53 protein-coding genes, 2 tRNA genes and 1 riboswitch (2 of these 56 only partly in view) are annotated in these 54,231 nt (G+C 67.5%); of the genes, 16 read left to right on the forward strand and 39 right to left on the reverse strand.

The features are described from left to right. From DESTE_RS07690 to DESTE_RS07725, 8 genes are all read left to right on the forward strand, one after another. Positions 1-36 carry the final stretch of a tetratricopeptide repeat protein gene (locus tag DESTE_RS07690; protein WP_035066590.1) on the forward strand. 1,329 nt of this gene lie to the left of the window's left edge, so the window shows 36 of its 1,365 coding nt (coding positions 1,330-1,365); the start codon falls outside the window, past its left edge; it ends in the stop codon at positions 34-36. Positions 37-189: 153 nt separating this feature from the next. After that, positions 190-1,362, forward strand: a complete 1,173-nt coding sequence (locus DESTE_RS07695; protein WP_035066592.1) for a homocysteine biosynthesis protein — start codon at positions 190-192, stop codon at positions 1,360-1,362. 164 nt (positions 1,363-1,526) lie between these two features. Further along, positions 1,527-2,336, forward strand: a complete 810-nt coding sequence (gene larE / locus DESTE_RS07700; RefSeq protein WP_051384370.1) for an ATP-dependent sacrificial sulfur transferase LarE — start codon at positions 1,527-1,529, stop codon at positions 2,334-2,336. A gap of 586 nt (positions 2,337-2,922) precedes the next feature. Continuing rightward, positions 2,923-3,321: an FmdB family zinc ribbon protein gene (locus DESTE_RS07705; RefSeq protein ID WP_035066594.1), complete on the forward strand. Its 399-nt coding sequence runs from the start codon at positions 2,923-2,925 to the stop codon at positions 3,319-3,321. Positions 3,322-3,581: 260 nt separating this feature from the next. Next, entirely contained in the window at positions 3,582-4,880 is a 1,299-nt protein-coding gene (gene purB / locus DESTE_RS07710) for an adenylosuccinate lyase (protein ID WP_035066596.1), read from the forward strand. A gap of 178 nt (positions 4,881-5,058) precedes the next feature. Continuing rightward, entirely contained in the window at positions 5,059-5,619 is a 561-nt protein-coding gene (gene pyrE / locus DESTE_RS07715) for an orotate phosphoribosyltransferase (RefSeq protein ID WP_035066598.1), read from the forward strand. Between the two features lie 222 nt (positions 5,620-5,841). Next, on the forward strand, positions 5,842-7,140 hold the full coding sequence (locus DESTE_RS07720; RefSeq protein WP_035066600.1) for a L,D-transpeptidase family protein: 1,299 nt from the start codon (positions 5,842-5,844) through the stop codon (positions 7,138-7,140). Continuing rightward, complete coding sequence (locus DESTE_RS07725; RefSeq protein ID WP_035066602.1) at positions 7,137-7,991, forward strand: hypothetical protein; 855 nt, start codon at positions 7,137-7,139, stop codon at positions 7,989-7,991. The genes DESTE_RS07720 and DESTE_RS07725 overlap by 4 nt, the downstream gene beginning before the upstream one ends. A 363-nt stretch (positions 7,992-8,354) precedes the next feature. Here the strand turns inward: DESTE_RS07725 and DESTE_RS07730 are convergent, their stop codons facing one another. Continuing rightward, entirely contained in the window at positions 8,355-8,696 is a 342-nt protein-coding gene (locus DESTE_RS07730; protein ID WP_035066606.1) for a hypothetical protein, read from the reverse strand. A 142-nt stretch (positions 8,697-8,838) separates the two neighbouring features. Further along, positions 8,839-10,953, reverse strand: a complete 2,115-nt coding sequence (locus DESTE_RS07735; protein WP_035066608.1) for a ribonucleoside triphosphate reductase — start codon at positions 10,951-10,953, stop codon at positions 8,839-8,841. Positions 10,954-11,122: 169 nt separating this feature from the next. Then, a riboswitch (cobalamin riboswitch) is annotated at positions 11,123-11,345 on the reverse strand. A gap of 355 nt (positions 11,346-11,700) precedes the next feature. On the opposite strand from DESTE_RS07735, the gene DESTE_RS07740 reads away from it, so the two are divergent. From DESTE_RS07740 to DESTE_RS07750, 3 genes are all read left to right on the forward strand, one after another. Further along, on the forward strand, positions 11,701-12,528 hold the full coding sequence (locus tag DESTE_RS07740) for a flagellin (RefSeq protein WP_035066611.1): 828 nt from the start codon (positions 11,701-11,703) through the stop codon (positions 12,526-12,528). 436 nt (positions 12,529-12,964) lie between these two features. Continuing rightward, entirely contained in the window at positions 12,965-13,414 is a 450-nt protein-coding gene (locus tag DESTE_RS07745; protein ID WP_035066614.1) for a hypothetical protein, read from the forward strand. A 421-nt stretch (positions 13,415-13,835) separates the two neighbouring features. Beyond that, complete coding sequence (locus DESTE_RS07750) at positions 13,836-14,195, forward strand: DMT family protein (protein WP_035066616.1); 360 nt, start codon at positions 13,836-13,838, stop codon at positions 14,193-14,195. Here DESTE_RS07750 and DESTE_RS07755 read toward each other — a convergent pair. The 7 genes from DESTE_RS07755 to DESTE_RS07785 form a co-directional block, all read right to left on the reverse strand. Then, on the reverse strand, positions 14,182-16,518 hold the full coding sequence (locus DESTE_RS07755) for a GGDEF domain-containing protein (protein ID WP_245590774.1): 2,337 nt from the start codon (positions 16,516-16,518) through the stop codon (positions 14,182-14,184). The genes DESTE_RS07750 and DESTE_RS07755 overlap by 14 nt on opposite strands. A 344-nt stretch (positions 16,519-16,862) precedes the next feature. Continuing rightward, positions 16,863-18,080, reverse strand: a complete 1,218-nt coding sequence (locus tag DESTE_RS07760; protein WP_051384371.1) for an ABC transporter substrate-binding protein — start codon at positions 18,078-18,080, stop codon at positions 16,863-16,865. A gap of 102 nt (positions 18,081-18,182) precedes the next feature. Next, a complete protein-coding gene (locus DESTE_RS07765; RefSeq protein WP_035066618.1) occupies positions 18,183-18,947 on the reverse strand; it encodes a GntR family transcriptional regulator in 765 nt (254 codons plus the stop codon). Next, a complete protein-coding gene (locus DESTE_RS07770; protein ID WP_035066621.1) occupies positions 18,947-19,789 on the reverse strand; it encodes an ABC transporter ATP-binding protein in 843 nt (280 codons plus the stop codon). Before DESTE_RS07770 ends, DESTE_RS07765 begins: the two co-directional genes overlap by 1 nt. Then, positions 19,782-20,561 (reverse strand): ABC transporter ATP-binding protein, encoded by a 780-nt coding sequence (locus DESTE_RS07775; protein ID WP_035066623.1) that lies wholly within the window; start codon positions 20,559-20,561, stop codon positions 19,782-19,784. The genes DESTE_RS07770 and DESTE_RS07775 overlap by 8 nt, the downstream gene beginning before the upstream one ends. Then, complete coding sequence (locus DESTE_RS07780) at positions 20,558-21,625, reverse strand: branched-chain amino acid ABC transporter permease (protein ID WP_051384372.1); 1,068 nt, start codon at positions 21,623-21,625, stop codon at positions 20,558-20,560. Before DESTE_RS07780 ends, DESTE_RS07775 begins: the two co-directional genes overlap by 4 nt. Beyond that, positions 21,622-22,509: a branched-chain amino acid ABC transporter permease gene (locus DESTE_RS07785; protein WP_035066625.1), complete on the reverse strand. Its 888-nt coding sequence runs from the start codon at positions 22,507-22,509 to the stop codon at positions 21,622-21,624. Before DESTE_RS07785 ends, DESTE_RS07780 begins: the two co-directional genes overlap by 4 nt. 273 nt (positions 22,510-22,782) lie before the next feature. Here DESTE_RS07785 and DESTE_RS07790 point away from each other — a divergent pair, with 273 nt between their 5' ends. Continuing rightward, the gene (locus tag DESTE_RS07790; protein WP_245590775.1) at positions 22,783-25,014 is read left to right on the forward strand and encodes a molybdopterin-containing oxidoreductase family protein; all 2,232 of its coding nucleotides are present in this window, start codon (positions 22,783-22,785) and stop codon (positions 25,012-25,014) included. 122 nt (positions 25,015-25,136) lie between these two features. Further along, positions 25,137-26,846, forward strand: a complete 1,710-nt coding sequence (locus DESTE_RS07795; RefSeq protein ID WP_035066631.1) for a glutamine--tRNA ligase/YqeY domain fusion protein — start codon at positions 25,137-25,139, stop codon at positions 26,844-26,846. A 139-nt stretch (positions 26,847-26,985) separates the two neighbouring features. On the opposite strand, the gene rsgA is transcribed toward DESTE_RS07795, so the two are convergent. Both rsgA and DESTE_RS07805 read right to left on the reverse strand, forming a co-directional pair. Beyond that, a complete protein-coding gene (rsgA, locus tag DESTE_RS07800; RefSeq protein ID WP_035066633.1) occupies positions 26,986-28,065 on the reverse strand; it encodes a ribosome small subunit-dependent GTPase A in 1,080 nt (359 codons plus the stop codon). A gap of 87 nt (positions 28,066-28,152) precedes the next feature. Further along, positions 28,153-28,674, reverse strand: a complete 522-nt coding sequence (locus tag DESTE_RS07805) for a GNAT family N-acetyltransferase (RefSeq protein ID WP_035066635.1) — start codon at positions 28,672-28,674, stop codon at positions 28,153-28,155. A 639-nt stretch (positions 28,675-29,313) separates the two neighbouring features. On the opposite strand from DESTE_RS07805, the gene DESTE_RS07810 reads away from it, so the two are divergent. Both DESTE_RS07810 and DESTE_RS07815 read left to right on the forward strand, forming a co-directional pair. Beyond that, positions 29,314-29,388, forward strand: a tRNA-Gln gene (locus tag DESTE_RS07810). A gap of 6 nt (positions 29,389-29,394) precedes the next feature. Beyond that, positions 29,395-29,471 (forward strand) — tRNA-Glu (locus tag DESTE_RS07815). A gap of 205 nt (positions 29,472-29,676) precedes the next feature. On the opposite strand, the gene DESTE_RS17175 is transcribed toward DESTE_RS07815, so the two are convergent. The 28 genes from DESTE_RS17175 to DESTE_RS18210 all read right to left on the reverse strand — a co-directional run bounded on the left by DESTE_RS17175 (position 29,677) and on the right by DESTE_RS18210 (position 53,907). Continuing rightward, positions 29,677-30,279 carry a hypothetical protein gene (locus tag DESTE_RS17175; protein WP_051384373.1) on the reverse strand — a complete coding sequence of 201 codons (603 nt, stop codon included), beginning with the start codon at positions 30,277-30,279 and terminating at the stop codon, positions 29,677-29,679. A gap of 13 nt (positions 30,280-30,292) precedes the next feature. Next, positions 30,293-31,351, reverse strand: coding sequence for a hypothetical protein (locus DESTE_RS07825; RefSeq protein WP_035066637.1), 1,059 nt, complete (start codon positions 31,349-31,351; stop codon positions 30,293-30,295). 8 nt (positions 31,352-31,359) lie between these two features. Next, a complete protein-coding gene (locus DESTE_RS07830; protein ID WP_035066639.1) occupies positions 31,360-31,674 on the reverse strand; it encodes a hypothetical protein in 315 nt (104 codons plus the stop codon). A 13-nt stretch (positions 31,675-31,687) separates the two neighbouring features. Continuing rightward, the gene (locus DESTE_RS07835; protein WP_035066641.1) at positions 31,688-33,280 is read right to left on the reverse strand and encodes a phage tail protein; all 1,593 of its coding nucleotides are present in this window, start codon (positions 33,278-33,280) and stop codon (positions 31,688-31,690) included. After that, positions 33,277-36,609 carry a hypothetical protein gene (locus tag DESTE_RS07840; protein ID WP_156925291.1) on the reverse strand — a complete coding sequence of 1,111 codons (3,333 nt, stop codon included), beginning with the start codon at positions 36,607-36,609 and terminating at the stop codon, positions 33,277-33,279. The genes DESTE_RS07835 and DESTE_RS07840 overlap by 4 nt, the downstream gene beginning before the upstream one ends. Before the next feature lie 80 nt (positions 36,610-36,689). Then, positions 36,690-38,513, reverse strand: a complete 1,824-nt coding sequence (locus DESTE_RS07845) for a hypothetical protein (RefSeq protein ID WP_035066646.1) — start codon at positions 38,511-38,513, stop codon at positions 36,690-36,692. A 13-nt stretch (positions 38,514-38,526) separates the two neighbouring features. Then, on the reverse strand, positions 38,527-40,554 hold the full coding sequence (locus DESTE_RS07850; protein WP_035066648.1) for a hypothetical protein: 2,028 nt from the start codon (positions 40,552-40,554) through the stop codon (positions 38,527-38,529). A gap of 8 nt (positions 40,555-40,562) precedes the next feature. Continuing rightward, entirely contained in the window at positions 40,563-41,189 is a 627-nt protein-coding gene (locus DESTE_RS07855) for a hypothetical protein (protein WP_035066650.1), read from the reverse strand. Next, positions 41,186-41,701 carry a GNAT family N-acetyltransferase gene (locus DESTE_RS07860; RefSeq protein ID WP_035066652.1) on the reverse strand — a complete coding sequence of 172 codons (516 nt, stop codon included), beginning with the start codon at positions 41,699-41,701 and terminating at the stop codon, positions 41,186-41,188. The genes DESTE_RS07855 and DESTE_RS07860 overlap by 4 nt, the downstream gene beginning before the upstream one ends. Beyond that, on the reverse strand, positions 41,694-43,418 hold the full coding sequence (locus tag DESTE_RS07865; RefSeq protein WP_035066654.1) for a phage tail protein: 1,725 nt from the start codon (positions 43,416-43,418) through the stop codon (positions 41,694-41,696). Before DESTE_RS07865 ends, DESTE_RS07860 begins: the two co-directional genes overlap by 8 nt. A 14-nt stretch (positions 43,419-43,432) precedes the next feature. Next, positions 43,433-43,990 (reverse strand): phage connector family protein, encoded by a 558-nt coding sequence (locus DESTE_RS07870; RefSeq protein WP_035066656.1) that lies wholly within the window; start codon positions 43,988-43,990, stop codon positions 43,433-43,435. Positions 43,991-44,081: 91 nt separating this feature from the next. Next, positions 44,082-44,333 (reverse strand): hypothetical protein, encoded by a 252-nt coding sequence (locus DESTE_RS07875; RefSeq protein ID WP_035066658.1) that lies wholly within the window; start codon positions 44,331-44,333, stop codon positions 44,082-44,084. Between the two features lie 8 nt (positions 44,334-44,341). Next, a complete protein-coding gene (locus DESTE_RS07880) occupies positions 44,342-45,166 on the reverse strand; it encodes a phage capsid protein (RefSeq protein ID WP_035066662.1) in 825 nt (274 codons plus the stop codon). 54 nt (positions 45,167-45,220) lie between these two features. Next, positions 45,221-46,090, reverse strand: a complete 870-nt coding sequence (locus DESTE_RS07885) for a hypothetical protein (RefSeq protein WP_156925292.1) — start codon at positions 46,088-46,090, stop codon at positions 45,221-45,223. Then, complete coding sequence (locus DESTE_RS07890; protein WP_035066667.1) at positions 46,083-46,328, reverse strand: Bbp19 family protein; 246 nt, start codon at positions 46,326-46,328, stop codon at positions 46,083-46,085. Before DESTE_RS07890 ends, DESTE_RS07885 begins: the two co-directional genes overlap by 8 nt. Then, complete coding sequence (locus tag DESTE_RS07895) at positions 46,328-47,926, reverse strand: portal protein (protein ID WP_051384374.1); 1,599 nt, start codon at positions 47,924-47,926, stop codon at positions 46,328-46,330. The genes DESTE_RS07890 and DESTE_RS07895 overlap by 1 nt, the downstream gene beginning before the upstream one ends. Before the next feature lie 3 nt (positions 47,927-47,929). Next, on the reverse strand, positions 47,930-48,157 hold the full coding sequence (locus DESTE_RS07900; RefSeq protein WP_035066670.1) for a hypothetical protein: 228 nt from the start codon (positions 48,155-48,157) through the stop codon (positions 47,930-47,932). A 24-nt stretch (positions 48,158-48,181) separates the two neighbouring features. Continuing rightward, entirely contained in the window at positions 48,182-49,501 is a 1,320-nt protein-coding gene (locus DESTE_RS07905) for a terminase large subunit domain-containing protein (RefSeq protein WP_156925293.1), read from the reverse strand. 22 nt (positions 49,502-49,523) lie between these two features. Continuing rightward, positions 49,524-50,123 carry a hypothetical protein gene (locus DESTE_RS07910; protein WP_051384375.1) on the reverse strand — a complete coding sequence of 200 codons (600 nt, stop codon included), beginning with the start codon at positions 50,121-50,123 and terminating at the stop codon, positions 49,524-49,526. 4 nt (positions 50,124-50,127) lie between these two features. Continuing rightward, on the reverse strand, positions 50,128-50,370 hold the full coding sequence (locus DESTE_RS07915; protein ID WP_035066676.1) for a hypothetical protein: 243 nt from the start codon (positions 50,368-50,370) through the stop codon (positions 50,128-50,130). An 11-nt stretch (positions 50,371-50,381) separates the two neighbouring features. Next, positions 50,382-50,855, reverse strand: coding sequence for a hypothetical protein (locus DESTE_RS07920; protein ID WP_035066679.1), 474 nt, complete (start codon positions 50,853-50,855; stop codon positions 50,382-50,384). Further along, entirely contained in the window at positions 50,852-51,076 is a 225-nt protein-coding gene (locus tag DESTE_RS07925; RefSeq protein WP_245590776.1) for a hypothetical protein, read from the reverse strand. The genes DESTE_RS07920 and DESTE_RS07925 overlap by 4 nt, the downstream gene beginning before the upstream one ends. A gap of 25 nt (positions 51,077-51,101) precedes the next feature. Further along, entirely contained in the window at positions 51,102-51,503 is a 402-nt protein-coding gene (locus tag DESTE_RS18370; RefSeq protein WP_035066684.1) for a hypothetical protein, read from the reverse strand. Beyond that, complete coding sequence (locus DESTE_RS07935; RefSeq protein ID WP_035066687.1) at positions 51,503-51,886, reverse strand: hypothetical protein; 384 nt, start codon at positions 51,884-51,886, stop codon at positions 51,503-51,505. The genes DESTE_RS18370 and DESTE_RS07935 overlap by 1 nt, the downstream gene beginning before the upstream one ends. Then, the gene (locus DESTE_RS07940; RefSeq protein ID WP_051384376.1) at positions 51,886-52,497 is read right to left on the reverse strand and encodes a glycosyl hydrolase 108 family protein; all 612 of its coding nucleotides are present in this window, start codon (positions 52,495-52,497) and stop codon (positions 51,886-51,888) included. Before DESTE_RS07940 ends, DESTE_RS07935 begins: the two co-directional genes overlap by 1 nt. Before the next feature lie 127 nt (positions 52,498-52,624). Further along, complete coding sequence (locus tag DESTE_RS07945) at positions 52,625-53,038, reverse strand: hypothetical protein (RefSeq protein ID WP_051384377.1); 414 nt, start codon at positions 53,036-53,038, stop codon at positions 52,625-52,627. Further along, positions 53,038-53,370 (reverse strand): hypothetical protein, encoded by a 333-nt coding sequence (locus DESTE_RS07950; RefSeq protein ID WP_035066689.1) that lies wholly within the window; start codon positions 53,368-53,370, stop codon positions 53,038-53,040. The genes DESTE_RS07945 and DESTE_RS07950 overlap by 1 nt, the downstream gene beginning before the upstream one ends. Next, a complete protein-coding gene (locus tag DESTE_RS18210; RefSeq protein ID WP_198015341.1) occupies positions 53,371-53,907 on the reverse strand; it encodes a regulatory protein GemA in 537 nt (178 codons plus the stop codon). A gap of 100 nt (positions 53,908-54,007) precedes the next feature. Here DESTE_RS18210 and DESTE_RS18215 point away from each other — a divergent pair, with 100 nt between their 5' ends. After that, positions 54,008-54,231, forward strand: the 5' portion of a protein-coding gene (locus tag DESTE_RS18215) for a hypothetical protein (protein ID WP_035066694.1). Its footprint extends 88 nt past the window's final position; only the first 224 of its 312 coding nucleotides appear in the window; its start codon is at positions 54,008-54,010; its stop codon lies off the right edge, out of view.

The following is a 54,231-nucleotide window of genomic DNA, read 5'->3' on the forward strand; positions in this document are numbered from 1 at the left end:
CGGCAGGCCCTGGAACGATTGGGGTCGTCATCCTGAAGAATTTCCGCTCTATCCGCCGATGGATCCAGCGTTTTTCGGGGGGCCTGCAAAGGTCCCCCTTTTTGCGGGTTGCAATCCGGACTGTTTTTCCATATGCTGATATCCTGATGTAATGAAACGGCGCTCGCGCCACCAACGGAGGATAGCAAGATGGCGAGTTTCAAGGTGAACAAGACGATCGCGGAAATCAACGAACGCATTCGCCAGGGCAAGGCCGTGGTGCTGAATGCCGAGGAGATGACCGAGGCCGTCCGTCGAATGGGCAAGGAAAAGGCCGCCCGCGAAATCGACGTTGTCACCACCGGGACCTTCTCGCCCATGTGCTCCTCCGGCCTGCTCTTCAACATCGGCCAGCAGGATCCGCCCACCCTCAAGACCTCCAGGGTCTGGATGAACGACGTGCCCGCCTACGCGGGGCTTGCCGCCGTGGATTCCTACCTGGGCGCCACCGAACCCACCGAGGACGACCCCCTGAACAAGGTCTACCCCGGTCGGTTCAAGTACGGCGGCGGGCATGTCATCGAAGACCTGGTGCGCGGCAAGTCCGTGCATCTGCGGGCAGAGGCCTACGGCACCGACTGTTACCCGCGCAAGTCGCTGGACAAGAAGATCACCCTGTCCGAGCTGCCCTACGCGCACCTGCTGAACCCGCGCAACTGCTACCAGAACTACAACGCGGCCGTGAACCTGACGAGCCGCATCATCTACACGTACATGGGCCCGCTGAAGCCCAACCTGCGCAACGTCAACTTCGCCACGGCGGGCCGCATCTCGCCGCTGTTCAACGACCCGCTGTTCCGCACCATCGGCCTTGGCACCCGGATATTCCTGGGCGGCGGCAAGGGGTACGTCATCGGGGCGGGCACCCAGCACGTGGCCGCGCCCAAGCGCACCGAACGCGGGCTGCCGCTCTCTCCGGCAGGCACCCTGATGCTGAAGGGCGATCTGAAGGGCATGAACCCGCGCTACCTGCGCGGCCTGTCCTTCCTGGGCTACGGCTGCTCGCTGGCGGTGGGCGTGGGCATTCCCATTCCCGTCCTGAACGAGGAAATCGCCTGGTTCACCGGCGTGGACGACAGCGACATCCAGATGCCGGTCAAGGATTACGGGCACGACTACCCCAACTGCCTGCCGCGGGTCATCCAGCACGTGACCTACGAAGACTTGAAGAGCGGCGAGGTGGAAATCATGGGCAAGAAGGTGGAAACCGTGCCCATGACCAGCTACCCGCTGTCGCTGGAAGTGGCCAACACGCTGAAGTCGTGGATCGAAAAGGGCGAATTCCTGCTCAGCGAGCCGGTGGAACTGCTTCCCTCGGCGTAGGGATTCCCTCCAGCCACGAACATGCACTGAACGACCCGCCGGGCGCGCAGACAACGCGCACCCGGCGGGTTTCGTCTTTCGGCCTGGCAAGGGCTTGCCGCGGGGCGTGGAAGCACTACCTTTTGCCTTGCCCAAGCCATCCTATCCGCCCCCAGGCACACACCATGAGCACCACCAACACGCCCCCCAACGCCCTGCCCCCTGCCCTGCGGGACCTGCTGGCCACCATGCCGGAACTGGCGGTGGCCCTGTCCGGCGGGCTGGACAGCCGCTTCCTGACCCACGCCGCCCTGCTGGCAGGCTGCCGCGTCACCGCCCTGCACATCACCGGCCCGCACATGCCCCCCCGCGAAACGGCAGAAGCACGCCGCTGGGCCACCGCGCGCGGGGCAACCTTCGTCACCGTGCCGCTGAATCCCCTGTCCATCCCGGCCATCGCGGCGGGCGACCGCGAACGCTGCTACCACTGCAAGCACGCCGCCTTCACCACGCTGCTCGCCGCGGCAGCCCCCCTGCCCCTGTGCGACGGCACCAACGCCGACGACCTGACCGCCCACCGCCCCGGCCTGCGCGCCCTGCGCGAACTGTCCATCCGCTCGCCGCTGGCCGAGGCGGGCCTTGCCAAGGCAGACATCCGCGAATTGGCCGCGCGCACCGGCATGGACAGGCCGGACCAGGCGGCCCGCCCCTGCCTGCTGACCCGGCTGGCATACGGCATGCGACCCGACGCAGACACCCTGGCCCGCCTTGCCGCCGCCGAAGGCGAACTGGAAGACCTTGGCCTGTGGGACTTCCGCCTGCGGCTGGCGCCGGACGGGCCGCCCCGCCTGCAAATCGGGCCCGGGCACGCGGCGGCGGAACATGCGGCGGGGCTCCCCGCGCGCGATGTCCTGCTCCGGCTACTGGCCCGGCACGGCTTCGACGATGCCACCGTCGACGCGGACGGACCGGTAAGCGGCTATTTCGACCGCTGACCCCGGTCAATGCCTCCACCTTGCCTGTCACGCAGCACTGGACAAAACCCGTGGTTCGCGATAGGTGGTCCCTCTTATCTCACGCGATTTCACGGAGGAGTCCCCCATGGCCCACAAGAAGATCGAACGCAAGAAAGAACTGGACCGTCGCCGTCAGCGCCGCGAAAAGCGCCTGAAGCAGCGCGTGCGCGAAGCGAAGGCCGCCGCCAAGTCCTAAGGCATCCAGGTTTTTCGTTCCGCCGCAAGAACGCCCCGCGCTTCGCGCAACGTGCCCCCGGTGGCACGTCGCCCGAGGCGCGTGTGCTTCCTGCGGGGCGGTTCGCCCCACACGCCTGCACCCTTGCGCCGCACTGCATGCGGCATGCATCGGGGGCACGGGGCAGTTCATGCACCACACGGAACATATACCTCGCCATGCATGCAGCACCCCGGCAGCGGGCATGGCGGTGACCACGCCCCGTCTGTCGCACGGCGCCACACCGTCGTGCATGCCGTTTGTGCTCCAACGCATGGCCTTCCCGTTTGACAACGCGTGCGACGCTGTTTAGGCTCGTGCATCACGCGTAGGTTCTGCAAGGAGGGTAGCATGCCCATCTACGAATATCGTTGCAGCGACTGCGAGCAGATCTTCGAGGAATGGCTGAAGACCTTCGACGAAGCCCCCCGCTCCTGTCCGGTGTGCGGTGGCCACGCCGACCGCATCGTGTCCAACACCAGCTTCGTGCTCAAGGGCGGCGGCTGGTACGTCACCGACTACGGCAACCGCTCGTCCACCGATTCGCATGCGGGCGCCGGGGCTGAAGCTTCCGGCAACGGCGACGCCGGGTCCAACGACCCGGGTGGCTCCAACGGTTCCAGCAGCTCCGCTGATTCCGGAACTGTCACCGCGTCGTCCGGCACCGCCACTTCGGGCGCAAGCCCGGCCAAGTGTGCCTCGGCCGCCCCGTCGGGCGGCTGCGCCGCCGCGTCGGCCACAGGCTCGTAGCATACAGGGGCAGTCCGCAAGGCTGCCCCTTTTCACGATTGGTCCAGTCCGCAAGGCTGCCCCTTTCGCGACCAGTCCCGACGCCGCGCCGGTTCCGCGCATGGCCGCGCGCATTACGGTGCGCCTCGCTCCGCGCCGTACCGGCCAGAAAACCCGGGCGTACAGGCCCGACAATTCCGGCATACAGGCCCCGCCGGTCAGCCACGCCGCCCTGGCGGCCCATGCAACCGCACCCGTACTGCACCAGCAAGGAAGCCACGATGATCGACCGTTATTCCCGCCCCGAGATGGCCCGCATCTGGACCCTCGAAAACCGCTTCCGCGCCTGGCTCGACGTTGAACTGGCCGTGTGCGAGGCCTGGCACCGCCTGGGCGTCATCGGCGCGGAGGACATGCGCGCCATCCGCGAAAAGGCCGACTTCGACGTGGACCGCATCCTGGAAATCGAACAGGAAACCCGGCACGACGTCATCGCCTTTCTCACCGCAGTGGAAGAAAAGGTGGGCCCCTCGGCCCGGTTCATCCACCTGGGCTGCACCTCGTCGGACATCGTGGACACGGCCAACGGCCTGCTGCTGGCCCAGGCTGGCGAACTGATCCTGAAGGGCTTCGAACGGCTGCTGGGAGCCCTGGAAACCCTGGCCTTCGCCAACAAGGGTCGCCTGTGCATGGGACGCACCCACGGCATCCACGCGGAACCCACCAGCTTCGGGCTGAAGATGGCGGGCTTCCACGCCGAATTCCAGCGCCACGTGGCCCGCTTCCGCGACGGGCTTGAAAGCGTGCGCGTGGGCAAGATTTCCGGCGCCGTGGGCACCTACGCCATGCTCGACCCCCGCGTGGAGGCCATCGCCTGCGAAATCCTGAAGCTGAATGTGGACCCCATCTCCACCCAGGTCATCCAGCGCGACCGGCACGCCCATTTCTTCACCTCGCTGGCGCTGGCCGCGGGCGGCGTGGAACGGCTGTGCGTGGAACTGCGCCACCTGCAGCGCACCGAGGTGCTGGAGGCCGAGGAAGGCTTCGCCAAGGGGCAGAAGGGTTCGTCGGCCATGCCGCACAAGAAGAACCCCATCTCGGCGGAAAACATGACCGGCCTGTCGCGCCTGATCCGCAGCAACTCGCTGGCCGCCATGGAAAACATGGCCCTGTGGCACGAGCGCGACATCAGCCATTCCTCGGTGGAACGGGTGATCATGCCCGACTCCACCATTCTCATGGACTACGTGCTGCACCGCCTGTCGGGTCTGTTGTCCAACCTGCGGGTTATCCCCGAAAACATGGACCGCAACCTGGCCGGTTCGTACGGACTGTACTACTCGCAGCGCGTACTGCTGGCCCTGGTGGAATCGGGCATGGGCCGTCAGGACGCCTACGTGATGGTGCAGCGGTGCGCCATGCAGAGCTGGGAAACCAGAAAGCCCTTCCCGGACATGGTGCGGGCCGACGCAGACATCTCCGCGCGCCTTGCCCCCTCCGTCCTTGATGAACTGTTTGATCCCGGCTACTATCTGCGCCACGAAAACATGATCTTCCAGCGGGTGTTTGGCCGCAGCTGAGACATACCGGGCGTCCCCGGACGCTCACCGGACGCTCACCGGACGTGCCCCCCGGTCCCCCTGACGCAACAGGCATGCCGGGCGGCCCATCCGCCCGGTGCGCGGACGCACGGCGCACCGGATAACGCAATGGGCACCGGACCACGAAACCGCGACACCCGCCATCGCAAGGATACCCATGAACGACCTTCGCACCCGTCTGGCCCGCCTGCTTGTGGAAAAATCATACCGCGAGGGTGATTTCACCCTTACTTCGGGCCGGAAGAGCGACTACTACTTCGACTGCAAGCAGACAGCCCTGAACGCCGAAGGTTCGTGGCTCATCGGTTCGCTGTTCAACGAACTGCTGCGCGACGTGCCGGTGGTGGGCGTGGGCGGCATGACCCTGGGCGCCGACCCGCTGATTTCCGCCACCACGGTCATCTCGCACGAGCGGGGCCGCCCCCTGGCGGGCTTCATCGTGCGCAAGCAGCCCAAGGGACACGGCACCGACCAGTACGTGGAAGGCCTTGCCAATTTTGCCCCCGGAGATCCGGTTGCCATGCTGGAAGACGTTGTCACCACTGGCGGTTCCCTGTTAAAGGCTTGCGAACGGGTAGAGGCCGCCGGCCTGCGCATCGTGGCGGTATGCACCGTACTGGACCGCGAGGAAGGCGGCAGGCAGGCCATCAAGGATGCCGGGTACGACCTGATTTCGATCTTTACCCGCAAGGAACTGGTGGACGCCGCGCGTTCCTAGGCGGTTCCCCGGCCCTGGCAATCCGGCCAGTCCGCTCAATCCGGCTAGTCCGCGCAACGGGACCAATCCGGTACGAGCCAGCTGTACCGGCTGCCGCGGCACAAGGCCCAGGCGGCCAGCCCCCACCGGCGCATGCCGGTCACATGATGGGGAACAGGCTCCATATCCGCAGTTTCGGCGGATCACCGTATCCCTGCGGGGGTACACAGCCCGCGCACCGAGATGCATCGAAGCACCACCCGCGCCCTTCACCGCCTGCTGCCTGCCGCTGCCCTGCTGCTTTCCCTTTTCTGTCCCCTTTCCGCCGCCGCCGACGGATGGCATGTGCGCATCCCGGACGACGCGGGCACGCCCCGCCGCCTGGTGGCCGTGGACAAGGAAGACCAGAAGCTGCACATCTACGAACGCCACAGCCCGCTCAAGCTGGCCGCCAGTTATGTCTGCACCACCGGGCAGGCCACGGGCGACAAGCAGACCGCGGGCGACCTGAAGACCCCAGAGGGCATCTACTTCGTGGTGGGCAAGCTGTCCGCCGGGCTGGACATGGAAATGTACGGCGGCATCGCCTACACCCTGAACTACCCCAACCCCGTGGACAAGCTGCGCCGCAAGACCGGTTCCGGCATCTGGATCCACAGCAAGGGGCACGACATCGTCCCGCGCGAGACCAAGGGCTGCATAGCCCTGAACCGGGCCGACATCGACAAGGCGGGCAAGCTGTTCGTGCCCGGCACTCCCGTGGCCGTGGCCGGCGACGTGGGCACCGATGCGTCCCCCCCCAAGGAAGACAAGGCCACCGCGCGCAAGCTGGAAGACAAGGTCAAGGGCTGGGCAAAGGCGTGGGGCTCCCGCTCGCCCGCCATGTTCGACTATTACGATGCCGATGCCTACACCGCCGCGCAGGACGAATCGTTTGCCGCGTTCCGCAACCAGAAGGAGCGCCTGTTCAAGCAACTGGCGTGGATACAGACTTCCATCTCCGACGTGCAGGTGATGCAGGGCCCCGGCTACTGGGTGACCTGGTTCAACCAGTACTACCGCGCCCCCAACATGACCACCGAGGGCATCCGCCGCCTGTACTGGCAGTCCGACAAGAAGGGTGAATACCGCATCGTGGGCATGGAATGGGTGCCCGCCGACGTGGGCATGGAAGCCAACTACCTCGAAACGGTATCGCCCCAGGTTACCGCCTTTGTCGAAAAATGGCGCAAGGCATGGGAACGCGGCGACGTGAAGAACTACATCGCCTGCTACGCGGGTGACGCCGAACAGGCCCCGCGCAAGGGCGCCGCGTCCATCCGCCAGCAGAAGCAGGAACTGTGGCGCAAGGCCAAGCCCGCCAAGGTCCAGTTGAAGGGCCTGCGCATAGAGGCCGTGGCTGGAGGCGTACGCGCCGACATGACCCAGGACTACCGTGACGCCACCGGCTATTCCGACCGGGGCGTGAAGACCCTGCTGCTGCGCCAGGTCGGACAGGGCTGGGAAATCGTCAAGGAAGAGTGGAGCCCCGCCGCCCGATGATGACCGACGATAAATACAGCCTGCTGCTCATGCGCGACGACTGCCGCGTGCGTCGCCTGCGCGTGAGCCCCCTGGCCCTGCGGCTGCTCACCATTTCGCTGGTGCTGCTGCCGCTGCTGGCCTCTTTCGGGGTGTGGGCCGGTTTCTCGTTCTGGCAGGCCAACCGGGCGCTGGTGAACCAGAACCAGTCCCTGGACCGCGAGTTGAAGGAAGCGCGGGTGGAACTGGAGCGGCTTTCCAATCTGGAATCGCTGCTGCGCAACAGCGACCCCGAGGAACTGCGCGCCCTGCTGGGCAGCGCGGCCCTGGCCTCGCCCCCGGCCCCGGCTCCCGCAAGCCCGTCTGACGCCAACGGGGCGGGCGACGGAGTGGTGGCGGGGACTGGCCAGACCGCCAGTCAGCCTTCCGCCGAAGCCACGGATGCCAACGGAACCGACGCGCGCGTGCCCGACGCGGCCAGCCAGGCCGTGGCCGCCGCCGTGGCCGACTCCCCCGGCGAGGCGCGCGAGGCCCTGAGCACCGGCGAGGCCCGCGTGGACAACGTGACCGTGCGCCATGGCTCGGGCAAGCGACTGCGCATCAGCTTCGACCTGATCAACCCCGACCCCAAGAAGCAACTGACCGGGCAGGCGGTACTGTCCGTGCAGACCACTGACGGACGCATCCTGCCCCTGAAGGTAGACCCGGACACCATCCGTTTCCAGATATCCCGCTTCAAGAAGATGGTGACGTCCGCGCCGCTGCCCGAAGGCGTGGCCCCCGCCGATGTACAGACCCTGGTGGTGGAACTGGAAGCCGAAAGCCGGATCATCTACCGCGAGCAGTTCCCCGTGCCCGCACCGGAGAAGTAGGCCGCAGCCCCAGTGCTTTGCGCCGTGTGCCCGGTACGGACGCGTCAGCCGCAGCCACCTCCCTTTCCGCGCACCTCCGTTCCTGTGGGCCGCCCCGTTGGCGGCCATTCACATTTTCGGGCAGCCTGCGCCGCCTGCTCCCCTGCCAGCCACGCATCTTCCGTTGCATCTCCGCCGCGTCTTCCGCGGTCTTCCGTACCCACTGCCCCATTCATGACCGTATGCTCACCGCGCGCAACGTTGCAGCGCGTTGAAGCCACGCGCTCTGCCTCACCCCGCGCCGGACGCAAAACCGCCCGACATGCGTGAGGCATGCCGGGCGGTCAGTTCTTCATTCCATGCGCCCATGATGGTCCGTGCGGATCATTCCCGCAGGGGGGCATCCCCGCCGTCCGGTCCCACAAGGGGCTGCCGGGCGTCCGGCTCTGCGTCGCGGTCGCGGGTTCCCGGTCCGGCATGCCCGTTGCCGTTGCGCCCCTCGGCGGGACGCACCGTGTCCAGCACCTCGCGCACCGTATCCAGGGCCTGGCCGCGCTCCTGCGCCAGGCGTTGCCACTTCTTCTTTTCCTTCTTCAGCGCGTCCACGGTCTGCAACAGGTCGCGCACGGTGTGCGCCGGATAGCCCGGCGTGGCGTGCGCGCCCCGACGCAGTTCCTCGTCGTTGCGCTGGCGGATGGCTTCAAGCTGGGTGGCGTTCAGGATCACGGGGTCAGGGGTGGAACCGTGGGCGGTTCCGGGTTCGGGTCAGGACATGGTCGGACATAGTTGTCCATGACTGTACATGACTGGTCATGTTGCCGCGCGGCTCCATACTAAGGGAACACCGCGCGGCGCCGGTCATTTCATGCTAGTCGGCTACGGCAGGCTCCGGCAGCTTCGTATCCACTTCGGTCGCGGGCGCGCCGCAATCGCAGAACGAGCCCATGCCGTATTCCACGCGTTCCTTGTATTCCTGCTGCTTGCCGAGGTTCCAGCGGCTGACCGGGCGGTAGTAGCCCACCACACGGGTGTACACTTCCGCCTCTTCGCCGCATTCGGGGCAGTTCATGTGCTCGCCGCGCAGGTAGCCGTGGGTCTGGCACACCGAGAAGGTGGGGGTGACCGAGATGTACGGGATGCGCGTCTTCTGCATGGCCTTCAGCAGGTAGTTCTTCACCGAGGCCTCGTCGGGCGCTGCCTCGCCGAGGAAGGAGTGGAACACCGTGCCGCCGTTGTACAGGGTCTGCAACTCGTTCTGGTGCTCCAGCGCGGCGAACACGTCTTCGGTGAAGCCCACGGGCAGCAGGGTGGAGTTGGTGTAGTACGGCGTCTCGCCGCCGGAGGTCGCAATGTCTTCGTACAGGGCGCGGTCGATGCGCGCAAGGCGGTAGCAGGTGCCTTCGCCGGGCGTGGCTTCAAGGTTGTACATGTGCCCGGTTTCTTCCTGGAAACGCACGGTCAGTTCGCGCAGGTGGTGCAGCACGCGCTTCATCAGGCGCAGCCCGGCCTCGGTCTCGATGCCCTTGCCCAGAAGGTTCAGGCAGGCCTCGTGCCCGCCGATGAGCCCGATGGTGGAGAAGTGGCCCGCGTAGCCATTCTTGAGGTAGCGGCGCGAGAACGGGAACATGCCCGCGTCCAGCATCTGGGTGCACAGCTTGCGCTTGTATTCCAGGGCGTCGCGGGCCATTTCCGCGTACTCGGTGATCATGTCCAGGAAGTCTTCCTCGCCCTGGGCCAGGTACGCGAACTTGGGCAGGTTCAGGGTGACCACGCCGATGGAACCGGTCAGGTCGCCCGAGCCGAACAGGCCGCCGGTGCGCTTGCGGATTTCGCGCAGGTCCATCTGCAGGCGGCAGCACATGGAGCGCACGTCCTCGGGGTTGAGGTCCGAGTTGATGAAATTCTGGAAATAGGGCGCGCCGTACTTGGCCGTCATGCGCAGCAGCATCTTGCCGGTGTCGGTGTCCCACGGAAAGTCGGGGGTGACGTTGTAGGTGGGGATGGGGAAGGAGAAGATGCGCCCGTCGGCGTCGCCTTCCAGCATCACCTCTATGAACGCCCGGTTGAACATGTCCATCTCTGCGGCATAGTCGCCGTAGGTGGAATCCTGGAACTCACCGCCGATGATCACCGGCTCATTGGCGATGTGCCTGGGCGGGGCCATGTCCAGGGTAAAGTTGGTGAACGGGCTCTGCCCGCCCCAGCGCGAGGTGGTGTTCAGGTTGTACACCAGCTTCTGCACGCCCTGCTTGACCTCGTCGTAGGTCAGCTTGTCGTGGCGGATGAACGGGGCAAGGTAGGTATCGATGTTGTTGAACGCCTGCGCGCCCGCCCATTCGTTTTGCAGCGTGCCGAGAAAGTTGACGATCTGCCCGCAGGCCGCGTCGAAGTGACGCGCCGGGGACGCGCAGCAGCGGCCCTTCAGGTTGAAGCCTTCCAGCAACAGGTCGCGCAGGCTCCAACCCGCGCAGTACCCGGCCAGGCCAAAGGACAGGTCGTGGATGTGGAAATAGCCGTGGGTGTGGGCCAGGCGGATTTCCTCGGGGTACTTTTCCAGCACGTAGCGTGCCTGAACCGAACCCGCCATGTGCAGGATGAGCCCCTGGAACGAATGCCCCATGTTGGAGTTTTCGTTGACGCGCCAGTCGGACCGGTCGAGGTAGCTTTCAATCATCCGGGCCACGTCAAGGTAGGCCTCGTTCTGGCTGCGCATTTCGCGGCGCTTTTCGCGGTAGATGATGTACCGCTCGGCCACGGCGTACAGGCGGGCTTCCATCAGCACGCGCTGCACAAGGTCCTGCACCTGCTCCTGCTCGGGCATGTCCACGCCGTCGAGCTTGGCTTCCACCCGCTGCGCCAGACGTTTGCCCAGCAGGGGATCCTTGATGCCGCTGGCCTTCAGGGCCTTGTTGATGGCGTGTCCCACCCGGTCCACGGACCAGGTTTCCACGCGGCCGTCGCGCTTGCGAATATGTTGGGGCATGGGCAATGGCTCCCGGACGGCGGGCCGACGGAATTCCGCGCGCCAAAGGCGCACGGCGGCGGGCCGCCCGTGGTAGGGCGCGTCGCGGGGATACGTCGGTAACGTCCCCCGGCGCGCGGCGTGTTCCGTGAATCTTCTTGAGTCCGTTGCGGGCATCCGCGTGCCCGTGGCGGCAAGAAGCGCTCCGGCCAGGTCTTCTGGCTTTCCCCCGTCCGACCCGCCTTCCCGGCGCGGGCGGAACCCGGCGCCAGTGGCGCTGCGGCGGCGGGATGAAGGGGAGGCTTCATGCCCGGGCCGGGGCGGACGTTGCGCGCCATGCGCGCGGGGATCACAGCGGCGGGACCGCTCCGGTGTCGCACCGGATTCCCTTTGCCGGAGATCCTAGGAAATCTTCGTGGCTGTTTTTCGTGGGGGCGGCGTGGCCGTGCGGCACACGTCGCCAATGCCCCAGCATGTAGCAAAACGGGGGGGCGGGTTCAACAGTCAAACTCGCTGCCAGGCCCCCCGAATGGCACAGCCGCAGCCCGCAGGCCTTGCCGCCCTAGGCGGAAAAAAAGCGGCCAGCCTGACCAGCCGCCCTGCCCGACCCCACCCCACCTGGCCTGTCCCTGGCCTGTCCCTGGCCTGCCTGTCGAAAAGTGCGCCCGCGCACGAAACGGTGACCAGTGCAAGATTCACCCTAAAGCCTGCCCAAAACCCGCCGATAAGCGACATGAGGCGTAGTGCATCGCGCGCCGGGGAGCGGTCGTGGCCGACAAGTCGCTGAACACCATGCTGGTGGAATATTCGCTGCAACTCATGCAGCAGGGCATGCTGACCAATTCGCTGTTCATGGGCGGGTCCGTCGGCAAGTCGCTGCGCGACATGCTGCTGACCGAAAGCCAGACCCGCAAGGTCACGGACCCCACCGCCGCCGCGCTCAGCGGACGCCTGCGGGCCGACGCAGGCATGCTGCGCCAGGCGTCCAGCAACGTGTCCGAGGCCAAATCCATCATGGACCTGGCCAACACGGGCGTGACCACGCTGAATGCCGCCCTTACCCGCATGAAGGAACTGGCCACCGGCGTTTCCAACGGCACCATGACCTACGCATCGGTGCAGGCAGAGTACAATTCGCTGGCCTCGCAGATCACCCAGACCGTGGCCTCCACCTCGTACAACGGCATCGCCCTGCTGGACGGTTCGGCCTGGAGCAGCGACGACCGGGTCACCGTGTCCGGCGGTTCCGGCGCCATCGAAATCCAGTCCGGCACCGGCAGCTTCAACCTGGCCCTGACCGACCTGTCCTCCTACAAGAACGCCTTCACCAGCACCCAGATCGACACCGTGGGCAAGGCCACCACCATGGTCACCACCCTGAGCGGGTACATCACCACCCTGAGCACCATATCGTCCAATTATGCGGGGCGTTCCACGCTGCTGGACAGCCAGGCGTCATCGCTGGCCTCGCAGGCGGACATCATGGACACCGCCGCCGCCACGCGTGCCAAATCCAACGAAAGCCGTTCGCTGGAAGAACTGGTGCTGGACCTGCTGCTGCGCGAAACCGGGACCATCACCGACGAAGAGGCCTGAGGGCGATCCGCCGCCCCGCCCGCCACGCCATCCGGCCTCCGTACGGACAATACGCGGCCGTACGGCTCCACGGTGCGTTCTTCCTCACAACCGCCTCTTCTTCGCGGAGGCAGCACTCACCCCGGAAACACGGCCCGTTCGGCGCCGCCCCTGCCGTGCGCGCCACCCATCGCAAACTTCCTTGATATTCCAGACAACTCCGCCGTTGTCCGTTGCTGCCCCGCTACGGGATGTTACGAAATGTAACTTGTGGCCCGCCAGCGTTGACTTCGTGCGGGTTCGGCGCGATATGCGCCTCGACGTGCCGGTGTGCCCGGCACGTGCGTACCCGTTGTTCCTTCCGGACACTGCCGCAAGCACGCGGGAACGCCAGTTCACAGACTCCGGCCCCCGCACCCGCGGAGCCAACCCTCGGTTTTCATGAAGGAGAACCGCCATGTTGCAAAAAACGACCTCCCTGTTCGCCTCGCTTGTGCTTGCCGCCGCCGTTGCCCTGCCCGCTCTGTCCGCTCTGCCCGCTCTGGCAGACGACGCCGCGCCCGCCGATGGCCGCCCCGACCTGCGCAAGGAGCGCAGGGACGACCGGCAGGACCATAGGCAGGACCACCGCCAGGACGGTATGGAACGCAGGGATGACCGGCGCGAAGAGAACATGAAGCACCGCGATGACCGCCGCGAAGAGCGCATGGAACGCAAGGATGAACGGCGTGAAGAGCGTATGGAACATCGCGGCGACCGTCGTGAACGTCACGATCAGAACATGGAACGCCGCGAGGGCCGCAAGGATGATCGTCGCGACCATCGTGAAGACCGGCGCGACCAGCACGGGGACCGCAAGGACGACCGCAACAACGACCGTCCCGTACCGCCCGCTCCCGCCCAATAGCATCCGGACGCGCCGCCCGCCCGTACGCGGCGGCGCATGTTGACGACGGACAGGGGCCGTCGACCTTCACCGGTCGGCGGCCCCGCATCGTTGCAGACGCCTGCGGCGGGTTCTCCGCCGTCGTCAGGCTCGGCCAGAAGGTTGTCGACATGTGGTTGCCGCCCAGCCTCCGTTCCTTGCATTCCTGGCCCGGCCCCACCACCTCCACGACTTGCCTGCCGCCGCGCACCGTGCGAAAAGGCGGCGGACCAACGAGGCGCAACGCGTCGCATGTCCCCGTCACGCCCCGTCGCGCCCATTGCCCCCATTGCCCTCAATCCGCCCCCAGTCCGTCCCCGTCCGTACCGTCTGGACCGTCCGGACCGCCACCGTCCGTCATGGCCTGCCGCATCCCGCCGCACACTCCAAACCGGAGCCCCCCATGCCCGTCCCCTTTGCCCTGCCCGTGCCGGTGGTCACCGTCGGCCTGCTGCTGCTTTCCAACGTGTTCATGACCTTCGCCTGGTACGGCCACCTGAAGTTCAAGGCCAGCCCGCTCATGGTGGTCATTCTGGTGAGCTGGGGCATCGCCTTCTTCGAATACTGTCTTCAGGTGCCCGCCAACCGCGCAGGGTACGGCCATTTCAACGCGGCAGAGCTGAAGACCATCCAGGAGATCGTTTCGCTCTCCGTGTTTCTGGTCTTCTCGGTGCTCTATCTGGGAGAGCCGCTGAAGTGGAACTATCTCGTGGGATTCGGGCTGATCGTGGTGGCCACGTTCTTCATCTTCAAGGAATGGTGAGCAGGGTATCGGCGTCGTCGCCCGTGCCGCTGGCGCCCGACAATTCACCGGGCAGGTCGCCCGACGGCCTGCTGGCCTGCTCCACCCGGTTGCGGCCACCCGCCTTGGCCCGGTAGAGCGCCCTGTCCGCCTCGCGCAGCAGGGTATCGGCCCCGTCGCACGGAGGGCTTGCGGACACGCCCAGGCTCAGGGTGACGGAGATCGGCCCGGCGGCGGTCAGCAACGGTGCGGCCTGCACGCCCGCCCGCAGCCGTTCCGCCACGGCCATGGCTTCTTCCGGTGCGGTGTCAGGCAGCAGCACGGCGAATTCCTCGCCGCCGATACGCCCCACGGTATCCACGTCGCGCACCTCTGCCCGGCAGATGGTGGCCAGCGAACGAAGCACCTCGTCACCCACCGCATGGCCCCAGGTGTCGTTGACCCGCTTGAACCGGTCCACGTCGATGGAAATCAGGGCCAGGGGCGTGCCGTAACGACGGTGGCGCTGCACCTCGTGCTCCAGCGCCTCCATGAAACGCCTGCGATTGGCCAGCCCGGTCAGCCCGTCCGTGGTGGCCAGCTGGCGCAGCCGTTCCTGCGCCTCGCGATGCTCGGTGGTGTCGGTGATGATGCCGCAATAGACGATGCCCGATTCCTCCGGCAGTTCCGCCAAGCCGGACTGCCCGGCATGCACGGGCCTGGCCTCGCCCCGCCACCAGCGCACCTCGCCGCCGGGCAGCACCAGCCGCCCTTCGAACGTCCAGTCCCCGCGCCGCTCCACGGCATCGCGCAGCGAAAGTTCCCACACCGTGCGGTCCGCCGGGTACACCGGCAAGGCCCGCCAGTCCTGCAACAACCGTTCGGGGGGCACACCCAGTATCTCGTGGCTGCGCGGGCTGACGTAGGTGAACTGCCGGTCACCCGGCACCTCGCGCCATTGCAGCACCACCCCCGGCACCGTGGCCGCCATGGCCCGCAGGCGCGCCTCGCTGGTGCGCAACTCTTCCACCATGCGCCGCAGCGCCGTGATGTCACGCCCCACGCCGTAGATCAGCCCCTGTTCCGGCACGAAGGCGGAATTCCAGGATATCCAGCGCCACGAGCCGTCACGGCACAGGTAGCGATTCTCCACGTTGGTGATCACGCCGCGCTCGCGCAAGATGTCCAGCCCCTGCATGGTGTCGTACCGGTCGTCGGGGTGCACCAGCGCCACCCAGGGGCGGTCCAGCAACTCTTCCCTGGACCAGCCCAGCACCTCCTGCCAGGCGGGGTTCAGTTCGCGAAAGTAGCCATCCATGCCGCCCACGCACATCAGGTCCGGCGACAGGTTGAACAGCCGCCGCCGGTCTTCTTCCGCGCGCCGCCGGACGGACACGTCGCGCACGATGCCCGCCACCCGCAGGGGCAGGCCGTCGCCGCCGCGTTCCACCACCCGGCCGGTTTCCTGAATCCAGCGCCACGCGCCGTCCGCACCCTGCACGCGGTATTCCGACTCGTAACGCGGCGTGAACCCGGAAAGATTCCGTCGCCGCGCCCGTTCCAGCCCCGGCAGATCGTCCGGATGCACCAGGTTGCGCCACGATTCCATCATGGGCGCGCACCCCACCCGGCCAAGCCCCAGGACCTCGCCCCAGCGGGCATCGCAGCCCACCTCGTCGGTGGGCGCGTGCCAGCTGAAGCTGCCGATGCCCGCGCCGTCCATGACCATTTCCAGATGCTGCTCGCTGCGGCGCAGGGCTTCCTCGGCACGGACCCGGTCGGTGATGTCGTGGATGATGGTGTACAGCAGGGTGCGTTCGAACAGGCGCACCGGCACGGCATGCACTTCTACGTCGCGCACCTCGCCCGAGGCCAGGCGGTGGCGCGAAGTGAAGCGCGACAGCCGCCCCTCGCGCAGGTCGGCCAGCCGCAGCGCCTGCTCTTCCGGTTCCAGGGTGCCGATGGCGTTGACGGACATGCCGCACAGCGCCCCATCCGGATAGCCGTAAAAGACGGAGGCCGCCGGGTTGCCTTCGATGATGCAGCCCGTTACCGCGTCCACCAGCAGCATCACCGCCGAATGGTACCGGAACAACTGCTCGTACAGCGAGACGCCAAAGGCCAGTGACGCCGGAGGGTCGCAGGCTTGCCCGCCCGACGGGTTCGGCCCGCCGGGCTCACCCCCGGACAGGCCAGATGATGCCGCGAAAAAGGGGACAGCCGAAGATTCGGGGGATACGGAAGATGCGGAGGGCGCTGGGGAAGCGGGAGAAGCCGCGGAATTGAAAACCTTGTGCGCACCGGAAGCATCGGGCGCATCGGGCGCATCGGGCTGGCCGACCGAAGAGGCATGGCGGCCACGCAAGGGCTTTCGCCCCCCTTCGCTCCGATCCGTCCCGGCATCCGCCGTCGCCGACGTTCCAGGGGCCTGTCGCCTGTTGCCGCGCACCATGTACCGCCCTCCCTCTGGTCTGGCATTCTATGCCCATTCCGGAGAATATGCGCAAACCCGTTAGAATGGCGGCAGCCGGGCCCTGGCTCCGGCAACGGTCCGGCATGCACCCGCCATCCGTCCGACAACGGGGCGATTTTCCGGAGTCCCGCAGGCTGGCTGGCCGCACGGGATACCAGATAAAAAACGCGCGGGAAGGGTTTGCCCTCCCGCGCGCCGTGGTGTCGCATGACGGTGCATGCCGCCGGGCGGCTGCCCTATTCGACCATCACGAACTTGCCACCCTTCACCTGCAACATGACCATGGAATCCTCGCCCAGGCCGTTGTGGTCCTGCGGGCCAAGGGTGAACACGCCGCTTACCCCCACCAGGCCCTTGGTGGCTTCCAGCGCGTCACGCACCTTCGCAGGTTCTGTACCCACCTTGCGCATGGCCTCCACCAGCAGCAACAGGGCGTCCCATGCATAGCCGGAGTGGGTGTTGATGGGGTACTGCGCGTCGTACTTGTACTCGTCGCGGTACAGGCGCACGAACTCGGCGATGACCTTCTTCTGCGGGTCGCTGTCGGGCAGGGCTTCCCAGGTCATCAGCTTGGTGGCGGGCATCAGGTCGCCCTCGGACGCTTCGCCCGCCAGCTTGATGTAGGCCGGGTCGGGCAGGCCGTGGCACTGCAGCAGGGGCATGGTCAGGCCAAGGGCATGGTGGTTCTTGGACACCAGCGCCCCGGCGGGTCCGATGGTCCAGCAGATCACCGCCTGCGGGCCCTTGCCCGCCAGCGCGGTAAGCTGGGTCTTCATGTCCACGTCGGTGGGCTTGAACTGCTCGGTGCCCACGATCTCGATGCCGTATTCCGGGGCCAGCGAGCGCAGCCAGCGCTCGCCGTCCTGCCCGAAGTTGTCGCCCGAAAGCAGCAGGGCCACCTTGGTCAGGTCATGCTTCTTCAGGTAGCCCAGCACCTTGCGCACAGCCGTGGATGACCGCTGGGGCGACTTGAAGACGTGGCGGGCAGTGCCGAAGTCCATGTTGCCCAGCTTGCCTTCCATGATCACCGGGTCGCCGCCCACGGTCATCACCGTGGGAATGCCCGCGGACTCTATCTGGCGCTTCACGGCCATGCCCTCGTCGGTGCGGGTGGGACCGATGACGGCAACCACCTTTTCCTCGCTGACGAAACGCTTGAAGGTCAGCACCGCCTTGGTGGGGTCACCCTCCGTGTCGCCCAATACCAGTTCGATGGGGCGGCCATTGATGCCGCCTTCCTTGTTCACCTTGTCCACGAACATCTGGGCCACCAGCTTGGTGGGAGTGCCCACGGGCGCGGTGGGGCCGGACAGGGCGAAGAACGCGCCGATCTTCACCGGGTCGGCAGCCTGCGCGGTGGTGGCGGGCAGGCCCGCGCCCAGCAGCAACGCCGGAACTGCCAGTGCGGCCACGCCCAATCGGCATGCCGCGCGTACCAGGGATGCGAAGTCCATGCGAATCTCCTCTCCCACACGGCGCAGGGGGCGGCGCATGGGGCGTGGTTGCGCGCCGTGCCGGTGCCGCAGCCACCGCGGCGCCGGGCTGGCGCGAAAAGTTCATGACCGTTTCGATGCGGCCTTGCCGGACGGACGCCGCGCGGGCGCGTTGCCCGGAGTGGCATCCGCCGCACCATCGGGCCTGCCGTCTTTTACGCCATCCGGCCCACCATCTGGCTGGCGCAGGGTGTCCAGCACCGCCTCGCCCCCGTGCAGCACATGGGCGCGCATGGCCTCTGCGGCAGCATCGGCATCGCCCGCCACCACGGCGGCCACGATGCGGGCGTGGTCGTGGTCCGACCATTCCCCGGCCTCTCGCAGGGGCACCAGCGCCCGGATGATGCGCTCCACCACCCCTTCGATCTCGTCCAGCAGGCGGGCCAGCAGCAGGGAACCGCCCGCCGCCCGCAGCAGCAGGTGGAATGCGGTATTCAATTCGGCCAGCCGGGCCACGTCGCCCGTGGCCGCCGCCTGGCGAAAGGCCGCCAGGTTGGCGCGCAGGGCCTCCATCTGGTCCGGAGTGGCGCGGCGCGCGGCCAGCGCGGCCACGCGGGATTCCAGCAGGGCGCGCACCTGCACCGCCTCTTCCACCTCTTCGGCATCGAAGGGGCGCAACACGTAGCCACCGGCGGAACGCTTCTGCAACAGGCCCTCCTGCTCCAGCCGGTGCAGGGCCTCGCGCAGGGGGGTGCGACTGATGCCCAGTTCCGCCGCCAGGCGGTCCTCCACCAGCCGCTGGCCGGGCTCCAGCTCGCCGTCGATGATCATGCGCTTGAGCATGCGCGTCACTTCCTGCCCCAGCGACTGCTTGACCAGTCTCGCCATCAGTTGCCCTCCTGCGTGGCGCTGCCGCGCCGTGGGTCGTCCCGCATGCCGTCCTGCATGTCTTTTGCCACCCCGGGTGCCGTCCCGGACGTTGCCCCGGCCTCGCCCCCGTCGTCTCCATTGACGGGTCCAAGGAACGCCTCGCGCAGCAACTCGTCGGAAAGTATGTCGGCGGAAATGCCGGAAAACCGGATCTGCCCGCTGGTGATGATGTACCCCCGGTTGCAGATGGCCAGCGCGCCCAGCGCGTTCTGTTCCACCAGCAGCACCGAGCAGCCCATGGAGGGAAGGTCGCGCACCACCCGGAAGATGGCCGCCGTCACCTTGGGCGCAAGGCCCAGGCTGGGTTCGTCCAGCAACAACAGGCGGGGGCGGGCCATCAGGGCGCGGCCCATGGCCAGCATTTGCTGTTCGCCGCCGGAAAGGTTGCCCGCCGGTTGGCCGATGCGTTCGCCCAGCACCGGAAACAGGTCCAGCATGCGGGCAAGGTCGTCGGCCACGGCGGCGCGTTCTGCGCGGCCCCCCTTCTTCAGGCGCAGGTACGCGCCCATCTCCAGATTCTCGCGCACCGAAAGCTGGGCGAACACCCGCCGCCCTTCGGGCACCTGCACCACCCCTGCGGCCACGATGCCCGCCGGACGCGACGGCAGCGGCGCGTCGTCCAGCAGGATGGACCCGGACGCCGGGCGCGCAAGGCCGCTGATGAGCGACAGCAGCGTGGTCTTGCCCGCGCCGTTCATGCCCAGCAGGCACACTGCCTCGCCCGCGCCCACCGCAAGGGACACGTCGAACAGCACCTTCGCGCCGCCGTAGGAAAAGGACACGTCGCGCAGCTCAAGCATGCAGGCCGAACTCCTCGCCCCCGCCAAGGTAGGCGTTGACCACTTCGGGGTTGCGTTTCACCTCGCCGGGGGCGCCCTCGGCGATCTTGGCGCCGGAGCACAGCACCACCACGGCGTCGCTCACGCGCATGACCAGCGACATGTCGTGCTCGATGAGCAGCACGGCCACCCCGCGTTCACGCAGGGCCAGAATCAGCCCGCCCATCTCGTGGGTTTCCGCCGGGTTCAGCCCCGCCACCGGCTCGTCCAGCAGGATCATGCGCGGGTTGCCCACCAGGGCGCGGGCCAGCACCAGACGCTTCTGGTCGCCGTAGGGCAAAAGCCCGGCGGCCTCGTCGGCCCTGCCGGACAGCCCGGTGAAATCCAGTGCCTGCATGGCCGCGTCGCGCATGGCCCGTTCGGTGCGGCGCACGCCGGGCAGGCGCAGCATGCTGGAAAGCATGCCGGTACGCACGTGGCCGTGCAGCCCCACCATGACGTTTTCCAGCAGGCTCATGGAACCGAACACCCGCAGGTGCTGGAAGGTGCGGGCAAGGCCCAGGCCCGGCAGGCGGTGGGCCGCCATGCCGGTGATGTCCCGCCCGTCAAGGGTCACGTTGCCGGAGTCGGGCCGCACCATGCCGGTAACGCAGTTGACCAGGGTGGTCTTGCCCGCGCCGTTGGGACCGATGAGCGCGGTGATGGCCCCGGCCTGCGCCGTGAAGCTGGCCGCGTCCAGCGCGCGGATACCGCCGAAGGCCACGGAAAGGTCGCGTACCGCGAGCAGGGTCATGGCCGGGCCTCCCCGCTTCCGCCGACACCGGGCGGCGTGCCGTTCCTCCTGCCCTTCTGCAACACATCGCGCAGCCAGGGCGACACCCCGCGCGGCATGAAGATGAGCATGAACAGCAGGATCGCGCCAAAGATCAGGTCGTGGTGTTCCTCGAACACGCCCAGCATCTGAGGCAGCACGGTCAGCAGCAGCGCACCCGCCAGCCCGCCCCACAGCGAACCCATGCCGCCGATGAGGCACATGGTCACGAACTCCACAGACTTGAAGATGTCGAAGGTCTTGGGCGCCACGATGCCCAGATAATGCGCATGCAGCGACCCGGCCAGCGAGGCGAACACCGCGGACAGCACGAACACCTGCACCTTGTAGCTGGCCGTGGGCACGCCGCAGGCTTCCGCCCCCGGCTCGGAGTCGTGGATGGCCCGCAGGGCGCGGCCCACAGGCGAATGCACAAGGTTGCGCGCGGGGATGAGCAGCAGCAGCGCCACGCCCCAGGCCAGCCAGTAGAACGAACGGTCGGTGTCGAACGAAAGGCCCGCCACGGCCAGCGGCGGCACGCCCACGAAGCCGCTGGAACCCCCGGTGACGTCGCTCCACTGCACCAGAATCACGTCCACGATGAGGTTGAAGCCCAGCGTGGCCATGACCAGATAGTTGCCCTTCAGCCGCAGCGTGGGCACCCCAACCACGGCGGCGGCCATGGCCACCCCGCAGGCGGAAACGCCCATGGCCAGCCACGGGCCCACCCCGTAGGTAGAGGAAAGAATGGCGCTGCCGTAGGCCCCCATGCCGAAGAACGCGGCGTGGCCGTAGCTGATCTGCCCGGCGTAGCCCATCAGCAGGTTCAGCCCGGTAACCACGATAAGGTTCACCGCCACCACGTTGAGCACGGTGAACTGATAGCCGGAACGCAGGGCCAGCGGCAGCAGGGCCACGGCCACGGCAAGGGCCAGCCAGCCCCGCATGAAACGGCGGGCGGGCGCGGTGAACAGCGGATGGCGGCCCGTCACGGGTGCGGACCCCGAAGAAGGGACGGAAGAGGGAGCGGAGACGGGAGCGGTCATGCGCGCCTCCCGGTGGCGCCGAACAGCCCCTGAGGCCGCACGAACAATACGAGGATGAGCAGGCCGAACACCAGCACGTCGCGGTAGGCGCTGGTCACGTAGCCCGCGCCGTAGCTTTCGAACAGGCCCAGCAACACCCCGCCCGCCACGGCCCCGGCAAAGCTGCCGTAGCCGCCGAGCACCGCGGCGGCAAAGCCCTTCAGCCCCAGCATCAGGCCGATGTCGTACGAAAGGGACGTGATGGGCGTGATGAGCATGCCCCCAAGCGCCCCCAGTGCCCCGGCAAAGGCGAAGGACAGCGTGGTCAGCCGTTCCACCTCAACCCCCATCAGCCGTGCGGTGCGCGGGTCTGCCGCGGCGGCGCGCATGGCCTTGCCGGTCACCGTGGCGCGAAAGAACCAGGCCAGCGCCGCGATGCCGCACAGGGTCATGCCCATCACCCACAGGTTCTGCGGGGTCAGCACCGCGCCCAGCAGGCGAAAGGGCACCTCGGGCGACAGGGGCGGCAGGGCCAGCGGCAGCTTGCCCCAGCCCTGCTTCATCAGGCCGCGCATCAGCGTGGAGGCGGCCATGGTGATGAAGATCAGGATGATCATCTGCCGGCTGCGGGCCGGGCGCAGGCACACCCGCTCCACCAGCCCGCCCGCCACGGCCACGAGCAGGATGGTGGCGGGAAAGGCCGCGAAGATGGGCAACCCCTGGCTGACCAGCAGGCTATACAGGACCAGCCCGCCAAGGCTCAGAAAGTCGCCCTGGGTAAAGTTGACGATGCCCGTGGCATTGAAGATGAGGCTGTAGCCCAGCGCCAGCAGCGCGTAGACCGACCCGGTGGTCAGCCCGCTGAGGGTGTACTGTGCAAGGGCGTTGATGGCGTCTGGCGGCATGAAGGTGTGGTCCGGTTGGGGGGGGGCGGCGTGGGCCGAAGCGAAAAGCGCCGCGCACACGGGCGCGGCAGCCGTTGCATACCGTATACAAAGTACGAAGATGGGTCAATCCTGCGCTTCCCGCGCGCACATTGACATGCCGTTCCAATACGGAGACACAGAAAGCAGCATTCCGCCCGCATACGGCGTGCCCGATGCTGGCACTGCGGCCTTCCCGCCACGTCAGCGCAGGCACCGTCGTTCCCAAAGGTTCCAACCGCCAGGGAGCCGCCCATGTCTCCAGCCAGACATTCCCCCCGCTTGTCCCCCGGACAGTCACCCGGATCATCCCCAGATTCGTCCACGGCGCCCCGCACTCCTTCCCGCCCCACACTCCGCCTTGCCCCGCGCGTGGTGCGCACCTCGTGCCGCGGGTGCCACGGCGTCTGCCAGGTGCTGGTGCATCTGGATGATGCGGGCAATCCGGTGCGCGTCACCGGCGATCCGGACAGCCCCACCAGCCGGGGCTACATCTGCCCCAAGGGCGCGGCGGGGCCGCAGTTCATCACCCACCCCGACCGGGTGCGCCGCCCCCTGCTGCGCACCGGGCCACGCGGGGCAGACCAGTGGAAGGAGATAAGCTGGGAGGCGGCGCTTACCCTCATGGCCTCCACCTTCGACCGGGTACGGCGCGAATCCGGGCCGGAATACATCGCGCTGTGCCAGGGCACGGGCCGCCCGTACACCGAATTCACCGGGCGGTTCGTCCATGCGCTGGGGTCGCCCAACTTCGTCTCGCCGGGGCACAACTGCTTTTTGCCGCGCGTGATCGCCTCGTCCATCACCATGGGCTGGATGCCCGTGGCCGACGTGTACGGCCACGGCGGGACCATGCCGCGCTGCATGCTGGTGTTCGGGGCCAACGCCATGGAAACCGGGGCCGCCGACGGCATGTGCGGGGCCATGATGCGCCGTGCCCTGCGCGGGGCGGAACAGGTCATCGTGGCCGACCCGCGCCGCACCTCCACAGCGCGCGCGGCCACCCGCCATCTGCAACTGCGCCCCGGCACGGAATGCGCGCTGGTGCTGGCCCTGCTGCACGTGATCATCGGCGAGGGGCTGCACGATGCGGACTTCGTGGCGCGCCACTGTACCGGCTTTGCCGAACTGGGCGAGCACGTACGCGCCTTTTCGCCGGAGTGGGCCGCACCTATCACCCGCGTGCCCGCGCAGGACATCATCACCGCCGCCCGTGCGCTGGCCACCGTAAAGCCCGCCAGCCTGCTGTGGGGCAACGGCATCGACACCAGCGTCAACGCCTTCCAGACCGGGCGCGCCCTGCTGCTGCTCATGGCCGTTACCGGCAACCTCGACGTGCCGGGCGGCATGGTGCACTGGGTGCCCCCACCGGACATCCGCTGCAAGTCGCCGCTGGAGAACAAGAAGGTGCTGGGCATGCACCTGCTGTCGCCGGAGCAGAAGGCCCGCATGATCGGCGCGGGGCGCTTTCCCTTCTGCCCCGGCTGCCACCAGCCCACGTTCTGGGACGCCTGCGTCAGCGGCGAACCGTACCGCCCCCGCACAGTGTGGCTGGTGGGCACCAACCCCATGCTTACCGCCACAAGGGGCGACGTGGTGGAGGCCGCCCTGCGCGACCACGTGGAGTTCAGCGTGGTCTCCGACTTCTTCATGACGCCCACGGCCCAACTGGCCGACCTGGTGCTGCCCGCCGCCCACTGGCTGGAACAGGACGACGTGGTCTATTTCCACAAGTTGTGGTGCGTGATGCCCCGGCGCAGGCTGGCCCATGGCCCGCATTCCGGCGAGGCCCGCGACGACCGTGCCGTGATGCTGGACCTGGCCCACCGCCTGGGCCTGGACGAGGCCTTTCCCTGGCCAGACTGGAACGCCTACCTGAACTGGCTGCTGGAACCTTCCGGCATGGATTTTCGCGCCTTTGCGGAAAAGGGGCTGGTGCTCGGCCCCATGCGCTATCGCAAGCACGAGACGGACGGCTTTCCCACGCCCAGCGGCAAGGTGGAACTGGTCAGCTCCGTCATGGCCGGTGCAGGCCGCCCGCCCCTGCCCGTGTACGTGGAGCCGCCCCTGTCGCCGGTTTCCGCGCCGGACGTGGCCGCCGCATACCCGTTCATCCTCATGTCCGGCTGCAAGGTGCTGCCCTTCTTTCATTCCGAAGGACGGCAAATCGAAACCTTGCGCCGTCTGCGCCCGGAACCCCGCGTGGCCGTGCACCCTGATGCACTGGCCCGCCTCGGCCTTGCCGACGGCGACGCGGTGCGGGTGGTCTCCCCCTACGGGCAGGCCCGCTTTGTTGCCTCCGCCGACGACGGCCTGCCGCCCGACGTGGTGCAGGCCGACCACGGCTGGTGGTTTCCCGAACGGCCCGGACCAGACCACGGCTGGCGCGAAAGCTGCGCCAACCTGCTGTACGGGCACGACCACTTCGACCCGGACAGCGGCGCGGAACCGCTGAAGTGCGGGCTTTGCCGCATCGAACCCGCGTAGCCCCCCGGATTCGCCCGAATTGACCGGGCACACCACTTCCCGTATCCTGCCGCATCTTTCTTTGCGTCCCGGACGGACCGCCTGAACGGCCGCCGGAAAACCCCCAGCAGGAACGCACGATCATGAGCGATCACAACGCCAGCGAGCCCGACCGCAAGGCCGAGCCGGGTCTCGATTTCATCCGCGCGCTGATTACGGCGGACAACGCCAATGGCCGCTTCGACAGCCGGGTGCACACCCGCTTTCCCCCGGAACCCAACGGCTACCTGCACATCGGGCACGCCAAGTCCATCTGCCTCAACTTCGGGGTGGCGCGGGAATTCGGCGGCAAGTGCAACCTGCGCTTCGACGACACCAACCCGCTGAAGGAAAGCCAGGAATACGTGGATTCCATCCGCGAGGACGTGAAGTGGCTTGGCGGCGACTGGGAAGACCGCGAGTTCTACGCCTCCAACTATTTCGAGCAGCTCTACCAGTACGCGGAACAGCTGATCCTTGCGGGCAAGGCCTACGTTGACAGCCTGTCTGCGGACGAAATTCGCGAACATCGCGGCACGCTTACCGCCCCCGGCAAGGAAAGCCCCTACCGCAACCGCAGCGTGGAGGAAAACCTGGACCTGTTCCGGCGCATGCGCGCGGGCGAGTTCAAGGACGGCGAACACGTGCTGCGCGCCAGGATCGACATGGCCTCTCCCAACGTGGTCATGCGCGACCCCACGCTGTACCGCATCCGCCATGCCCATCACCACCGCACCGGCGATACGTGGTGCATCTACCCGATGTACGACTACACGCACTGCATCTCGGATTCCATCGAGGGCATCACCCATTCCGTCTGCACGCTGGAGTTCGTGAACAACCGCGAACTGTACGACTGGACGCTGGATACCCTAGGCATCTACCACCCGCAGCAGCTGGAATTTGCCCGGCTGAACCTGACCTACACCGTGCTGTCCAAGCGCAAGCTGATCCAGCTTGTGGAAGGCGGCTACGTGAACGGCTGGGACGACCCGCGCATGCCCACCATCAGCGGGCTGCGCCGCCGGGGCGTAACGCCGGAAGCATTGCAGGACTTCTGCGCGCGCATCGGCGTGGCCAAGGCCGATTCGGTGGTGGATTTCTCGTTGCTGGAATTCTGCATGCGCGAACACCTGAACGCCGTGGCCCCGCGCGTGATGGGCGTGCTGGACCCCATCAAGGTCGTCATCGAGAACTACCCCGACGACCAGGTGGAAACCTTCGACATGCCCTACCACCCGGAAGACACGTCGCACGGGTCGCGCACGGTGCCCTTCTCGAAGGTGCTGTACATCGAGCGCGACGACTTCCGCGAAGACCCGCCCAAGAAGTACCACCGCCTGGCCCCCGGCGCGGAGGTGCGGCTGCGCTACGCCTACTACATCACCTGCCGCGAGGTGGTGAAGGACGCGGACGGCAACATCACGGAACTGCGCTGCACCTACGACCCGGCCACCAAGGGCGGCTGGTCGCAGGACGGGCGCAAGGTGAAGGGCACCATCCACTGGGTGTCTGCCGCGCATGCCCTGCACGCGGAAGTGCGCCTGTACGAGCACCTGTTCAGCGTGGAAAACCCCAACGCGGCGGAAGACGGCAAGACCTTCGTGGACTACCTGAACCCTGATTCGTTGAAGACCGTCACCGCCATGCTGGAACCGGCCCTGGCCGACGTGGCCCCCGGCACCCGCGTGCAGTTCGAGCGCATCGGCTACTTCTGCGCCGACAAGGACGGCACCCCCGGCAAGCCGGTGTTCAACCGCACCGTGGGCCTGCGCGACAGCTGGGCCAAGATCGAGAAGAAGGAAGGCGCGTAAACAGCGCCGACTGAAGACAGAAGAATGCACGACACCCCGGCGGGATAGCTCCCGCCGGGGTGTTTCTGCTTTGGGGCGAACGAGGCTACCTGCCTGCTCTACTCATCAATAGAAAGAGAGAGACAGAAGCAGGAACGCCTCAGTATCCCATGTGTTTCTTGACCGACTTCACCATCTTGCCGAAAGCCTTGTCCTTTCTGCGCCGGTCGAGCTGCGATAGTTCGCTGAACTCGGCTTCTTTGCGCAGCTTCAGGTAGTTGCGGTAATGCGTGGCGGACAGTTCGCCACGGTCCACGGCGGCCCGCACGGCGCAGCCCGCCTCGCGTTCGTGGCGACAGTCGGCATAGCGGCATGCGCCCGCCAGCAGGGCGATGTCCGCAAAGCCTGCGTCCACGCCGTCCGCTGCGGCCACGGTGCCCACCTCGCGCATGCCCGGCGTGTCCACTACCAGCGATCCGCCGTCCAGCATGGTGAGCTGGCGACGAGTGGTGGTGTGGGTGCCTTCGCCGGTGGCGCTCACAGCACGCGTGGCATGTGCATGCCCGTCCCCTGTCCGCGCCCCGGCCTGCCCGCTTGTCAGCTGGTTGAGCAGGGTCGTCTTGCCCACGCCCGACGAACCGAGCAGGCAATAGGTCCTGCCCGGTACAAGCGCCTGGCGCAGCACATCCAGACCGGCCCCGGTCACGCTGCTGAGTGCGATCACCCGCGCAGGCGTGACGGCGGCCACCACAGCCAGCAGGTTCGCGAGGTCGTCCGGCGTGACGAGGTCCGTCTTGGTCAGCACCACCACGGGTTCCACGCCTCCGTCCTCCAGCATGACCAGATAGCGTTCCAGCCTGCCGGGGTTGAAGTCGTAGTGACACGACTGCACGATGAACGCCGTGTCGATGTTCGCCGCAATCATCTGCACACCGCAGCCATCGCCCGCCGCCTTGCGCCGCAGCACGGTCCGGCGCGGGAACACCCGGTGGATGATGGCCGCCGTTCCGTCGCTGTGCCACTGCGCCGTCACCCAGTCCCCCACGCACGGCAGGTCGGCGGGATTGTCCGTGTGGTAGGCAAGCCTGCCCGCCAGTTCCGCCGGAACCTCGCCTCCTTCGCCCCGTATGCGGTACGCCCCCCGGTCCACTGCGCAAACCCGGGCAACGCCGCAACCTTCCATAACCATTTCCGCCGCGTGCGCGGCAAACCACGGGTCGAAACCCCATGATTGCAACATGATGGTATACCTCGTGCCATATCTCATGCCATATCTCATGAAGGACCGGGCATCTGCCTCGGCCCCTGCGGATTGTCATTGTTGGCGCTAGGCCTGTTCCGCGAAGGCTGCGTGGACGATGATGTCGCCCTGCGGCAATCGGTCGCTGAATCTCACGGCCAGCACATACTGGTCGGGCACGCCGGGATAGTGCAGACCCGCCACGCAGGCGAAGCCGAGGCGGGTGTAGTAGCCGGGGTCGCCCACCAGCACCACGCCCAGCGCACCGATGTCGCGCATGCGCCGTAGCGCCTCGCGGATCAGGGCGGAGCCGATGCCCCGGCCCTGCATGGACGGCAGCACGCCCACCGGGCCCAGCAAGTACCAACCAGCGCGGTCCTTTCCCACCACGGCGGGCGAAAGGGCCACGTGGCCCACGAGTTCGCCGTCCACCTCTGCCAGCAGGGACAGGGTCAGGTCGCCGCTGGCGCGCAGCAGTCCGGGTATCAGGTGCTCCGTGGGTTCCGCGCCGGGCGCGTGCATGGGGTGGCCCTTGAAGGCCGTGTACTCGATATGGGAGATCGCCCGGCTGTCCTGCTGGTTGCCGGGGCGTTCGTCTCTGATGTGCATTGCGTCACTCCTGAAGTACGGCGCGCGACATGGCGGGCGCGGGCCGGGCAGGCAGCCCGGCTGGCGCACGACCGCCATGCGGCGCGCATGGCGAATGATCGGCCTGGAAACGTCAGAAGGATGGTTGCGGGACGAAAGCAAAGACCACCATCCGATGACATCGGACGGAATCGGCAGGGCGGGATGGAGCGGAGCCGGGTGACGGCCCCGTGTGGGCAGCGCCCCCTTCAGACGAGGGGCGGCATGCCGTCGCGCCTACCGGGTGCGGCTTTCGCCAACAACCGGTACGACAATCTCTGGTGCGAATCGCTGCAAAAAAACCTCGGCGCGTACGCCTGCAAACGGAAAGACGTGTGCCGGACGGGCAACGCCGCAGCTGCTGGGGCAACGGGCGTGGCAAACCGCCGGGTGTCCGATGCGGACGGGCCGAACATAATATGAATTTTCGCGGCGGCAAAGCCCCGCCGGGTGGGGGGGCATACGCCTGCGCGGGGGGCAACAGGCTCTACCACGCCACGAAGCAGCGGAACAACAAACACAATTTCGGCGCATTACGCACAAAAAATAAAAATTCCGCACCCTCCGCGCATTTCCCGTTGACAACCGGGGGCCTGACGGATAGATACACAACCTCGTTGTTGGGCTGTCGTTCAATTGGCAGGACGGCGGATTCTGGCTCCGCTAATCTAGGTTCGAGTCCTAGCAGCCCAGCCAACATGCGTTCCCATCGTCTAGCCGGCCTAGGACAACGGCCTTTCACGCCGTCGACGGGGGTTCAAATCCCCCTGGGAACGCCACCACGCCATCAAGGGGTCACGGTTCGCCGTGACCCTTTTTGCGTACATGCGGCCCGCCGCCGCGCGATAACGCGGGTTCGCCCGCACCCCACCACGCCCGCACCCCGCGCGGCATGCCTGTCCCGCGCCAGCCAACTTGAGATTCCTTGTCAGCCAACTTGACAGCCAGCCCCCCCCCCCCCGACACATATCGGCATGAATCCTGCTATACAGGGTACGTCACTACCACCGCCGCCATCTCTTCCAGGCTGCCCGCCGCCAGCGCCGCATCCTCCATGATCTGCCGCCGGGCGGTCAGCATGGCGCTTATCGGCTCCCACGCCGCCGCGTTGGCCAGGATGCGGTCCCGCATTTCGTCAACGTCCAATCCCTTCGCCGCCGCCAGCCCCCGCACGAAGCCCGCCGGGGCGTCGGGGTCGGCCAGCAGCTCCCGCGCCTGGGCGGCCTGCCGTTCCCAGGTCAGCACTTCCTCAAGCGGGTACCCGGCCTGGATGTACTTCACGGCGCTCTCGTACCCGGCGTTGATCTCGCCCAGCTTGTCCAGCCGGGCCTCCTCCAGCGTGGGCGGGCGCTGCACCGTGGTCCAGCCGCCCGCGATGCGCTTCCATACCTGCCGCGCGGGCAGGGCGATGCCTTCCGGAGGCCCATCCAGGTACATCCCATCCGGAAGCACCGGACCCCCCGCGTCCGCAGGAATCTCCGCGTCCTCTGCTCCCTCCGGGACATCCGGAAGCGCCGGGCTCTCCGGCAGATCTATTTCCGTCTTGCCCGTGTACAGGCCGTTTTCGTCGGTGGTGTAAACAATCATGTGTACCGCCTCCCTATTTCGTGTAGATGATCCAGACATCCAGGGGCGCGGCGCCCGAACCGGTGGACCGCAGCATCAGCCGCGTGCCGCCCGTGCCGTCGATCCGGTACAGCCACGAGTGGTGCTGGCTCGCCGATCCGTCGTAAAAAAAGCTGCCCACGGCCACCTGGTTCGATGATCCCGGAAAGGTCACGAATCCCCCATACCCCAGCACCGCCGCCGTCCCGCTGGCGGCTCCGCCCAGGGTGATGACGGATATCGAATCCGCCGTCAGCTGCACCGTCCCCACGGTCCGGCACCCATAAACCCCGCCGCCCAGGCTGACCTCGGTATTTTGCGCCCATGTCCACGGGTTGGTGATTGCCGCGCTGCCGGTGATATTCGTTGCCAGCGGGCGCATGGTGCACGGGGTCAGCACCGTGTACGCCGAGAGGTCGGTGACCAGCGCCGCCGTCCAGCCCTTGCAGTAGGCGTCGGACACGCCCGAGTAGCTGATCATGGCGCGCGTGATCGCGACATGCGGGTACGTCCACACCGTACCCACGTCGCCCAGGATCAGACAGGCATACCCCTGGGGGGTCACGCCCCAGCGGACGAGCGGGATTTCCGCGCCGGTGGAGGTGGCAAAAGCATAGCCCCACGTGCTGGGCGTGTTGTTCTCGTTGTGGTAGCCTGTAACAGTTAGCTGCATGTGCTCCCGTGTGTACCGGTGGATGGAGACCTCGATCTGATGCATGATGCCCGATGTGTGCATCGCGCTTGCCGCGAACACGATGGCCCCGGTGACGCTGGAGGCCTTGCTGGCGTACGAGGCCAGACCCTCGACGATGCGCGCCTCCGTGGTGCCGCTACCGGCAGACGGCGTGGCATAGATCACCTCGCCCGCCGCCTTGTTGAGTTTCAGTGTCACCCCCGTGTACTGGCCCGACAGGCGGGCGTCCGGCACAGTGCCGGACGTGAGCTTGCCGGCGTCCAGGCTGGCCACCTTGCTGTTGGTCACCGCCCCGTCGGCGATCTCGCCCGTCGTGATGGGCTCCTTCTCGAAATCCCGCGCCTTCGCGTTCCAGTCCATACAGCCCCCTACAGCACGTAGACGGTCAGCAGCCCGCCCGCAGGCACGCCGCTGATGTCCAGGTCGAAGTACAGCGCCGTGAAGTCCGGGGTCAGCACGCGCTGGTCGGACAGGTCCACAACGTTGTTGTCCCCGGTCTCGCCGTCCACGGACAGCACGGCCTGGCCGCCAAGCGCCACGGACGGGGTAAACTGCAACACCGGCAACCGTCCGTCGCCGACCGGCAGTTGCACCAGCCGGTAACATCCGTTCACGGTCCCGTCATCCTGCACCGGGATGCGATAGGTGCGCAGCCCGCGCGGCGCCACATCGATACGGCTCATGCGATATCCTCCATTAGTCCTTGCGGTACACCACCCACACGTCCAGCCCGTACGGCTTGCCCGTGTAGGATGTCGTAAACTGCACCATTATCGCGCCCTGCACGGACATCCGCAGCCACGAGCGCAGCAGGAAGCCGCCGGACACCACGCCTTCCAGGCTGTGGCCCACAGGAAACGTGTCGTAATACGGCTCCGGCAGCGTGATACCGCCCCCGTACTGGACGATTCGCGTGGCCTCCATGTCCGGCGTCGTGATGCCGGCGGAAAAGAAACCGCCGTCGCCGATGATCCCGGTGGTCATGGCCACCCGCATGGCGTACGCGCCGCCGCCCAGGTCCACCTCGACGCCGCTGGGCCAGTCCGCCGGGGTCCACGCAAAGCGCTCTGCTGCCACCGCGTCCACGATCTCGCCCACGTCCACGGGCGCGGCGTTCATGGGCGCGTAGTACGCCTTGATGCACTTCACCACCGCGTAATAGGCGGGGTACGTGTCAGGGCCGGTGCCCCCGCCGCCCACGGCGAGGTCGCCCGTCCCCCCGCCTGTGGCGGGGCCCACGGAATCCGTGGCGGTCTGGATGGCGTCCTGGCCAGTGTTGCCGACGGTGCTGTTCGTGGAATTCAGCAGGCCGACGTAGTAGTCGTTCCCGTTCTCGCTCCCCTGGAACATGCTGGACGTCAGGTATTTCCTGCCGTCCCCGTTCGGCCCGCCGGAGCCCACACCAGCGCCTGTGTGGTACCGAAATGTGTGCGTATGCCCCGCTCCAGCGCCTCCGCTCACCTCGTGCGGGTGCGGCCCCACGCTCGACGCGCGCGTGCTGCCCGGCGTCACCGTCGGGTCGCCGCCCTTGCCCATGTCCGCGCCGCGCGTAAAGCGCAGCCGCAGGTCCGGCAGCACGGCGGACGGGGCCGTGGGGCTGCCCGTCAGGTACGTGACCAGGTCCGGGTAGGCCGCCCGCGTCACCGTCTGCCCGGCGCACACCAGATACCCCGGCGGCACCCTGTCCACCGGGAATTCCGCCAGGCTTCCGATGGGCACGTAGGCCATCATGCCGCCCGTCTGCGCGATCAGCTCATCCACTATGGACTGCACCTGGTCTCCGCAGGCGCAGGCCTGCGTTGCGCACGCGCAGGCCTGCTCGGCGCACTCGCACGCCTGGTCCGCACACTCGCATGCGTCCTCGCGCGCCTTCAGTAGTTCCTGAACGATGCCGCCGGGACCATAGGATCCGTCCGGCGGCATCAGCAGCGCCCGCCCCATTTCCTCGGTCAGCTCCTGGGTGATGGCCACCACCTTGTCGAAGTCCGTTTCCACGGTACGGCTGGGAAACTTCCCCCCCTCCGGATATTCGGTCTCCTGGGTGCGCGTGGTGTGGCGGCGGATCACCAGATGCAGCCCCAGCGGCGGCGGCTGTTCGAAAACAACCGTGCCTCCGGCCTGCTGCTGCGCGCCGAAGACCGCGTAGCCGGATGTAATGAACGTCTCCGCGCCGCCTGGGCTCACCGTGCTCACGACCAGGTGCGCCGGGTCGAAGAAAAAGAACGGCACGGGAAACGTCGTTCCCCCCGTCGTGTCGTACACCACCTTCACGTCCTGCCCGGTAATCATCTGAAACCGCCTCCGCGCCGCACCACCTTGCTGGGCGTCAGGTCAACCGGCCCCAGTTGCAGGTACGTCTGGTTGTATTCTTCCCGCAGCTTCCTTTCCGACCTGGCCAGCGTGCCCGGCGAAAGTGCCTCGCGGATGTGGAACAGCAGCAGGTAGTCCAGTGCCCCGCGCGTGTACCACAGGTTGATGAAGGGCGTGTTGTTGATGCCAAGCCGCAGCGCGTCCTCCCCGGCCCCCTCGAATTCGCCCCGCACCAGTTGCCCGGAGATGGGCAGTACCTGCGAGGCCAGCGTGGGCAGCGGCCCCAGCAGGGCGCTGGCGGCCTCGGAGCCAAACCGGTTCTTCACGCCCAGGAAGTAGTCACCAAAGATGCCCAACCCGCCGGACTGCACGGCAGCAGCCATCCACGTTTCCGGCTTCATGGGGTCACGGGGCTGTCGCCCCTTGGCCAGGTCCTTGGCGGTCATGGCCACGTAGCCCATGAGTACCGACCCGGCCACGGCGTGCACCATGCCCGGCATGTCGGCCAGGATGCGTTGCTCGTGCCCGGCCTGCTGCCAGCGCATTTCCCGCAGAAAGCGCTGGCCGTACACCGCGCTGAACGACTTGAACTGAAGGACGCTGCGCAGTACTTCGCCCACCACTGTGCCGGGCCGCGTGCCCTGGTACATCAGCGCCCGCGTCTTCTCGTCCGGCTCCAGCACGGCGTACCGAGTCTCGTCGGCGTAATAGCCCATCACGTCGGTGACCAGGTCACGCCGCAGCCGGTCCAGTTCCCGCGCCCTTCCGGCCTCCCATGTGGCCACCGCATCGGCATGCTTGGCTTTGGCTTTCTCCACACGAATAGCGAAGTCTTCAGCCTTTTCTTTATTGAGCCGCTCCGGTTCGACGTACTTAGGCTGCTTCCCTTTCCACTCTACGGTAGACTTCGTATGTCTTTCCTTGGCCCTCTCTACTCGCGTGGCAAACCGTTCATCGCTTTCATCATCACGCCGTATTGGCTCCTCGTACTTCGGCTCCCGACCTTCCCACTTCTTCGTGGCCTCGCCGTATCGTTTCTTAGCGCTCTCCACACGAGCCAAAAACTCACCATCGCTTTCCGTTCTTAGGGATGGCTCCACATAATGCGGTCGCCCAGAGTCAGAATAGGATTCGCGCAGCAGGTGCTCCACGTCGGCGTCCCCCAGGTCGAACGCCCGTTCGGGCACCACGTAGTGCCTCCCGTCAGGACCAACCTGCACCAGACGGCGCATCAGGTCCCAACGGTCCTCCAGGCCATGCCTGCGCAGGCTCGCGGCCATGTGCTCGTCCAACTCGCGGAATGGCGTCTCCGCGTGTTCCGCCAGCCGGTTGGACAGATAGTGCGTGTAGGCGGCCTTGTGCCCCTCGGTCCACGCATCCAGGCCGGAGTACCGGAAGAACGTGTTCATCCAGCGGCTCATGCCCCCACCGGGGTCGCCTTCCAGCATGCCGAAACGATCATGCAGGTCCCGCAGAAAGCCTTCCGAATACACCCCAAGCGCCCGGCCCAGTTCCTTCTGCTCCGGGCTAGCAAGGCGTTCCAGCCGCATGTCGAACGCCAGCCGCCACGCGGACAGCAGGTTCTCGCCATTGTGGCGCAGGTTCGCGGCCTTCACGAACACGTCAGCGAACGCGGAAAGCACCGCCCCCCCCAGCTTGGCCATGCTGATGACGCCCCGCGCCCCGGCGGCCATCCTGGCCATGTTCACGTTGACGGGGCTGCTCGACTCGCCGGACAGCGCCTTGTAGTAATTGGCAAGCCGCCCGTGGCCGTCGCCGGTCCAGGCTTTTTGAATCTTGGAAATCTCGGCCCCCCGCACGCCCGCCAGGGTGCTTTCCAGCGTGGCCCGTGCCCGCGCGGCTGCCGCATCGTCTCCGCGTCCGGCGGCATCGGCGTATTCCGCCTCCACTCTTTCCAGCTTCCGCGCGGTGTCCCCCCCGACCGCCTGACGGATGGCCTCCGCCGGAGCCTCGCGCAGCCTGCGTATCTCGGCCTCCAGCAGCGATCCGATCATGGCTTCGGGATTGGGGCCGAACGTCTCCATCAGGGCCAGCTTGCGCGCTCCCGCGCTCAACTGCCCCAGCACGGCGTCGCCGATGTGCCCCCGTCCATATTCCCGATGGTACTCAATGGCCGCGTCCGCATCGCGGAAGTGCAGCACCCGCTCCTTCTCCATCCCCCGCGCGATGGAGCCGGGCCGCCGAAACATTATCCCCTGCTCACGAAGCGTGAGTTTACGATCGCGACCAGTGACAATCGTTGTCCAAATTTCCGCTAACGCCGTACGGCGCTGCATTCCCAATACATAATCTCGATTCTCTTCCCATTTTACTATGGCACGCTTATGCTCGCCTTCTTCCACCGCCACGCGTGATGTGTAATCCTCATCGCTCTCGCCACGTCGTGCCGGTTCTTTATACTCCGGCTTCCTATCGTTCCATGCGGTCAAGGATTCGGAGTGGCGCACCTTTGCCCTTTCAACGCGTGCGTCAAACGCATCATCGCTTTCCCATGCCCTACGTTTCGGCAGTTCATATTTCGGCTTCCTTTCTTCCCATTTCTTCACTGCTAAGGCATGCCGCGTTTTAGCATCTTCCACACGTACAGCAAAATGTTCGTCGCTTTCCCCCTTTCGCTTCGGCACATTGTATTCCGGAGCGCCTTGGCGCCAGTCGTTGCCCAACTCCCCCCCGAGGCTCCGCTCCCAATCCAGGCGGGGCAGCATGTGCTCAATCCACGCCGTCTCTCCCGCCGCCAGCAGCTTGGCCGCGTCGTGCGACTGCGGGGCGTATCCATCCAGCCGCCCGATGTTGGCCCCGGCCTCGTTCAGGCGCTGACGGTTCCTTTCCAGCCAGGATGAGAAAACGTCGGCCACCTGGCGGGCGGTCCCGTCGCCGGTGGCTCCGGGTTGCAGCATCTCCCGCAACACCTGCTCGCCGAAAGCCCGGTCGCCCCGCAGCAGTTCGGCGGCACCCTCGATACGATCCAGGTCCCGCGCCACGCCCCCGGAATATTCCTTCATGATGCCCGCGAATCTCGCGCTGGCGGACTTCCGGCTGCCCGCGAACCGCTGATGCGACCCCACCAGCAGCGCAGTCATGCCGTCCAGGAACGTTGCCCCGTCCTGACGCATGGCGGCCAGTGAATCCTCCAGCGCATCGCGCCGCAGAATGGTAATGGCGGCCTGACGGCGCCGCATGGCTGCCTCCACCCTAGACGCCTCCGCGCGGTCCATGATGCGCCGCGCCAGTTGCGCCTCGCGCGAAACGACGCCACTGGGCATTTCCTCCCGTGCGTCCTCCAGCATGCCGTCCACCAGGCGGGTGGCTTCGTCCGGCATCGCCCCGGCGTTTACCGCCGCCCGCACGCAATCGTCACGGCTGGCCATTACACCGCCTCCAGGATGCAGCCCAACAGTTGCAGGGCCACGTTTTCCAGTTCATCCACTCGCGCCGCGTCCAGGGCGGCCCGCTCAAGTTCGGCCACGGCTTCGGGGTCGGCCCGCCCCTCGGCGCGCAGCCGCTCCACCTCGGCGTCGCGAAACCGGTTGATTGCCCCGGCGTCTCCTGTTCCTTCGGCATCACGCACTGCCTCGCGGGGGCTGCTCCAGTCCACGGATGTCTTGCCTTCGGCCTGCCGGTGCGCTATGTTTTCCCTACCAGGCGCGCCTGGTGTGTGCCCCTGCGGACTGCGGCCAGAGCGATGAGGAAGCTCCCCGCCAGTACCCTCCGGGACGGCGGGAAACCGCCCCGGAGCGGATTCCGCAGGGGTTCTTCTTTGGGAAACCGCCGCGCGTTCGCGCCCTTCGGGGCGGACATGCATGGTCACCAGCATGCCGCTGCCATCCTCCATCCTGCCCTCGCCGATCACCAACTGTCCGCCGTCTTCGCGCGGTATGACCCACGTGCGCCGCCCCTCGGCTGCTCCGTCCACCGGCATGTACTCCCGGACAAGACGCGGCAGGGCCAGCACGTCGTCGCGGGTCACGGGCATGGGGTCAACGCCCGCCTCCCCATGCTTCACGATGATCTTCACCAGCCCGTACCCGGACCGCGACCCTGTTTCCGCCTGCAACTCCCGTCCCTGCACACGAATTTCGCCGTTCACGTCCACCGACGGTCCCCGCGTCACCAGCAGCGGCTCTATGTCCTCCGGCCGCAAGGCAGCCAGCACCTCGTCGGCGGCCTGCTGCGGCGCTGTCCGCGTGCGCACCTCGTCCAGCACCCTGTCATAGGCATTACGCAGTTGCAGCGCCTCGACAACGGGACGCACGTCGGCCGCATCGCCCCGGCTCACGCGGGACAGGGCATCCTCGAACACGCGGGCCATCCCGGCCCGATCCTCTCCGTGCAGCGTCCGCCGCAGCAGTTGCGCCATGTCGGAACCGCCCGGCGCATCGGCCAGGGTTTCCATCGTTTGCCGGGCCAGGCGTTCGGCGGCCTCCCCGTCAAAGCCGCTCTCGCCCAGCAGGCTGGTCAGTTCCTGGCGGTGCGGCTCCAGGTCGCGCAGCATCCGTTCGCGGCGCATGCCGCTGACCTTGCCCGCCACACCTCCCACGCCGCCGCCAATGGCCGCGCCGAACATCAGGTCCAGGGCAAAATCCGACCAGCCCACATCGTCCCCACGCGCTTTCGCGGCGGGCAGAATCAGGGCATCGGCCATGGTGGTGCCTATGGCGGCGTCGGCTGCGCCACGCGCAGCCCTCACCGCAACGGAAGCGCCCTTGCCACCAGGCCCCACGAAGGGGATGAAATTCACCGGGTCGGGCAGATTCGCCAGCAGCGCCGCGCCAAACCCAATGGCCTTGCGCCCCCACGTGTCCGAATTGCGGTCCAGCAACTCCTCCTCATGCCGCCGCCGGTCGTACACCTCGGACAGAATGCGCGCCCGCTGCGGCGTCATGTCAGGGCGGTAGTCAATGCCCTTGCGAAACCACTCGCTGCCCCGCCACTCTTCCTCGGACAGCGCGTGCGGATGTTCCACCGGCTCCGGGTCCATGCCGTCGTCAAGGTACTGTTGCGTGGGGGCAAACGTTCCCGCCTGCACTTCCGCAGCCGTTACCCGCGCTTCCTCCAGCACCATACCAGGCGTCGTGCGCTCGAACGAATGCCCCATCTGCAAGCCGAAAAACTCCCCCGTACCCAGTCGCGAATTCTCGCGCCACAGGTCGCCCTCCAGGGCATCGGCAGGCTGTAGCTGGTACTGAAACATCCCCACTCCTCGTCTAGCGCATGGTTCGCGGACCGTTCCCGGCCCCGGCCTTGCCGCTGCCCGTTCCGGCCAGCTTCTCCTGGGCCAGCTCCAGCACTTCCCCGGCCGTCAGGCGGAACATGTTGCCCCGCGCATCCGCCACCGGGGCCTGTGCCACAGGGTCCACCAACACAAAGCCCTCGCCGTCCGGGGCGTTCACCCACACCGCATCGCGCCGCAGAAACGCCAGGTGGTCCGCCCGGTCGAAGTCGTCGCGGTACCGCCGGTCCCGCAGGAACTCCTCCAGCCTCGGCCCCAGGGCAGCCTCCAGTCCACGCTCCATGTCGCGTCCGCTGGCCTTGCCGGGGTCGAACACCAGCGAAAAGCGTCCGTCCACCAGCGGCTGAAACGTCCCGTCCAGCGCTCGCGCGGCGGCCTCCGCATCCCCGCCGTTCATCCGGACCAGGTTGCCCAGGGTCTTCTCCATCTGGCGCAGTCCATTCTGGATGCTGACGTTGCCCGGCATGGCCTTCCGCGCCGCCGTGGCATAGGCCCGGTACACGGCGGACGTTCCCACCGCCTCGCGCGTCAGTTCCTTGGCCTTGTCCAGGGCGGGCAGTTCCTCGGGCTTGGCGACCGCCGCCGTCACCACCGCCTTCAGGTTGGCCACGTTCCTGGGGTCGGCCATGGCCGCAGTCACCGCCACCTGTTCGGCGGGGGTTATGCCCGCTTCTGCCGCAACCTTTCCGGCATGGCGGCCATAGGGCAGCAACACGTCCTGCCACAGGGTGATGCGCGTTGTGGCGTCCCCTTCGGCCCACTTACCGGCCAGCGTGGCCGCCTCGTCGTCAGTCAGCACGCGTCGTGCCCCTGCGGGCAGACCGTTGTTCTCCTGCAAGGCCAGACGGCTTTCCGCCTGTCCTTCCGGCGTCTCGCCCCCCGCCAACCCGGCAACGGCCGCCGCAGGGTCTTTCCGAAACAGCCGCAGCCTGGCGTCGTAAATCTTGGCCCGCACCTCGCGTTCCTCGGCCAGCGTCCGCCATGCCGTGGGGTCTTTGGTGTCCGACAGCTTCCCGTCGATGTCCGTAATCGTCTTGGCCAGTTCGGGCAGCGGGCGCGTGCGGGCATCCTGCCCCGCCGCGTAGTTGTTCTCGTACAGTTCCGCCTTGCGCAGCAGGGTTTCCGCCGTCCGTCCCTTGCCCAGCGCGGCAAAGCGACCAGCCAGGTCTCGCAGGGCAGCCGTTTCCCCGCCGTGCAGGGCCATGTACTCGGCATCCCCGGCTTCCAGCGTCAGTTGCCGGGCGGCCTCGTTGGCCCGCTCCTCGGCAATGCGGCGTTCATGTTCCCTGTCGGTCTCGTAGCGCTTGCGCGCCCTGGCCTGCTGCTCCTCGGACAAGCCCAGGTCCCCCATTTCCCCCAAGGCACGGTCACGGTCCATGGCGTACAGGTTGTCAAAAGCCGTCACACGCAGCTTGTCCTGGGCCAGCCCTAGGCGCACCTTGGCTTCCTCCGGCCGGTACACGCCCTGCCCGACGGCCAGGGTGAATCCTTCCTCCAACTGCCGGGCCGCATCCCGCCACTGGGTGGGGTTGCGTTCCACCTCGTTGAACGCGCCCAGCACGCGCAGGTCGTGCTGGTCCTTTCCGTACAGCTTCAACTGCCGGTGCTCGTGCTGGACAACCTCCCGCAGGCCCTGCGCTTCCCGACCAGCCGCCCACGCGGAGAATGCCTTCCTGGCTTCCGGGCTCATGCCTTCCGCCCCGCCGATGTCGGCAACCAACTGCTGGTGCCGCGTGCGGAAATCCCGCGTCACGCCGCGCGCATCGCCGCCCTGGCGCTGCTCCGTTGCCGCCGACATCCACTCGGCCATGGACCCGGCATACTTGTTCTGCGCCTCCACCAGGGCGTCGTGGTCCAGTTCCTGCTGCCACCGGCCCGCCAGCCTGGTCACGGAATCGCCCAGTTGGCCCAGCGCGGCGGCCACGGCAACGCCGGACCTGTCCGGCGTCACGGACAACCGGCCGGACACCGGCTCCGCCATGGGCGCGACGGGTATCTTCATGCGGCCCCCTAGCGCGAACCCAGCGCCGTGGTCAGCCATCCGCCGCCCACGCCGCCGGTCCTGTTGCCGTCAAACACATGCCCCAGCCCTCCGCCCGATCCGCCCAGCAGACCCAGGCTGCCCCCCAGTTGCAGCAGCTGCGGCACGGCGCCCAGCAGGCCGCCCAGCATCCCTGCGCCGCCCTGGTTCTTTGCCGTGGCGGCCTTCTGCTTCCAGCTCCATGCTTCCATTTCGCCCCCGTACAGAAGCTCCATGGCCGAAAGTTCCGCCTCCGCGTCGGTCAGCGCCAGCACGTCCAGGGCGCTGCCTTCGTTCACGTCCACCCCGCTGGCCCCGAAGGCGGCCCGCTGGCTGCTGGCCAGCCGCCGGTATTGCTCCCTGCTCGCGGCGGCCTGGTTACGGGCTGCGCCCATGGCGTACTCGGCGTTGGCCTGGTAGGCCCTCGCCTCCGCGTCGCTGGTCTGGCTGGACGCCAGGCCGCCCAGTATGGAACTCGCGGCGGATACGCCCATGCCTATCTGGCCGACGGTGCCCAGCATGCCCATCAGACTGCCCATGCCGCCCGCCGCTCCCGCCGCTCCCGCGCCGCCGGCAAACAGGCTGCCCAGCGCCGCAATTTCGACAATGCCGCTCATGCCTCGCTCCCCGCCTGTGTCACCGGCTCCTTCGCCTTCGGTTCCTTGACCAGGGCCAGCAGGTACCGGTCCTGGCGGTTCGGCCCGCACTGGCGCAACAGCCCCTCGCGGCGCATGCCCAGCATGCGTTCCAGCCAGTGCAGTGACCGCGTGTTGTCCACGTGCACCAGCGCTTCCACGCGGTGGCACCCCATGGGGCCCGTCAGCCAGCGCACCAGGGCGCGCGTCACCCGCGTCAGCCGCAGGGGCACGGCCTCGGCGGCCGGGGTCGTCAGCGCCCACAGGGTGGCCGTGCCGCCGTGCAGCACCGCCCCGTAGCAGGCGATGACCCGTCCTCCTGCCTCGCCGGTTGCACCCGTCGGCGCCAGCAGCATGGTCCACGCCGGATGCCCGGCCCACGCACCGGCCAGGTCGGCCAGGTCCAGGCCCGCCAGGTCGGCCGCGTCCGCCGCGCGCAGTTCCAGGGACGCCAGGTGGCTCGGCCGGAAGGGAATCGTGACCACATCACTCATACGTGACCACCTTCGGCACCAGCATGATCAGGGTGACCGGAAACGGAGCCTCGCCCGTCAGCAGCAACCGCCCATCGCGGTTCCACCCTTCGGGCAGCTTCAGTTCCAGGTCGCCCGTGTAGGGCCAGGGCGCCGCGTCCATGGGCATGATCACCTCGCGGTTGACGGCCTCCCAGGCCGTCCCGCCCGGCAGCCCGTATTCCAGCCCCAGCGTCTTGTAGACGCGCGCCGTCACGGAAACCACGCGCTTGCGCTTGCCTTGGGCCGTGCCTCGTTCGCTGCTGCCTTCCAGGCTCATGGGGGCAAGGGTCCACCGGTACGGCAGCCCCACCAGCACGCGGGAAGCCGGGGCCTCCAGCACGACCCTTCCTTCGCTGACAACCGCCGGCGGGTGGTAGGCCCCGTCGGCCAGGATGCTCACCCGCTGCCCCTCCAGGTGCTCCAGCCCGGAAACAACCGTGACCGGCGCGCCCTCGTACAGCAGTCCGCTGTCCACGAACCAGCAGCCGGGCTCGTTGGTGGTCTCCCCGTTCCAGGGGGGCAGCATCCGTTCCATCACCACCCCGCCCGCGCGCCGCACGGCCAGCCACGTTTCCGTGTACCCGTCGCCCGGTATGCAGGCCACCGACAGCACCTCGCCTTCCGTGCTGTGCCGGTGCCAGCCCACCACCTCGTTGTTCCGCATGTACGTGCATCCCGCCAGCGTGCCGTCGTCCATGACGCACCAGATGATGCCGTCCGGATGCGTGGCGTGCGCCACCTGCCGGATGCCTCGCGCGGTAATGTGCTCGGCCAGCAGGCTGATGTCCGCCGAAACGTAACCGTCCTCGGCAAACTGGTAGGTCAGGTCGTGCAGCCGCTTGCGGTCGGCGCTCACATGCACCACGGACTTTCCGATCAGCACCGGCGGCAGCGCGGCGGACCCGTAGTTGCTGTTCCGCAGCGCCTGCACCTGCTTGGACGTCACGGGCACGTCCGTTCCGCCGCCCGATATGGACCACTCGCCGCCGCTGGTGCCCGTCAGCAGCGTCCGCGCGGACAGTTGCCAGCGGATGGCGTTCACCTGCTCGGAAACCAGGCTGAACGTCAGGGCGTCGTCATCATTGGTGCCCGTCGTGAAATTCTCGAAGTCCCCGGTACGGCTCGCCCATACCGTCTGGGGATTGCCGGGCGCCCCGGAGAACCACAGCCGCTGCTGGTGGAACATGGCGCAGCCCGGCCAGGACGTGCCCGCCCAGGAGTCGGGCTTGGCCGTGAACGACACCTCGTGCAGGGCAAACACGTCCGCGCCCGGCCGGGTCAGCTTGTGGGGCTGCACCGTGGGGCACACCAGGTACATGGTGTCCGCGCTCTGGCACCACATAAGCCGTTGCAGCTCGGCCCAGCTCCACGGCGTGACCACCGTCAGCGGCAGCCCCGTGGCTCCGTCCAGGACGATGCCCCCGGCCCGGAAGAACCGTATCCTGCCGGGGCTGAATTCCAGGACGTACGCCTGTTCGGTGTTGAAGACGAACGGAGCCAGCAGCACCTGGTCCGTATCCACGCCGTGCACCATCTCGGTGCCCATGCGCCGCTGCGCCGCCCCGTGGGGCATCAGCGTCATGTTTTCCAGGATGGAGCAGGCGTTGCCGTATTTGGCCAGGTCCACCCGGCCATACAGACGAGGCGACCATTCACCGGCGGTAAAGTTGGTCAGCGGCAGCGTGGCCAGTCCCATACGTTCCTCCTCTCCTAGCCCTGGTGCGCGGCCACCCAGCGCGAAGGCGCGGGCCGCGCCGGTTCGCCTTCCCGCGCGTCCGTGCCCGCCGCCTCGGCCAGGCGCTGGCGGTACTGCTGGTCCAGGGCCTGGGCCAGCGTGGCGCTGGCCGTGTCCCCGTATGCGAGTTCGCTGGCCAGTTTGTAGGCCAGCGCCTCGCGCAGTTGCGGGTCGTACAGGTTCACGTCCGTTTCGCGCCGCACGTACAGGATGCTCACGGCCTCCACGTCGGCCAGCAGGCGGCGGCCCTCTATCTGCCTGGGGGTGTCCGGTTCGGTCTCCACCAGCCGCAGGAAGTCGCCCGGCAGCTGGTACTGCGCGCCAAAGCCAAAGGGCGGATCCTCGGCCAGCCGTTCCAGCCTGGCGCGCCGCAACGCGCTCTTCCACGGGTGGGCGCGCAGCACGCTGTCCCGCACCTCCGGCCAGAAGCGGCGCGCCTTGGACGCCACCGGGGTGGGATCGTCCATGCTGGTCACGTGTTCCTGGCCTATCAGCCCCAGCGCCCTGTTCACGATGTCCACGATTCCTGCCATGCGCCCTCCTGCGGCAAAGCCCCCCCCTGTGCTGCCATTCTGGCAGCACACGGGGGGGGGGGATAATGCCGACACGTGTCGGTGCGGGATGCTAGATGCCCACCATGAACGCCGCGCCGCGCGCGTTCACCAGCACCACGTCGCCGGGCCGCATGCCGTAGCGCGCGGCGCAGTGGTCGAAGTATCCCGCGCTGCGCACGGCCTCCTCATCGTCATCGGTCGTGTGGTACCGCCAGGTGCCGGACCCCACCAGGGTCAGCCCGGCCGCGTCGGCCCGTTTCTCCAGGTCCCTGGAGCCGGTCGTATCGGTCGGTTTCGTCGCGACGTTTTCTTTGCCAGCCATGGTCCCTCCTAGTTCTGGGCGTGCATCACCACCACGCCGGTATCGTCGATGCGGCAGGCCCCCGCGCCGATCATGTTGTTGCACAGGTAGGCCACCTTCTGCGGCACGTAGTTGATCTCGCTGATGATGCCGGTGGAGTTCTCGCCCAGCCCCAGCGCCGTCTTGTGGTACCACACGCACTTGGTGCCGCCGTTGGCCTGGGGCAGCGCGTTGTGCAGTATCCATGTCGTGTTCAGCCAGCGGCGGCTTTCGGTGCCCTTCAGCCAGGGGTGCGCGTCGCCCACGTAGTCGGCCTTGGCGAACTGCTCGATCTTCAGCAGCTGGTTCCATTGCTTCGCGCCCACCACGCAGAACCGCTGCCCGTCATCCGGCACCTCCCCGGCGTTCAGCAGGGCAAAGCCTTCCATCACCATGTCCAGGTCAAGCGGCAGGCCGCCGTTGCCCGTCACCTGCCCGGCGGGCAGGCCGGTGACCGCGGCCGTGATGATCAGTGCATCCACCTTGCGCCCCACGGCGGAACCGCCGGACTGCACCAGCACGCGCCGTTCGTCGTACTGGATCTTGAACTCGTCCAGCTTGTCCACGTAGTCCGGCGCGTACCAGTCGCTCAGCGCGCATTCCACCGGGGCGTGGTCCAGGTTCATGGGGGTTACGTCCCCGTGGCGCGTCTTCTGGTTCGCCTCGCCCTTGCCCACCTTGGTGAAGCTGGTCTTGCTCCCCGTCACGCCGGTCTTCAGCCGCACGCTGTTGCGCAGCTTCGACCCGCCCTGCTGGTAGGCCACATGCACTTCCGCCTGGTACTGGGTGACAAAAACAGCGGATACGTCAGCCATGGCAATCCTCCTCCGCGCTCGCGGATTTTTTCAGTCAGAATGAGACGCAGCGCGTCACTTCATGTTCACTCGCCCGGCCAGTTGCTCCACGCGGCGCACCGTGGCCGGATCGTTCCGCTGGTAGGCGTCGCTGCCCACCAGGCGCAGCATTTCCTGGTACGCCTCCTGCCCCGCGGGCATCGGCGCGGTGTGGCCGCCGCCGTCGCGCAGGCGGTCCTCGGCCGTCATTTCGCCCACGGCATGGGCCAGCTTGAGCACCAGCGGATGGGCGGAAAGGCCCGCCTCGTCCAGCGCGTCGCCAACGCCCAGGGCTCGCGCGCCGCGCCGCGCCAGGTCCAGGTTCTTTTCCGTGTCCTGGGGCCACAGTTCGGCGAGCACTTTCTGGGGGTCGGGGGCGCTCGCCTGCGATTCGCCCAGCGACTTGGCCAGAATGGAGCCGATGTCGCGGTACATGCCCTCGGCCTGGCGCTGCGACAGCCCGTGCTTGTGCATCAGCGCAGAGATCTCGCCCTTGTCGCGGTCCAGCAGTTCCGAGACGGCGCCCGCCAGTTCCTGGGGCACGCCCTCCGCCTCGAACCGCTCGGGCAGGGTGTACCCCTCGGGCTTGTCCGGCCGCCCCAGGGCCTTGTGGAACGCCTCCCACTCCTCCTGGCTGGCCATGCTGTCCGGCACGCGCTTGCCGGTCACCAGTTCGCGCTCTTTGGCCAGGCCGAACAACTCACCCGCCTGCGCCCAGAACTCTTCCGGCTTGCCGAAGCCCTCGGCCAGGCCCTTCAGCCCTTCCGGCAGGAACGCGAACGCCTCGTTCCCGGAAGCCGCCTGCCCCGCCGCAACGCCGCCGCCATCGCCACCGGCCGGGTCCGCGCCATCGGGGACGCCGCCCAACATGCCGTTTCCATCCCCGGTCTTCGTCGGGTCACTCATGGTGTTCCTCCATCATGGTTTCGATGTGCACGGCGGCGCTCCGGCGGCCTTCGTGAAAGGCCAGTTCCAGCGCATCCATGCCCCTCGTGTAGACGTTTTGGACTAGTTTCAGACTAGTCTGAATGTCTTCCAGAACCCTGCGCCCTTCGGGCGAGGAAAACGTCGCCCTGTAGGCGTCCCGCAGCTGTCGCCGCCCGCCGTCGTCCAGTTCCTGTTGCCGCGTCCGTCTCCCGAACATCACTGGCCCTCATCCATGCGCCCGGCCCCGGCTGCCGCGTTGGCGGCTTGCGCCATCTGGCGCATCGCCTCCATGCCCTCGCGGGCCTGCTGCGCCTGCGCCCTGGCTTCACGCAGTTTCTTCACCTGGTCTTCGCCGCGCAGGTACTTGGCCGGGTAGCCGAACAGTTCCTGCGTATCGCGGGCAATGGCGTCCGCGTCAAAGTTGTCCAGCACGCTGCCGTCCATCTGGGCCACCGGAGCCAGGTACTGCACGGCCTGGTTGAATGCGGCGGCCTCCACCTGCTTCTGCGCGCGGGCAATGGGCGATGCGTAACGCACGCGCAGGTCGCGCCCGCGCAGGCTGTCGGGCGCCGGGGGCAACTCGCCCCTCCGGTAGAGGATGCCGAACACCCGTTCGATGAGCGGCCCCAGAAACTCCGTCTGCAACCGGCCCAGCACCGGCCCCAGCGCCAGCATCTGCTTGTTCTCCCGCGTGGCCACCTCGAACGCCGTCATTTGCGGGCCACCGGCCAGCATGATGCGGTCGTTCAGAAAGCGCCGCCGGATGGAGTCCTGGCGTTTTTCGATGATGGCCTCCATCACGCCGATGTTCGCCGTGATGGGCAGGGGGATGATCTTGTCGCCGAAACCGGTCTTGTAGTAGGTGATGCCCCCCGCATCGGAGCGCAGTTTGCCCACCACGCCGTCGTCCGGCAGCATCAGCGGCGGGTCGCTCAACTTCTCGGCCCCGATCAGCTGCGAGCGGGCCACCTCGTTCAGCACCCGCATGTCCGGCAGCGCCGCCCAGCCCGGCCCGCTGCCGTACAGCCCGCCGGAAACCTTGGCCCACCTGGGCACCTGGAACGGCCGCTCGTGAAAGCCGCTTTCGGACAACACCTGTTCGGTGGCCTTCTCGTAGATCACGCTGGCCATGGCGTGCGGTGTGGTCCGCATGCCCCCCTGGCGGCCGGGCATCTTGGCGCGCGGCATGATGACGTGGACGGTCTCCACCTCGGCCTGCGGGTCACGCTCCAGCGTCTGGCGCACCTGGTCGCTCACCTTGTCCCCGAAGTCCTCGTACAACTGGGAACAGGTCTTCATCTCGTGCAGCACCAGGGTGTCCACCTGGCCGTCCGCGTTCTCGGCTATGGAGGCGCGGGCAGGCGGCACCGCGCGGAACCGGATGGGCTTGCCCGCCTCGTCCTCGGTGTAGAAGACCGCCCAGCCGAACGGCCCCAGGTCCAGGTAGAAGCTGTTGACCTCGTTCTGGAACCCCGTCTCCGGCGACGAGAACACCTCCAGCATCACCCGTTGCACCTCGGTCAGCCACTCGGTCTCTTCCTTGCTCTCCTTCTCGGCCCCCAGCAGGTCCAGGGCGAACCACGCGCTGGCCGGGTTGGTCAGCAGCGAATGCAGCGCCGCAGCCAGTGTGGCGTTGGCCTCCTCGGCCGTGCTGTCGAAGATCTCGCCGCGCCCGTCGTCCTGCGCTTCCCGGCGCGTGACGAAGCCCGCCCGCTCGGGAAAGATGAACGAAGCCACTTCATCATACTTCGTGGCCACCGCATCGCGCTTCGCGTCGATGCTCGCCACCAGCCTGGCCAGGCGCTTGATGTCCATCGGCTACTCTCCCAGCAGCTTCTTCTTGCCCAGGGTGCCGCTGCCCCCGGTGGAGCCGCCCAGGATGGTGCCCGACATGCCGGTGGCCGCCGTGGCCTGGCGCTTCCTGGTGGCCTCTTCCTCCAGTCGCTTGCGTTCCGCCTCGTAGTCCGGCTGCGCGGGCAGCGACGGCATCTTGCTGCTGCCCCCGCCGCCGAAAATCCCGGCTATGGCCTTCGCTATGCCTCCCATGTCGCTCTCCTTTCCTGCGGCGCCCTAGCGGCGCCAGCGGTTTTCGGCCCGTTCCTGGCGGGGGCCTTCATGCACCGGCCGGAAGCCGACCACCCCGTACCGCAGGCTGTCCGAGGGGTGAGAGGTCCAGTCGTGCAGCGGGCGGTCCCCGTACAGTCCGGCCTTGGGGTTCCAGACCTTCCGGTAATGCCGCAGGGCCTTCAGCCCGTCGGCGCAGCGGGTCGCGTCAAACCACATGCGCGGCAGTTGCAGGCGCAGGGCGTTGATGCCGTCCATGACGGGAATGTTCGGGGCCACCTCGAAACGGATGCCCAACCCCTGCGCCACCTCCCAGCGGCTCTTGCCGGTACCCAGTTCCCGCACCTGGATGTCGTGCGGCCCGATGTGGCGACCGTAGGAATATCCCTTGCCCGCCAGCACCGATGCGTAGTGGGGCAAGCCCTCGCCGCTTCCGTCATAGTAGTCGATCACCCGCCAGTCGCCGCTCGGCTCCACCTGGAAAAACCAGATGGATGTGGCGTCATCCATGCCCAGGTCCCAGCAGGTGTGCACCAGCAGGCCGGGCTCCCAGGCCACCGCGCCAATGCGCCCCTGCTGCTCCAGCCGGTCCAGCAGGGCGGCGTAGTAGGCCCCGCGCACGGCGGCGGCAAACGAACACTCGAACTCCTGCTCGTACTCGTCCTCGGTCATGTCCTGCCGGGCGGCGTCCAGTTCGGCCTGGATCACGTAGCCGGTCTCCGACGCCTTGAAGACGAACAGCCCCCACTCGCCGGGCTTCGCCAGCGCCGCCTGGTACACGTCGTACAGCAGGTTCTCCGCCCCTTTGGGCGTGCCGATGAACAGTACCCACCCCAGCCGGTCGGAAATGGCGGGGCGCAGGATCATGGTCCACACCTCGCGTGGGATGTCCGCCGACTCGTCCAGGGTCAGGTCATCGAAATACAGCCCGCGCATGGCGTCGGCGTTGTCCGCGCCAAACAGCCGGATGCGGGCGCCGTTGGGCAGGTCGCAGCGCAGTTCCGACTCGTTGAAGCGCACGCCGGGCACCACGCCCGCGAACAGCTTCAGGTAGTCCCACGCCACCGCCTTGGCCTGCTTCAGGTACGGAGCCACGTACCCCGCCCGCCACTGGGGGCGCGGGGCGCGCAACGCGCGTTTCAGCAACTCGTTGATGGCGAAAACGGTCTTGCCGAACCGGCGGTGGCACAGCAGCACCGTGAACCGCCTGCGCTCCTGATGCACCCGCAGTTGCAGCGGCCTGGGGCGGTAGGGAATGGTGACCCTGTGCACCGCGTCGCTTTGCGCACGATGTCCGTAGGGCTCGCAGGCTCGCCCAACGGCCACGCCTTGCGCCCTTCGGGTCGGTCTACGCGGCCCCATCGTCCGCCCCCTCCCAGCCGAACACCAGTTCGCCCGGCCCGCTCGCATCCTCGCCGCGCAGCTTGCGCACCAGTTCCAGGGCCGCCTGCACCTCGCGCACCCGCGACAGCACCTTGTCCGCCGGAGCGGTCAACAGGTCGTTCAACTGGCGCACGATTGCCGCTTCCAGCAGGTTGGCGCGCTCCTCTTCCGTTTCCGGCAGGCTGGTCACGGCTGGTTCCTGCGGCGCGGGCGGGGCGGGGCGCGTTTCGGGTTGCGGCGCTGCTGCCTCCCGCTTGCGGGTCGCCTCCTCCATCCGGAAGGCCAGGTTCTCCAGGGCCGAAACCGCATAGGCCGTCTGCGGGTCCTTCTTGTCGATCAGCTGCTTCAGCAGGTGCGACCGTGCCAGCACCCTGTCGGCCCGGATTTCCGCCTCCGCCCTGGCCAGTTCCTCACGCTTGGCGCGCCAGCCGAACCGCTCCGACCAGCGCTTGAGCGTCGAGGCCGAAACCCCGGTCTCGCGCGCCACGCGGTCGAACGGCAGCCGCTCGGAACAGTACAGTTCCTGCGCCCGCCAGACCGTTTCGGGTGCGTGTTCGCGGCCCATGCGCCTACCCGCCCAGTTCGCGGTTCAGGATGTCGATGCGGCGCGCCACGCCGCCCAGTTCGCCCAGGCTGGTGTGCAGGGCTATGGCGGCCTGCAACATCTCTTCCCCGTTCAGTTCGGTGGGCTCGGCGTCCACGGGCAGCAGCCGCCGCAGCCGGTCGCGCAGGGCCGCCACTTCGGCCTCCAGCCGCTGGCGCTGCTGCCGCAGTTCCACCCGGCGGCCAAGGTTTTCCGCTCTCTCGCTCATGTGCGCCTCACTCACTTGCGGCCACGCGCGCCATCACGTGCGATGGGGCAGGCCATGTTGCTCTCCATCAGCGCCAGCACCCGCTCCATTATCCGGGTGTTGTTCACCACCACGTCTTGCAGGTTCTCGGAAACCGCCCGGTACGCCTTCACCAGTTCCACGTTGTCCCGGTAGTAGCGGGTGGTTTTCTCCTGATTGCCGCCCAGTTCGCGCAGGATGGCCTGGGTGTCGGCGCGGTAGCTTCCCATCAGCACCGATGCTTCGGTGCGGGTGCGCTCCATGACTGCCGTCATGTCGGCCCGGTACTGTTCCAGCATCCGGTCCGCATTGCGCCGCCGGATGTGCTCCAGCACCAGGATGGCGATCACCACGGCGGCAGGCCCCATCAGGGCCAGGGCCACCAGGCCGGGTATGCCCAGGCGTTCCAGAACGCTGGCGATGGCCGTCAGGGCTTCCGCCAGCTGGGCGAGTTCAACGGGATTCATCGGGCCTCCTTGAAAAGGGAATCGGCCTGGCGCGCATAGCAGTCCAGCGCGGCCTCCAGTGCCTGCACGTAGTTACGGGCCGCGTCGTCACGTTCCAGCAGCACGGCCACGTTCCCCGGCGTGTCGAAGGGCAGGGTGCCGTCCACAAGGGGCAGCACGGGGCGGGGCGGGGCTGCGCACGGCATCAGGGTCACCACCACGGGGGCCGGAGGCGCCACCATCGGCACATTCCGGGAAGCGCACCCGCTACCAAACGCGGTTAAGGCGAGCAGCAGCAGCCATGCGGGACGCATCGTCAATGACCTCCAGTCGCTCCGCGTCCGTGCGCGGGCGGGGTTTGGCCGTGGCAAGAATGGCGGCCCGCTCGGTGGCGGCCGTGGCGGCGTCTGCCTCACGCTCCAGGCATGCGGCGGCATACTCGGATTGCGCCTTGGCCGTGGCGTTGGCCTGTCGTGCAACAACCTCCCATGCGTCCCCTTCGTGAAGGGCATCAAGCAGGGCGTGCATGGTGGCATTATGGGCCGCCTGTTCTCCCGTCAGGGTGTTGCGGGCATCGGCCAGGTCGAATTTCAACCACACAACCCACGCCGCCAGCGCAATCACCAGCGCCAACAGGGCCTTGGGCATCACGTCGGAAATGGAAAACATCAGTAGCCTCCGGATTCATCGCTGCTGTCGCCATCCGTACGGCTCGCGGGCTCGCCTACGGCTGCCGCGCTATCGCGCGGAGCCAAAGGCGGGGCGCAGTCTCCCCCCGTGGCGGGGCTGCCCCACACGCCGTTGCCGCCCAACTCGAAACGGCTTTGAGCAGCCTTTGCGCCGCATGCTCCGCCGATCAGCCCGGCCTCTGCCCAGCCCAGGGGGATGTAGCGCCCGGCCGCCAGCATGCCGACGATCCACGCGCCCAGCACGATGACGCACACCAGCATGGCCATGATGCGCATGGCGCTGGTGCCCCCGCTGTGGTCGCAAAAGGCGTCGCCCACCAGGGCGGCGGCATGGGTTACGGCCTGTCGAGTTGCGGACGGCATCACGCCCACCCCTCGGAGGCCAACACGTGGCACCATCCGCGCAGGGAGGCGGTGCGGTTCAGCCAGCCGCGCAGGAACGGCCGGTAGTCCACATACGCGCCGCCCGCCGCCTTGGGCTGCCTGTTGGCCAACTCGCGGTAATATTGCTCGCGCGCGGTGATGACGATGTCGCACACCGCCAACTGGCCGCCGCACATTGCGGTGCACAGTGCCCGCACGCGGCGGAGGGTCTGGTTGCCGATGCGGCCGTCCACCTCCAACTGGTCGCGGCTCACGGTGTTGCACGCGGCCTGCAACTGGCGCACAGCCCGTTCGGCCCCCTGGTTCACGGCGGCGTCGTACACGGCCACGGCCACCAGCGGCGGCAACATGCACACCCCGGATGCCGCCCAGAAATGCTTGAGGAACAACCCCGCCGCCACCTCGGGCGTCACCGCGCGGATATCGTCCTGGTCGATGTCCCCGTCGCCGTCGATGTCGCAGCCGATGGCGCGCAGCCAGCGCAACGACACGCCCCGGTTGGTGATGCCGCCGGGGTCGTTGGCATGGTCAACCAGGCCGCCCTCCCAGCGTGCGACGAACGCCTGTGCTTTCTCGAAAATATCGCGCATCTTCCAACGCTCCTCGTCATTCCTGGGGTGTGGCTCGGGAACGTCTCCCAAAAGCAACCGCCCCGTGTGCCCCCACTATGGGGGCACACGGGGGCGGAGATAATGCCGTCACCTGTCCGCAGGCCGCTCAATCCAGCAGCGAATACTGGTCCGGGGGCCGGGTAAATTTCTCCTTGTGCCGCAGCACGGTGCGTTCGGTCACGCCCGCCGCCCGCGCGATGGCCGCCAGGCTGTGCCCGGACTGCAACCCCAGCCGAATCTTGCGCCACTGGCTGGCGCGGCTGCCGGACGACGGCCCCAGCGGCACGGCCACCGTTTCGCTGCCCCACCGCTCGGCAATCCGCATGGCCGCCTCGAAACCCACCGCCTGCGCCAGCCAGTGGCCGGGGTGCAGGGTCGCCACGCTCGGAATGTACGCGCGGGTGCCGCCCCGCTCGCTGGCCAGCGCCAGGGCGGCCCGCACGCCCGCAGCCTGCGCCACCTCGCCCAGCAGACCGGGCAGAAACTCGGCAAACACGTCACGCTCCATGCTGTCGCCCATCACTGCACCTCGTCCAGCGCCTCCAGCGCCGCCTGGGCCTGTTCCCTGTACAGGCCGTCGCACCGTGAACACTCGCGCCCCTTGCCCCAGGCAGCACACCGCTGGCACGCCGCCCGCTTGATGGCGGCGTACACCGCCTCGGCCCGCTTCTCCGGCCCACCGGCCAGAACCTCCCGCACCCGCGCCAACTGGCGGGCGGCGTTGCCGGGGTAGCGCCCCGCCAACAACTGGTAGACGGTGGACCGCCCCAGTTCCCGATACGCCCGGCAGAACCGGTGCACCGTACCGTAGCGGCCCTCTATGTCCCGCCGCAGCGCCTCCGCGTCGGTCACCTACACGGCCCCCGCCGCTGCCTGTCTGTCCGACCAGGCGCGCAGTTCGGCCTCCTCGGCCATGCCGTCCAGCACGGCGATCACCCGGCTGGCCTGCCCGCGCTCCAGCCAATCCACCCGCTCGCACTTCCAGTACCGGCGCAGCCACGCCTCCAGCGAATCAAAACCCTTCTTCCGCGCAAAGGCGTCCCACGACTTCCGGATGCGCGCGATCTGCGCGTCCGTGACCCTGTCCGCCGCGCCGCTGGCGCGGCGCTTCATGGCGCTGCGCCCGTACTGCTTGCCCTTGCCCACGAACACCGCCCCCATCTCTTCCAGGGCGGCCACCAGCCGGGACAACTCGCGCGCCCCCAGGTGCCTGGCGCTGTCCACGCCAAAGCGCGATTTCAGGATGTGGCGATACGCCTCCTCGTCCATGGCCAGTTGCTTGCGGCCCATATGCACCATGGCCAATAATTTGCGGCGACCGTTAGACGAGTGGTCTTCCCGAGTCTTACGGTCGGCGACAGCATCGCCGTTGCGTCCGTCGTTGCCCATGCGAGCCTCCTGTTGCGTTCGTCTCATCTTGATTGAACCTGCCCTTGTCCTTTCGAACGGCTTTTGCCAGAACAAGCAAACGATACTTGAGAGGTGAAGCATGAAAACGCTGATCGTTATTTTGGCAACCATTCTCGTGAACCTTGTGGACCCGCTCATGTGGTTGGCCGCCATCCCCGCGTGGAAACGCCCCCACAACACCTTGCTGGTGGGCTTGGGCGGCGTTGCCGTGGCCATCCTCAACTTTCTTCTCGTCCGGAGCATGGGTGCCCCCACAGGAATGCAGTTCTCGTCCGCCGATGTCGTGGGCAAGGTCGCCGCGGC

Origin of the sequence: Nitratidesulfovibrio termitidis HI1 (assembly GCF_000504305.1) — a bacterium.
GTDB lineage: Bacteria > Desulfobacterota > Desulfovibrionia > Desulfovibrionales > Desulfovibrionaceae > Cupidesulfovibrio > Cupidesulfovibrio termitidis.

What these genes read in the sequence shown, in the direction of transcription:
- DESTE_RS07770 (WP_035066621.1), bottom strand. Translation starts at nt 19,789, where the DNA reads ATGCTTGAGCTGCGCGACGTGTCCTTTTCCTACGGCGGCGCGAAGGTG.
- rsgA (WP_035066633.1), bottom strand. Translation starts at nt 28,065, where the DNA reads ATGTTGCAATCATGGGGTTTCGACCCGTGGTTTGCCGCGCACGCGGCG.
- DESTE_RS07805 (WP_035066635.1), bottom strand. Translation starts at nt 28,674, where the DNA reads ATGCACATCAGAGACGAACGCCCCGGCAACCAGCAGGACAGCCGGGCG.
- DESTE_RS07920 (WP_035066679.1), bottom strand. Translation starts at nt 50,855, where the DNA reads ATGAATCCCGTTGAACTCGCCCAGCTGGCGGAAGCCCTGACGGCCATC.
- DESTE_RS07745 (WP_035066614.1), top strand. Translation starts at nt 12,965, where the DNA reads ATGTTGCAAAAAACGACCTCCCTGTTCGCCTCGCTTGTGCTTGCCGCC.
- DESTE_RS07720 (WP_035066600.1), top strand. Translation starts at nt 5,842, where the DNA reads ATGCATCGAAGCACCACCCGCGCCCTTCACCGCCTGCTGCCTGCCGCT.
- DESTE_RS07875 (WP_035066658.1), bottom strand. Translation starts at nt 44,333, where the DNA reads ATGGCTGGCAAAGAAAACGTCGCGACGAAACCGACCGATACGACCGGC.
- DESTE_RS07945 (WP_051384377.1), bottom strand. Translation starts at nt 53,038, where the DNA reads ATGGGCGACAGCATGGAGCGTGACGTGTTTGCCGAGTTTCTGCCCGGT.
- larE (WP_051384370.1), top strand. Translation starts at nt 1,527, where the DNA reads ATGAGCACCACCAACACGCCCCCCAACGCCCTGCCCCCTGCCCTGCGG.
- DESTE_RS18210 (WP_198015341.1), bottom strand. Translation starts at nt 53,907, where the DNA reads ATGGGCAACGACGGACGCAACGGCGATGCTGTCGCCGACCGTAAGACT.
- DESTE_RS07910 (WP_051384375.1), bottom strand. Translation starts at nt 50,123, where the DNA reads ATGGGCCGCGAACACGCACCCGAAACGGTCTGGCGGGCGCAGGAACTG.
- DESTE_RS07830 (WP_035066639.1), bottom strand. Translation starts at nt 31,674, where the DNA reads ATGAGCCGTATCGATGTGGCGCCGCGCGGGCTGCGCACCTATCGCATC.
- DESTE_RS07760 (WP_051384371.1), bottom strand. Translation starts at nt 18,080, where the DNA reads ATGGACTTCGCATCCCTGGTACGCGCGGCATGCCGATTGGGCGTGGCC.
- DESTE_RS07845 (WP_035066646.1), bottom strand. Translation starts at nt 38,513, where the DNA reads ATGTTTCAGTACCAGCTACAGCCTGCCGATGCCCTGGAGGGCGACCTG.
- DESTE_RS07695 (WP_035066592.1), top strand. Translation starts at nt 190, where the DNA reads ATGGCGAGTTTCAAGGTGAACAAGACGATCGCGGAAATCAACGAACGC.
- DESTE_RS07880 (WP_035066662.1), bottom strand. Translation starts at nt 45,166, where the DNA reads ATGGCTGACGTATCCGCTGTTTTTGTCACCCAGTACCAGGCGGAAGTG.
- DESTE_RS07855 (WP_035066650.1), bottom strand. Translation starts at nt 41,189, where the DNA reads ATGAGCGGCATTGTCGAAATTGCGGCGCTGGGCAGCCTGTTTGCCGGC.
- DESTE_RS17175 (WP_051384373.1), bottom strand. Translation starts at nt 30,279, where the DNA reads ATGATTGTTTACACCACCGACGAAAACGGCCTGTACACGGGCAAGACG.
- DESTE_RS07735 (WP_035066608.1), bottom strand. Translation starts at nt 10,953, where the DNA reads ATGCCCCAACATATTCGCAAGCGCGACGGCCGCGTGGAAACCTGGTCC.
- DESTE_RS07840 (WP_156925291.1), bottom strand. Translation starts at nt 36,609, where the DNA reads ATGCTGGAGGACGCACGGGAGGAAATGCCCAGTGGCGTCGTTTCGCGC.
- DESTE_RS07725 (WP_035066602.1), top strand. Translation starts at nt 7,137, where the DNA reads ATGATGACCGACGATAAATACAGCCTGCTGCTCATGCGCGACGACTGC.
- DESTE_RS07850 (WP_035066648.1), bottom strand. Translation starts at nt 40,554, where the DNA reads ATGAAGATACCCGTCGCGCCCATGGCGGAGCCGGTGTCCGGCCGGTTG.
- DESTE_RS07750 (WP_035066616.1), top strand. Translation starts at nt 13,836, where the DNA reads ATGCCCGTCCCCTTTGCCCTGCCCGTGCCGGTGGTCACCGTCGGCCTG.
- DESTE_RS07900 (WP_035066670.1), bottom strand. Translation starts at nt 48,157, where the DNA reads ATGGGAGGCATAGCGAAGGCCATAGCCGGGATTTTCGGCGGCGGGGGC.
- DESTE_RS07890 (WP_035066667.1), bottom strand. Translation starts at nt 46,328, where the DNA reads ATGTTCGGGAGACGGACGCGGCAACAGGAACTGGACGACGGCGGGCGG.
- DESTE_RS07860 (WP_035066652.1), bottom strand. Translation starts at nt 41,701, where the DNA reads ATGAGTGATGTGGTCACGATTCCCTTCCGGCCGAGCCACCTGGCGTCC.
- DESTE_RS07785 (WP_035066625.1), bottom strand. Translation starts at nt 22,509, where the DNA reads ATGCCGCCAGACGCCATCAACGCCCTTGCACAGTACACCCTCAGCGGG.
- DESTE_RS07935 (WP_035066687.1), bottom strand. Translation starts at nt 51,886, where the DNA reads ATGCCGTCCGCAACTCGACAGGCCGTAACCCATGCCGCCGCCCTGGTG.
- DESTE_RS07915 (WP_035066676.1), bottom strand. Translation starts at nt 50,370, where the DNA reads ATGAGCGAGAGAGCGGAAAACCTTGGCCGCCGGGTGGAACTGCGGCAG.
- DESTE_RS07870 (WP_035066656.1), bottom strand. Translation starts at nt 43,990, where the DNA reads ATGGCAGGAATCGTGGACATCGTGAACAGGGCGCTGGGGCTGATAGGC.
- DESTE_RS07865 (WP_035066654.1), bottom strand. Translation starts at nt 43,418, where the DNA reads ATGGGACTGGCCACGCTGCCGCTGACCAACTTTACCGCCGGTGAATGG.
- DESTE_RS07885 (WP_156925292.1), bottom strand. Translation starts at nt 46,090, where the DNA reads ATGAGTGACCCGACGAAGACCGGGGATGGAAACGGCATGTTGGGCGGC.
- DESTE_RS07895 (WP_051384374.1), bottom strand. Translation starts at nt 47,926, where the DNA reads ATGGACATCAAGCGCCTGGCCAGGCTGGTGGCGAGCATCGACGCGAAG.
- DESTE_RS07940 (WP_051384376.1), bottom strand. Translation starts at nt 52,497, where the DNA reads ATGCGCGATATTTTCGAGAAAGCACAGGCGTTCGTCGCACGCTGGGAG.
- purB (WP_035066596.1), top strand. Translation starts at nt 3,582, where the DNA reads ATGATCGACCGTTATTCCCGCCCCGAGATGGCCCGCATCTGGACCCTC.
- DESTE_RS07795 (WP_035066631.1), top strand. Translation starts at nt 25,137, where the DNA reads ATGAGCGATCACAACGCCAGCGAGCCCGACCGCAAGGCCGAGCCGGGT.
- DESTE_RS07790 (WP_245590775.1), top strand. Translation starts at nt 22,783, where the DNA reads ATGTCTCCAGCCAGACATTCCCCCCGCTTGTCCCCCGGACAGTCACCC.
- DESTE_RS07780 (WP_051384372.1), bottom strand. Translation starts at nt 21,625, where the DNA reads ATGACCGCTCCCGTCTCCGCTCCCTCTTCCGTCCCTTCTTCGGGGTCC.
- DESTE_RS07835 (WP_035066641.1), bottom strand. Translation starts at nt 33,280, where the DNA reads ATGATTACCGGGCAGGACGTGAAGGTGGTGTACGACACGACGGGGGGA.
- DESTE_RS18370 (WP_035066684.1), bottom strand. Translation starts at nt 51,503, where the DNA reads ATGTTTTCCATTTCCGACGTGATGCCCAAGGCCCTGTTGGCGCTGGTG.
- pyrE (WP_035066598.1), top strand. Translation starts at nt 5,059, where the DNA reads ATGAACGACCTTCGCACCCGTCTGGCCCGCCTGCTTGTGGAAAAATCA.
- DESTE_RS07825 (WP_035066637.1), bottom strand. Translation starts at nt 31,351, where the DNA reads ATGGACTGGAACGCGAAGGCGCGGGATTTCGAGAAGGAGCCCATCACG.
- DESTE_RS07765 (WP_035066618.1), bottom strand. Translation starts at nt 18,947, where the DNA reads ATGGCGAGACTGGTCAAGCAGTCGCTGGGGCAGGAAGTGACGCGCATG.
- DESTE_RS07775 (WP_035066623.1), bottom strand. Translation starts at nt 20,561, where the DNA reads ATGACCCTGCTCGCGGTACGCGACCTTTCCGTGGCCTTCGGCGGTATC.
- DESTE_RS07705 (WP_035066594.1), top strand. Translation starts at nt 2,923, where the DNA reads ATGCCCATCTACGAATATCGTTGCAGCGACTGCGAGCAGATCTTCGAG.
- DESTE_RS07925 (WP_245590776.1), bottom strand. Translation starts at nt 51,076, where the DNA reads ATGGTGGCGCCTCCGGCCCCCGTGGTGGTGACCCTGATGCCGTGCGCA.